This window comes from Dietzia sp. Die43 (assembly GCF_024519835.1).
GTDB classification, from domain to species: domain Bacteria; phylum Actinomycetota; class Actinomycetes; order Mycobacteriales; family Mycobacteriaceae; genus Dietzia; species Dietzia kunjamensis.
Genome location: NZ_JALJRF010000024.1, coordinates 1 through 43,711, shown reverse-complemented (window position 1 = coordinate 43,711; position 43,711 = coordinate 1). Strand labels below are relative to the sequence as shown.

At 71.8% G+C, this 43,711-nt stretch carries 46 protein-coding genes, 1 pseudogene and 1 riboswitch; of the genes and pseudogenes, 27 read left to right on the top strand and 20 right to left on the bottom strand.

The features are described 5' to 3' along the window. Positions 1-111 precede the first annotated feature (111 nt). Positions 112-1,374, bottom strand: a complete 1,263-nt coding sequence (locus NR111_RS17200; protein ID WP_256821516.1) for an Ig-like domain-containing protein — start codon at positions 1,372-1,374, stop codon at positions 112-114. Between the two features lie 176 nt (positions 1,375-1,550). On the opposite strand from NR111_RS17200, the gene NR111_RS17195 reads away from it, so the two are divergent. Genes NR111_RS17195 through NR111_RS17185 form a run of 3 tightly spaced genes read left to right on the top strand, consistent with a single transcriptional unit; the run spans position 1,551 to position 3,660 of the window. Then, the gene (locus NR111_RS17195) at positions 1,551-2,213 is read left to right on the top strand and encodes an SDR family oxidoreductase (protein WP_120285313.1); all 663 of its coding nucleotides are present in this window, start codon (positions 1,551-1,553) and stop codon (positions 2,211-2,213) included. Between the two features lie 22 nt (positions 2,214-2,235). Then, on the top strand, positions 2,236-2,673 hold the full coding sequence (locus NR111_RS17190; protein ID WP_119192559.1) for a hypothetical protein: 438 nt from the start codon (positions 2,236-2,238) through the stop codon (positions 2,671-2,673). Positions 2,674-2,694: 21 nt separating this feature from the next. Further along, a complete protein-coding gene (locus tag NR111_RS17185; RefSeq protein WP_256821515.1) occupies positions 2,695-3,660 on the top strand; it encodes an NADPH:quinone oxidoreductase family protein in 966 nt (321 codons plus the stop codon). A gap of 155 nt (positions 3,661-3,815) precedes the next feature. On the opposite strand, the gene NR111_RS17180 is transcribed toward NR111_RS17185, so the two are convergent. After that, positions 3,816-5,645, bottom strand: coding sequence for an acyl-CoA dehydrogenase (locus NR111_RS17180; protein ID WP_256821514.1), 1,830 nt, complete (start codon positions 5,643-5,645; stop codon positions 3,816-3,818). Positions 5,646-5,773: 128 nt separating this feature from the next. Further along, positions 5,774-6,934: a pyridoxal phosphate-dependent aminotransferase gene (locus NR111_RS17175; RefSeq protein WP_256821513.1), complete on the bottom strand. Its 1,161-nt coding sequence runs from the start codon at positions 6,932-6,934 to the stop codon at positions 5,774-5,776. Positions 6,935-7,010: 76 nt separating this feature from the next. Here NR111_RS17175 and NR111_RS17170 point away from each other — a divergent pair, with 76 nt between their 5' ends. Continuing rightward, positions 7,011-7,490, top strand: coding sequence for a Rieske (2Fe-2S) protein (locus NR111_RS17170; protein ID WP_082924071.1), 480 nt, complete (start codon positions 7,011-7,013; stop codon positions 7,488-7,490). Between the two features lie 99 nt (positions 7,491-7,589). Then, positions 7,590-7,784, top strand: a riboswitch (FMN riboswitch). A gap of 100 nt (positions 7,785-7,884) precedes the next feature. Beyond that, positions 7,885-8,625, top strand: coding sequence for a nicotinamide mononucleotide transporter family protein (locus NR111_RS17165; RefSeq protein WP_256821512.1), 741 nt, complete (start codon positions 7,885-7,887; stop codon positions 8,623-8,625). Positions 8,626-8,720: 95 nt separating this feature from the next. On the opposite strand, the gene NR111_RS17160 is transcribed toward NR111_RS17165, so the two are convergent. From NR111_RS17160 to NR111_RS17150, 3 genes are all read right to left on the bottom strand, one after another. Continuing rightward, positions 8,721-10,055: an MFS transporter gene (locus tag NR111_RS17160; RefSeq protein WP_256821511.1), complete on the bottom strand. Its 1,335-nt coding sequence runs from the start codon at positions 10,053-10,055 to the stop codon at positions 8,721-8,723. Continuing rightward, on the bottom strand, positions 10,052-10,663 hold the full coding sequence (locus NR111_RS17155) for a bifunctional 2-polyprenyl-6-hydroxyphenol methylase/3-demethylubiquinol 3-O-methyltransferase UbiG (RefSeq protein ID WP_067719047.1): 612 nt from the start codon (positions 10,661-10,663) through the stop codon (positions 10,052-10,054). The genes NR111_RS17160 and NR111_RS17155 overlap by 4 nt, the downstream gene beginning before the upstream one ends. Positions 10,664-10,747: 84 nt before the next feature. Then, positions 10,748-11,419 (bottom strand): PIG-L family deacetylase, encoded by a 672-nt coding sequence (locus tag NR111_RS17150; protein WP_256821510.1) that lies wholly within the window; start codon positions 11,417-11,419, stop codon positions 10,748-10,750. Between the two features lie 114 nt (positions 11,420-11,533). Between NR111_RS17150 and NR111_RS17145 the strand changes: the two genes are divergently transcribed. Continuing rightward, positions 11,534-12,166 carry a class I SAM-dependent methyltransferase gene (locus NR111_RS17145; RefSeq protein ID WP_069389448.1) on the top strand — a complete coding sequence of 211 codons (633 nt, stop codon included), beginning with the start codon at positions 11,534-11,536 and terminating at the stop codon, positions 12,164-12,166. Here NR111_RS17145 and NR111_RS17140 read toward each other — a convergent pair. Then, the gene (locus NR111_RS17140; protein ID WP_256821509.1) at positions 12,141-12,764 is read right to left on the bottom strand and encodes a hypothetical protein; all 624 of its coding nucleotides are present in this window, start codon (positions 12,762-12,764) and stop codon (positions 12,141-12,143) included. The genes NR111_RS17145 and NR111_RS17140 overlap by 26 nt on opposite strands. 71 nt (positions 12,765-12,835) lie before the next feature. Here NR111_RS17140 and NR111_RS17135 point away from each other — a divergent pair, with 71 nt between their 5' ends. The 4 genes from NR111_RS17135 (at position 12,836) to NR111_RS17120 (ending at position 15,925) form a co-directional block, all read left to right on the top strand. Next, complete coding sequence (locus tag NR111_RS17135; protein ID WP_256821508.1) at positions 12,836-13,240, top strand: BlaI/MecI/CopY family transcriptional regulator; 405 nt, start codon at positions 12,836-12,838, stop codon at positions 13,238-13,240. Beyond that, positions 13,240-14,193: a M48 family metalloprotease gene (locus NR111_RS17130; RefSeq protein WP_256821507.1), complete on the top strand. Its 954-nt coding sequence runs from the start codon at positions 13,240-13,242 to the stop codon at positions 14,191-14,193. The genes NR111_RS17135 and NR111_RS17130 overlap by 1 nt, the downstream gene beginning before the upstream one ends. Positions 14,194-14,289: 96 nt before the next feature. Then, on the top strand, positions 14,290-15,030 hold the full coding sequence (locus tag NR111_RS17125; protein ID WP_240341359.1) for a thioredoxin domain-containing protein: 741 nt from the start codon (positions 14,290-14,292) through the stop codon (positions 15,028-15,030). A gap of 10 nt (positions 15,031-15,040) precedes the next feature. Continuing rightward, entirely contained in the window at positions 15,041-15,925 is an 885-nt protein-coding gene (locus NR111_RS17120) for a cytochrome c biogenesis CcdA family protein (protein WP_256821506.1), read from the top strand. Here the strand turns inward: NR111_RS17120 and NR111_RS17115 are convergent. Beyond that, positions 15,904-16,872 (bottom strand): glucosyl-3-phosphoglycerate synthase, encoded by a 969-nt coding sequence (locus NR111_RS17115; protein WP_256821505.1) that lies wholly within the window; start codon positions 16,870-16,872, stop codon positions 15,904-15,906. The two genes, NR111_RS17120 and NR111_RS17115, sit on opposite strands and share 22 nt — an antisense overlap. A 179-nt stretch (positions 16,873-17,051) precedes the next feature. Between NR111_RS17115 and NR111_RS17110 the strand changes: the two genes are divergently transcribed. The 7 genes from NR111_RS17110 (at position 17,052) to NR111_RS17080 (ending at position 25,741) form a co-directional block, all read left to right on the top strand. Next, entirely contained in the window at positions 17,052-18,341 is a 1,290-nt protein-coding gene (locus NR111_RS17110; protein ID WP_256821504.1) for an acyl-CoA dehydrogenase family protein, read from the top strand. After that, on the top strand, positions 18,338-19,690 hold the full coding sequence (locus NR111_RS17105; protein WP_256821503.1) for a phosphotransferase family protein: 1,353 nt from the start codon (positions 18,338-18,340) through the stop codon (positions 19,688-19,690). The genes NR111_RS17110 and NR111_RS17105 overlap by 4 nt, the downstream gene beginning before the upstream one ends. Further along, a complete protein-coding gene (locus tag NR111_RS17100; RefSeq protein WP_067719071.1) occupies positions 19,690-20,412 on the top strand; it encodes a histidine phosphatase family protein in 723 nt (240 codons plus the stop codon). Before NR111_RS17105 ends, NR111_RS17100 begins: the two co-directional genes overlap by 1 nt. 122 nt (positions 20,413-20,534) lie before the next feature. After that, positions 20,535-21,344, top strand: coding sequence for an alpha/beta fold hydrolase (locus tag NR111_RS17095; RefSeq protein ID WP_256821502.1), 810 nt, complete (start codon positions 20,535-20,537; stop codon positions 21,342-21,344). A gap of 14 nt (positions 21,345-21,358) precedes the next feature. Beyond that, positions 21,359-23,614 carry an MMPL family transporter gene (locus tag NR111_RS17090; RefSeq protein WP_374210753.1) on the top strand — a complete coding sequence of 752 codons (2,256 nt, stop codon included), beginning with the start codon at positions 21,359-21,361 and terminating at the stop codon, positions 23,612-23,614. Then, complete coding sequence (locus tag NR111_RS17085) at positions 23,611-24,357, top strand: lipocalin family protein (RefSeq protein ID WP_256821501.1); 747 nt, start codon at positions 23,611-23,613, stop codon at positions 24,355-24,357. The genes NR111_RS17090 and NR111_RS17085 overlap by 4 nt, the downstream gene beginning before the upstream one ends. Positions 24,358-24,367: 10 nt before the next feature. After that, positions 24,368-25,741, top strand: coding sequence for a TIGR01777 family oxidoreductase (locus NR111_RS17080; RefSeq protein WP_067719077.1), 1,374 nt, complete (start codon positions 24,368-24,370; stop codon positions 25,739-25,741). Between the two features lie 13 nt (positions 25,742-25,754). Here the strand turns inward: NR111_RS17080 and NR111_RS17075 are convergent, their stop codons facing one another. From NR111_RS17075 to NR111_RS17065, 3 genes are read right to left on the bottom strand one after another with little or no spacing between them, the layout of a single operon-like run. Then, entirely contained in the window at positions 25,755-26,399 is a 645-nt protein-coding gene (locus tag NR111_RS17075) for a TetR/AcrR family transcriptional regulator (RefSeq protein WP_256821500.1), read from the bottom strand. A gap of 57 nt (positions 26,400-26,456) precedes the next feature. Beyond that, positions 26,457-27,779 (bottom strand): SPFH domain-containing protein, encoded by a 1,323-nt coding sequence (locus NR111_RS17070; RefSeq protein ID WP_120285285.1) that lies wholly within the window; start codon positions 27,777-27,779, stop codon positions 26,457-26,459. A gap of 51 nt (positions 27,780-27,830) precedes the next feature. Next, entirely contained in the window at positions 27,831-28,265 is a 435-nt protein-coding gene (locus tag NR111_RS17065) for an NfeD family protein (RefSeq protein WP_069389913.1), read from the bottom strand. Positions 28,266-28,334: 69 nt separating this feature from the next. On the opposite strand from NR111_RS17065, the gene NR111_RS17060 reads away from it, so the two are divergent. Further along, positions 28,335-29,225, top strand: coding sequence for a cation diffusion facilitator family transporter (locus NR111_RS17060; protein WP_154830214.1), 891 nt, complete (start codon positions 28,335-28,337; stop codon positions 29,223-29,225). On the opposite strand, the gene NR111_RS17055 is transcribed toward NR111_RS17060, so the two are convergent. Further along, positions 29,204-30,211 carry a carbon-nitrogen hydrolase family protein gene (locus tag NR111_RS17055; protein WP_256821499.1) on the bottom strand — a complete coding sequence of 336 codons (1,008 nt, stop codon included), beginning with the start codon at positions 30,209-30,211 and terminating at the stop codon, positions 29,204-29,206. The two genes, NR111_RS17060 and NR111_RS17055, sit on opposite strands and share 22 nt — an antisense overlap. A 112-nt stretch (positions 30,212-30,323) precedes the next feature. On the opposite strand from NR111_RS17055, the gene NR111_RS17050 reads away from it, so the two are divergent. The 3 genes from NR111_RS17050 to NR111_RS17040 all read left to right on the top strand — a co-directional run bounded on the left by NR111_RS17050 (position 30,324) and on the right by NR111_RS17040 (position 31,569). After that, positions 30,324-30,752, top strand: a complete 429-nt coding sequence (locus NR111_RS17050) for a hypothetical protein (RefSeq protein ID WP_256821498.1) — start codon at positions 30,324-30,326, stop codon at positions 30,750-30,752. A 70-nt stretch (positions 30,753-30,822) separates the two neighbouring features. After that, on the top strand, positions 30,823-31,254 hold the full coding sequence (locus NR111_RS17045) for an MmcQ/YjbR family DNA-binding protein (protein ID WP_256821497.1): 432 nt from the start codon (positions 30,823-30,825) through the stop codon (positions 31,252-31,254). 9 nt (positions 31,255-31,263) lie between these two features. Continuing rightward, positions 31,264-31,569: a hypothetical protein gene (locus NR111_RS17040; protein ID WP_256821496.1), complete on the top strand. Its 306-nt coding sequence runs from the start codon at positions 31,264-31,266 to the stop codon at positions 31,567-31,569. On the opposite strand, the gene NR111_RS17035 is transcribed toward NR111_RS17040, so the two are convergent. From NR111_RS17035 to NR111_RS17015, 5 genes are all read right to left on the bottom strand, one after another. Further along, positions 31,566-32,450: an alpha/beta fold hydrolase gene (locus NR111_RS17035; protein ID WP_256821495.1), complete on the bottom strand. Its 885-nt coding sequence runs from the start codon at positions 32,448-32,450 to the stop codon at positions 31,566-31,568. The two genes, NR111_RS17040 and NR111_RS17035, sit on opposite strands and share 4 nt — an antisense overlap. 80 nt (positions 32,451-32,530) lie before the next feature. Then, positions 32,531-33,553, bottom strand: a complete 1,023-nt coding sequence (locus NR111_RS17030; protein WP_374210752.1) for a glycine betaine ABC transporter substrate-binding protein — start codon at positions 33,551-33,553, stop codon at positions 32,531-32,533. Continuing rightward, on the bottom strand, positions 33,550-34,260 hold the full coding sequence (locus NR111_RS17025) for an ABC transporter permease (protein ID WP_067719194.1): 711 nt from the start codon (positions 34,258-34,260) through the stop codon (positions 33,550-33,552). Before NR111_RS17025 ends, NR111_RS17030 begins: the two co-directional genes overlap by 4 nt. A gap of 86 nt (positions 34,261-34,346) precedes the next feature. Further along, on the bottom strand, positions 34,347-35,525 hold the full coding sequence (locus NR111_RS17020) for an ABC transporter ATP-binding protein (RefSeq protein WP_067719100.1): 1,179 nt from the start codon (positions 35,523-35,525) through the stop codon (positions 34,347-34,349). Beyond that, positions 35,522-36,166, bottom strand: a complete 645-nt coding sequence (locus NR111_RS17015) for an ABC transporter permease (RefSeq protein WP_067719103.1) — start codon at positions 36,164-36,166, stop codon at positions 35,522-35,524. Before NR111_RS17015 ends, NR111_RS17020 begins: the two co-directional genes overlap by 4 nt. 133 nt (positions 36,167-36,299) lie before the next feature. Here NR111_RS17015 and NR111_RS17010 point away from each other — a divergent pair, with 133 nt between their 5' ends. Genes NR111_RS17010 through NR111_RS17000 form a run of 3 tightly spaced genes read left to right on the top strand, consistent with a single transcriptional unit; the run spans position 36,300 to position 38,625 of the window. After that, on the top strand, positions 36,300-37,205 hold the full coding sequence (locus tag NR111_RS17010) for an inositol monophosphatase family protein (protein WP_256821494.1): 906 nt from the start codon (positions 36,300-36,302) through the stop codon (positions 37,203-37,205). Next, a complete protein-coding gene (locus NR111_RS17005; RefSeq protein WP_256821493.1) occupies positions 37,202-37,903 on the top strand; it encodes an alpha-ketoglutarate-dependent dioxygenase AlkB in 702 nt (233 codons plus the stop codon). The genes NR111_RS17010 and NR111_RS17005 overlap by 4 nt, the downstream gene beginning before the upstream one ends. Beyond that, the gene (locus NR111_RS17000) at positions 37,900-38,625 is read left to right on the top strand and encodes an APA family fibronectin-binding glycoprotein (RefSeq protein ID WP_256821492.1); all 726 of its coding nucleotides are present in this window, start codon (positions 37,900-37,902) and stop codon (positions 38,623-38,625) included. The genes NR111_RS17005 and NR111_RS17000 overlap by 4 nt, the downstream gene beginning before the upstream one ends. 7 nt (positions 38,626-38,632) lie before the next feature. Here the strand turns inward: NR111_RS17000 and NR111_RS16995 are convergent, their stop codons facing one another. Continuing rightward, positions 38,633-39,412, bottom strand: coding sequence for a PIG-L deacetylase family protein (locus NR111_RS16995; RefSeq protein WP_082924063.1), 780 nt, complete (start codon positions 39,410-39,412; stop codon positions 38,633-38,635). A gap of 111 nt (positions 39,413-39,523) precedes the next feature. Between NR111_RS16995 and NR111_RS16990 the strand changes: the two genes are divergently transcribed. After that, positions 39,524-40,681, top strand: a complete 1,158-nt coding sequence (locus NR111_RS16990) for an acyl-CoA dehydrogenase family protein (protein ID WP_159147587.1) — start codon at positions 39,524-39,526, stop codon at positions 40,679-40,681. Positions 40,682-40,718: 37 nt separating this feature from the next. Here the strand turns inward: NR111_RS16990 and NR111_RS16985 are convergent, their stop codons facing one another. Beyond that, positions 40,719-40,955, bottom strand: coding sequence for a thioredoxin family protein (locus NR111_RS16985; RefSeq protein ID WP_154830223.1), 237 nt, complete (start codon positions 40,953-40,955; stop codon positions 40,719-40,721). 66 nt (positions 40,956-41,021) lie between these two features. Continuing rightward, positions 41,022-42,098: a permease gene (locus NR111_RS16980; RefSeq protein ID WP_256821491.1), complete on the bottom strand. Its 1,077-nt coding sequence runs from the start codon at positions 42,096-42,098 to the stop codon at positions 41,022-41,024. A 73-nt stretch (positions 42,099-42,171) separates the two neighbouring features. Here NR111_RS16980 and NR111_RS16975 point away from each other — a divergent pair, with 73 nt between their 5' ends. Beyond that, positions 42,172-43,323: an NAD(P)-binding domain-containing protein gene (locus NR111_RS16975; RefSeq protein ID WP_256821490.1), complete on the top strand. Its 1,152-nt coding sequence runs from the start codon at positions 42,172-42,174 to the stop codon at positions 43,321-43,323. A 135-nt stretch (positions 43,324-43,458) separates the two neighbouring features. Continuing rightward, positions 43,459-43,711 (top strand): annotated as a pseudogene (locus NR111_RS16970) (hypothetical protein); the annotation flags it as partial.

Sequence of the window (43,711 nt, the reverse complement as noted above, 5' to 3'; positions counted from 1 at the left end):
ATCGCGGCAACCCTCATCGCCGCCTGAATGACTCACAACAGGTTGACAATCACCGCAGATCAGGAATCCGGATAGCGGATTTCGTAGGTCGCGTGGGCCGCGTGGGGGACGTCAGTCGGCGGAGCCGGACTGCCAGACCTCCCACGGCACCGACCAGTCACCGTTCTGCCAGACCCCGAGTTCGGGTCCGCCCGTGCCTTTGACCTCCACGACATCGCCCGTCACGGCCTGGTCGAAGTACCACTTCGCGTCGGTGGGCGACAGGTTGAGGCAGCCGTGCGAGGTGTTGGTGTTCCCCTGTGCCCACATCGACGACTCGAGCGCGTGGAGGTAGATCCCGTCGTTCGTGAGGCGCACACCGTGGTCGACGGTCACCTTGTACCCGGCGGACAACGGCAGGCCGTAGGTCGAGGAGTCCATCACCACGGAACTGGCCTTGTCGAGCACCGTGTAGTTGCCCGGCTGGGTCCAGAAGTGCATCGTCACGTCGCCGTAGGTGGCCCATCCGCCCTTGCCCATGGAGGTCGGCATGACCCTCACGGGTTTCTGGTCGTGGTAGACGGTGACGGTCTTGGTCGCGTCGTCGGCGATCGCCACGCGACGCTCGCCGATGGTGAAGTCGGCTTCCGCGCTCGCCCCGCCCCACTGCCCGCCGCCGAGGCTGCGTCCCTCGACGTCCAGCGCGACCTGCACGCGCGTGCCGGGCTCGTAATAGTCGCGGGGCCGCCAGTGCGCGGTCGAGTCGTTGAGCCAGAACCAGTTGCCCTCGACCTCGGGGGTCGTCGTGACCGTCATGTGCTTCTCGGCCTCGTCGCGATCGGCGATCGGCTGGTCGAACCTGGCCGCGACGATGATCCCGACGCCGTACTCACGGTCGGACTCGAGGGCGGCCCCGCCCGTGGTGAAGAGGCTGGGCGTGACGACGGCCAGCGGATCGGCCATGGTGAACGTGCGGGTGTCGCTCCGGCTCCCGCCGGCCGCGCCCTCGTACGTGATCTCAAGGGTGTAGGTGCGCCCGTATCCGAGGGTGACGGCCGGCTTCCACTGGGAACCGTCGCGTGAGAGTTCGCCCTCGATCTCCTTGCCGGCATCGTTGGTGAGCACGGCGTCCGTGATGGTCCCGTTCTCCACGGTGGCCCGGACACCGTCCACCACGGCGACCTCCGTGGCTCCGTCGGCCGGGGTCACCTCCAGCGTCGCCGGGGCGGGCGCCTCGGAGGTCGGAGTCGTGGGCGTCGTCTCCCCGGCGGAACCGACTGGCATCGGGATCGTGCACCCGGCGGTGACCAGGAGCAGGGCGAGGAGAGCGGCGAGCAGGCCGAGGGGACCCGGCACCGCCCGAGCAGAGTGGGTTCGAGACCTGGACAGGGACATGCGGTACTCCGAAAGAACGAACGCGGGGCCGCCGGTGAGTCCCGGCTTATGTCCACATGATGCACTCCGGGTCCGACACCGGGCCAATCGCCGGACCGACGGACGCCCGGTCGTTGTGGATTCGTGATCGAACCCGGGAGCCCCCGCTGACGAACACGGAGGAGTACAACGGAAGGATGAGCATCGACAAACCAGTGACCATCATCGGCGGCCACGGCAAGGTCGGCCTCCGCGCCGCCAAAATCCTGTCCGAGGCGGGTGCCGAGGTGTATTCGGTGATCCGCAATCCCGATCACGCCGACGACGTCCGCGCCGCGGGTGCGAACCCTGTCGTCGCGGACGTGGAGACGCTCGACGTCGATGGGCTCCGCGAGATCGTGCGCGGCAGCGGGGCGGTCGTCTGGACCGCCGGCGCCGGCGGCGGGAACCCCGACCGCACCTTCGCGGTGGACCGCGACGCCGCGATCCGCTCGATGGACGCGAGCGCCGCCGAGGAGGTGGGACGCTACGTCATGGTCTCCTACGATGGCGCGGGCCCCGACCACGGCGTCCCGGAGGACGACTCGTTCTTCCCGTATGCGGAGGCCAAGGGCGCCGCGGACGCGCACCTGCGCGACTCGGACCTGGGGTGGACGATCCTCGGGCCGGGGGCGCTGACCGACGAGCCCGGCGGCGAGACCATCGGGGTGGGCGACGACAAGCGCGAGGACCGGTCGACCAGCAGGGACGCGGTGGCCGCTGTGATCGCCGCCGTCCTGCGCCGCCCGGACACCGCCGGTCGCACCATCGAATTCTCGGACGGCGACATCCCGATCGGTGAGGCGCTGACGAGGGAGTGACCCGCGGCGCTATCCTCTCCGCGTGAGGATCCTCGTGGGCGGTTCGTGGATCTCGGTGATCTGCGCGCTGCTCACGGCCCTGTGGAGTGTTCCGCAGTTCCTGTTCGAGGGCACGGTCACCCTCAGTTCCCACCCGCTGTTCGTGGTGCTGTTCCTGTTCCCGGCCCAGATCGGCGTCCCGGTGTGCCTGCTGGTGGCGCTCAACTCGCTGTTGATGGCGTTCCGTCGCCAGCTCACCACGAACCCGCGGCGGTTCCTGGCGGGCGGGCAGCTCATCACGGTCGTCCTGCTGGGCATCTGCGCAGCCCTCCTGATCTCGCCGACGACGTTCGGCCGCGAGTTCATCGTCATGGCGCTGGCCTTCCAGATCGGCCAGGTGGTCGTGGCGGTGGGGCTGGCCCTGCACCTGCTCCGCCGGCAGCGGCACCAGCGTGAGGCGGACGGCGCCCGCGCTCGGTGACGGGCTGACACTATGGACCGCATGCGTGCCATCCATATCTCCAGCCATGACGGACCCGCCGCCCTCGAGGTGGTCGACGTCCCCGAGCCCGACGCGGGTGCGGTGCTGATCGACGTCCACGCCGCCGGGGTGACCTTCCCCGAGGTGCTGCAGACGCGCGGCAAGTACCAGATCTCGCCGCCGCTGCCGTTCGTCCCCGGCTCGGAGGTGGCGGGCGTGGTGCGTTCCGCCCCCGCCGGCTCGGGATTCGCCGCCGGGGACCGCGTGTGCGCGTTCCCGGGTCTGGGCGGGTTCGCCGAGGTGGTCTCGGCCGATCCCGGTCAGGCGTTCCGTCTCCCTGACAGCTTGTCGTTCACGCAGGGCGCCTCGATCCCGATGAACGTGCTCACCGTCCACTTCGCGTTGGCCCACCGCGGCGGGCTGCAGGCGGGGGAGACGGTGTTGGTCCACGGCGCTGGCGGCGGGATCGGGATCGCGGCCACCCAGTTCGCGACCGCGATGGGTGCCCGCGTCATCGCCGTGGCCTCCACGGAGGAGAAGCGGGACCTGGCGCTGAAGGCCGGGGCGAGCGACGCGATCGCGCCCGAGGGCTTCAAGGACGCCGTGAAGGAGCTCACCGGTGGGAAGGGCGTCGACATCGTCGTCGACCCCGTGGGCGGGGACCGGTTCACCGACTCCATCCGGTCCCTCGGTCAGGAGGGGCGGATCCTCGTCATCGGGTTCACCGGCGGCGAGATCCCCACGGTCAAGGTCAACCGGCTGCTGCTGGGCAACAAGAGCGCCGTGGGCGTGGGCTGGGGCGAGTACTGGATGTCCAACCCCGGTTACCTGCAGAAGCAGTGGGCCGAGGTCGAGCCGCTCCTGGCCGCCGGCAAGCTCGACCCGCTGGTCGGCGCCGAGTTCCCCCTGGAGCAGGCCACGGAGGCGCTCGAGCTCATGGACGGCCGCGGCGCGGTGGGCAAGATCGTCCTCACCACCGGCCGCTGAGTTCCCTCCCGTCCCAGATCCCCGTCGAGAAGAGCTTTTCGCACACTTCTACTCGGCAGACGCTGGCGAAAAGCTCTTCTCGACGAGGGGGGCGGGTCCGGGAACGACGACGAGGTGCGCTCCCGGCCCGGCGGGCCGAACCGGAAGGCCCCGACCTAGAACGCGCCCTCGGGCATGTGCATGACGTCCACGTCGAGCGCCTCGATCGTGGCCCGCGCGGCGCCGACCTGCGGCAGGTGGGCGCGGGCGAAGAAGTTCGCCACCGTCACCTTGCCGGTGTAGAAGTCGTGGTCGTCGCCGGTCGCCTCGGGCAGCCGGTCCAGCGCCACGCCGGCCTCGCGCAGGAGCATCCAGCCCACCATGAGGTCGCCCACGGCCATGAGCAGCGGGACCGCCCCGAGTCCGATCAGGTACAGCTTCTCGGGGTCCTCCTGGGCGCCCATGAGGTGTTCGGTGAGGGTACCGACCATCGACTCGACATCGGCCAGCGCGCCGGCCACCCCGGTGCGCGCGGTCTCGAGCTCGGCGGGACCGGCCTCGTCCACGGTGCGGTGGATCTGCGCGGCGACGTGCCCGAGCGCGGTGCCGCCGTCGCGGATGATCTTGCGGAAGAAGAAGTCCTGCGCCTGGATCGCGGTGGTGCCCTCGTAGAGGGAGTCGATCTTGGCGTCGCGGATGTACTGCTCGATGGGGTAATCCTTGAGGTACCCGGAGCCGCCGAAGCACTGCAGCGACTCGGCGAGGCACTGGTAGGACCGCTCGGAGCCCACGCCCTTGACGATCGGCAGGAGCAGGTCGTTGACCGTGTGCGCGAGCTCGGGTCCGGCGCCGGAGACGACCTCGGCGGACACGATGTCCTGGTGGGCGGCGGCGTAGAGGTACACCGCGCGCAGTCCCTCCGCGTATGCCTTCTGCGTGAGGAGCGACCGGCGCACGTCCGGGTGGTGGATGACCGTGACCTTCTTGGCGTCGGGATTCCCGGCATCGGCCATGTCGTTGCCCTGGACCCGCTCGCGCGCGAACTCGAGCGCGCCCAGGTAGCCGGTCGACAGGGTGGAGATGGCCTTGGTGCCGACCATCATCCGGGCGGCCTCGATGGTCTTGAACATCTGCTTGATGCCCAGGTGGACGTCGCCGGCCAGGAACCCCACCGCGGGGCGGCCGTGCGCGCCGAACGCCACCTCGCAGGTCGCGGAGGCGGCCAGGCCCATCTTCTTCTCGATGCCGGTGACGTAGACGCCGTTGCGCTCACCCGGCGCGGCGGTCTCCGGGTCCGGCATGTACTTGGGCACGAGGAAGTAGCTCAGGCCCTTGGTGCCGGGGCCCGCGCCCTCGGGCCGGGCGAGAACCTGGTGCCAGATGTTCTCGAAGAGGTCACCGGTGTCGGCGCCGGTGATGAACCGCTTGGTGCCCTCGATGTGCCAGGTGCCGTCGGGCTGCTCGATCGCCTTGGTGCGCACGGCGCCCACGTCGGAGCCGACCTCGGCCTCGGTGAGCATCATGGACGACCCGTGGTTGCGCTCGATGATCCTGGTGGCCCACGTCTTCTGCTGCTCGTCGCCGATCGAGTGCATGATCCCGGCGAACAGCGGACCGGACAGGTACATGAAGATCGACGGGTTGGCGCCCACGAGGAACTCGCTGATCGCCCAGGTGACCAGGCGCGGTGCGGCCACGCCCCCGACGGCCGGGTCCACGCCGACGAGGCCCCAGCCGGCGTCCTGCCAGGCGCGGACGGAGGCCACGTAGTCGGGGTGGAGGGTGACCTCGTGGGTCTCGGGGTCGAAGGTGGGCGGGTTGCGGTCGGCGGTGGTGAACGACGCGGCGACCGGTCCCTCGGCGAGCGCGGCGGCTTCCCGGAGCATGGTGCGGACCGTGTCTCCGTCGAGTTCGGTGGCGTCGTCGCGCTCGAGAATCTCGTCGAGACCGAACACGTCGAACAGGACGAACTCCAGGTCACGTGGGTTGCTGCGGTAGTGGGACATGCGGGGCCTTTCCGACGACGGTGGTCCGCACCGGGTGGCGCGTCACGTGCCCACCGTAGAGCACGGCGCCCCGCGGACGGCGCGATTACGGACCGTAGTCCGAAAAGTGGGTGGCGGTGGCGGACCGACTACCCCTGCAGGGCCCGCAACCGTCGCCCCGCCTCGTCGAGCACCTCGGGCCGTTTGCAGAACGCGAACCGCACCAGGTGGGACCACTCCGCCGAGAAGGCGTCGGTGAACGGGGCGAACGGCACCGCCGCCACGCCGATCCGCTCCGGTAACTCCAGGCACCAGGCCGCCGCGTCGGTCACCCCGAGTGGGCGCGGGTCCGCGGTGAGGAAGTACGTGCCCTGTGCGACGACGAGGTCGAACCCGACACCCGAGAGCGTGTCCACCAACTGGTCCCGCCGAGCCTGCATGTCCTGCCGCAGCGTCGCGATCCATCTCTGCTCGTGACGCAGGGCGTGCGCGACGCCCAGTTGCAGGGGCGAAGCGACGGTGAAGCTCATGTACTGCCGCGCGGTGCGGGCCCCCGCCACGAGGTCCGCCGGCCCGGTGAGCCATCCGATCTTCCACCCGGTGCAGTTGAGCAGCTTGCCGGCGCTCGAGATGCGCAGGGTCCGCTCGGCCATCCCGGGCAGCGTCGCGATCGACACGTGCTCCACCCCGTCGTAGGTGAGGTGGGCGTACACCTCGTCGGAGATGGCGATCGCGTCGAACTCGTGGCACAGCGCGGCGATCTGTTCGAGGTCCTCGCGCGGCAGGACGGCCCCGGTGGGATTGTGGGGCGAGTTCACCAGCACGGCCCGCGTCCGCGGGGAGAACGCGTCCCGCAACGAGTCCACGTCGAGTCGGATTTCGCCGCCCGTGCGGACCATCCTCGCGGCGCGACGGGTGGCGCCGGCCATCGCCACCGTGGCTGCGTAGGAGTCGTAATACGGTTCGATCACGACCACCTCGTCGTCGTACTCCACCAGGCCCACCACCGCGGCGGCGATCGCCTCGGTCGCGCCGACCGTCACCAGCACCTCGGTGTCCGGGTCGTGCACCAGTCCGGTGTGGGCGGTCTCGTGGTCGGCGGCGGCCCGGCGCAGTTCCGGGGTGCCGATGCCCGGCGGGTACTGGTTGTGGCCCTCCCGCATGGCGCGTGCGGCCGCCTCGATCATCGACTCCGGTCCGTCCGTGTCGGGGAAGCCCTGGCCCAGGTTGATGGCGTCGAACCGCGTGGCCAGCTGCGAGACCTCGGAGAAGATCGTCGTGGCGTGGGGTCGGAGTCTGCGGACCGTCATACGGGCAGCCTAGGTGTTCGGCCCACGGTGTTCGGCACACGCAGGACGGGTGGCGCCGACCGATACCATGGGCGGCATGACCGAGCCCCTCGCCGCCACGTCCGCCTCGACCGGTGGAGCCGCCGCCGTCGGGCCGTGCACCCAGCGCCGCGCGGTGCTGGCCGCCCTGCCCGGGATCATCCTGCTGCCGGGCATCGCCTCGGCCTGTGGCATGACCGAGCCCGCGCAGCCCCCGTCGACGGTGCAGCAGACCACCACGGTCCCCGCGACCACCATCCCCGCCGCCGAGATCCCGCCGGGCACGGCCAAGCAGTTCAGGGCCGGCGAGGCCACGGTGATCGTCGCGCAGCCCGTCGAGGGCGAGTTCGTCGCCTACTCGGCGCGCTGCACCCACCAGGGCGGGGTGGTCCAGGTGATCGAGGGCATGACCCTGCGCTGCCCGCTCCACGGCGCCGAGTACGACGCCACCGACGGCCGCAACACCCTGCCCCCGGCCCCGCGCCCGCTCGACGCGATCCCGGTGACGGAGTCCGGCGGGCAGCTCACCCTCGGCTGACGCCCGCCGCCGCCCGCGCCAGCAGCCCCGCCGCCCGCGCCCGCGCCCGCCGGCGCCGCCTCGGCTTGCGGCGCGGCCACGGTCAGGGGTAGAACGGGAACACGTTCTCAGGGCGGGGTGAAACTCCCCACCGGCGGTGATGTCACCGGCCCCATGGCCGGCGGCGAGCCCGCGAGCGCCCCGCACACGCGGTGCGGTTGGACTCCCGGTCCGGCCACGCCACGCACGCGGGGGTCAGCAGACCCGGTGTGATCCCGGGGCCGACGGTCATAGTCCGGATGGAAGAGAACCGCGCGTCACCCGACGCGGTCCCGGTCGACGACGACCGTGGCCGGGCGGGCGTCGTGTCACAAGCCCTGGGCCGTCTGTGTAGAGCCCGTGAAAGGGGCACACGATGAGCCTTCTCGTGGAATTCCTCGACGCGCAGTTGATGATCGGTGGCGTGCCGATCCTGTGGCGCGAGATCGTCGGCAACGTCTTCGGCCTGGCGGCCGCCATCGGCGGTATGCGCCGGGTGGTGTGGGCGTGGCCAGTCGGAATCGTCGGCAATCTCACCCTTCTGACCGTCTTCCTCGGCGGCGTCTTCCACACCCCGCAGGACGTGGACCTCTACGGTCAGGCCGGCCGGCAGGTCATGTTCCTGGCGGTGGGCGTCTACGGCTGGTGGCGGTGGTCGCAGTCCAGGCGTGCGAGCGCCGCGATGCCCGGAGGCTCGGCCGCCGACGCGGTGGCCGTTCATCCCCACTGGGCGACCGGCCGGCAACGGGCGGGTCTCGTCATCGGGATGGTGACCGGCACCCTGGTGTTCGGCTGGATTTTCGCCCAGCTCGGCTCGTGGGGGCCGTGGGCCGACGCGTGGATCTTCACCGGATCGATCCTCGCGACCTACGGCATGGCCCGCGGGTGGACGGAGTTCTGGCTGCTGTGGATCGGCGTCGACATCGTGGGGGTGCCGCTGCTGCTCAAGGCCGGCTACTACCCGTCGGCGGCGCTGTACCTGGTGTACGGCGCGTTCGTGATCTGGGGTTTCCTGGTGTGGTGGCGCGTGGATCTGGCCGAACGCGCGGACGCCGCCGGTCCCGCCGGTCCCGCCGGTCCCGCCGGGCAGCGGCGGGAGCAGATGCCGGTCGGCTGATCCGGGCCCCGGGGATTCACCAGCGAGTGGTCGATTCCGTTCGCATATCCCCAGGTCGCCCACGGCGAGTCGGTGCATTTGTGACCACTCGGCGGTCAGACCGGGTCGGACACGCGCCGCGGCCGCACGGCCGCCACCACGACGAGCGACAGGGCGGCGAGCGTGAAGCCCAGCCCGCGGAAGTCGATCCACGCGAACACCAGGCCGGACAGCAGACCGCCGGCCGCGCCGGACAGCGCCACGGCCACATCGGCCTGCCCCTGGACGCTGGCACGCACGGTGGTCGGCACGGACGTCGTGAGGACGGTCGTGCCGGCGACCAGGCCCAGGCTCCAGCCCAGTCCCAGCAGGATCAGTGCCAGCGCGACGAGCGCCGTGGACTGCGGCGGGGCCAGGGCGGCGAGCCCTCCGGCGGCCAACAGCACCAGGCCCGCGGACACCGCCACGGCGCGGGTGCCGAACTTGTCCACGAGCAGCCCGGACAGGGGCGCGGGCAGGAACATCGCGGCGACGTGCAGCGAGATCACGACGCCCACGACGGTCACGGTGTGGTCGTGGGCGCGCATGTGCACGGGGGTCATGGTCATGAGCCCGACCATGACGAACTGGGTCAGCGCCATCACCACGACACCGGTGATGACGTCGGCCGTCCAGATGCGGGTCGGTACGGGCGCCACGGCGTGCCGTTCGGAGTCGGCGGCGGGGGAGGGGGACGACGACGACAGTGGCGACGACAGTGACGACGACGACGAGGTGAGCGCCGCCTCCGCTGCCGCGATCTCCATCCTGCGCGCCTCGAGCAGGGGGTCGGGCCGCAGCAGCAGGGAGATGACCAGCGCGGCACCGCCGTAGGCCGCGGCGGCGAGGAGGAACGGTCCCGCGAGCGGGGCCAGGCCCAGCGCCTCGGCGACGACGCCGGTGGGCCCCACGAGGTTGGGCCCGGCGACGGCGCCCGCGGTGGTGCCGAGCAGAACGTAGGACAGGGACCGGGCGCGGGTGGCGTCGGTGGCGAGGTCGGCGCCGGCGTAGCGGGCCTGCAGGTTGGTGGCCGTGCCGGAGCCGTAGATGACGAACGAGGCGAACAGCAGCGGCAGCGATTCGAGGGCGGTGGCCGCGACGATGCCGAGTGCGCCGAGTGCGCCGACCGCGAATCCGGCGGCCAGGCCCGGGCGGCGGCCGCGGGCCTGGGAGAGCTTGCCGACCGCGATCGCGGCGAGGGCGGAGCCACCGGTGAACAGGGCCGACGGCAGCCCGGACAGGCCGGGGCCACCGAGCAGGTCCTCGGCGAGCAGCGCGCCCACGGTGATGCCCGCGGCGAGTCCGGCCCCGGCGAGGAGCTGGGCCAGGACGAGGACGGTGAGGATCCGCCGCTGCGCCGTCGCCCGGCCCGTCTCCCGCGCGGTGTGCGTGGCGTCGCCTGCGCGGGTCACGCTCCACCCCAGGTTCGGGCGTGCAGGAGCACGTCGACGGCGGTGGCCTTGCCGGCAGGCCGCAGGTCGTGCCGCAGCGAGACCACCTCGAGTCCCTCGGCGCCGCGGGCGAGGTCGGCGATGTCGGGGAGCACGGTGGGATCCTGCGGACCGCCCACGCCGCGGCGGAGGTTCTCGGCGGCGTGGCCGAGGTAGACCAGGTGGCCGCCGGGGCGCAGCCAGGTGCCGGCGCTGCGCAGTACGGCGGTCAGTGCGGGGAGGTCGAGGTGGAGGAATCCGACGACGACGAGGTCGACGGCCTCGGATGGGGCCCAGGTGGTGGCGTCGCCGACGACCCAGTCGACGCTGCCGCTGCGTCCGTCGTCGGAGTCCTTGGCGCGAGCCTGCTCGATGGCGACCTCGGAGAAGTCGACCGCCTGCACCTGCCAGCCGTGCGCGGCGAGCCACCGCGCGTGCCGACCGTCACCGCAGGCCAGGTCGACGGCGGTGCCCACGTCCAGCCCGGTGTCCTCGGCGGCCGTCACCTCGGCGACGATCCGGGCGGCGGGGGTCGTGCCCCACGCATCGGGCTGCGCGAGGTAGCGGGCGTTCCATGCGGAGGCGTCCACGGGCGGTGGTCCTTTCGGTTCGGGCACGGTTGTCAGGCTCGGTTGCCAGGCACGGCTGCCAGGCTCGGCTGTCGGGCACGGTTCTCAGGGGTGGCGGAGCCACCGGAGGTGTTCGGTGTCTCCCTGCAGTTCCAGTCTCCTCCACAGCACGCTGCCCGGGACGGCCTGGCTGGGGTGACATTCCACCGCGGCCAGCTGCGCGGCACGGTCGACGGTCAGGGCCAGGTCGATCTCGTCGGCCGGGCGCCCGAGGAACCCGGCGTACCCCTCGCCCGCCAGTGTGGCGCAGAGGTCGTCGGGGAGGACCCACGCCAGCACCCCCAGGTCGTGGCGCTCGCCCGCGCGGACGGCCGCCGCGGTGGCGGCCACGTGGTCGGGGTGGCCGCTGATGCCGGTGGAGTCGAAGGCGACCAGCCCGTCAGGCCTCACCGCCTCGATCTCCTGCTCGACCGCGTCGTCGAGCCCGGCCGCACCGAGCGCCGTCAGTCCGCCGTCGGGGAGGTCCAGGAGGGTGACCCCTCGCGCACCGAGCGCGTCGGCAGCGGCGCGTAGTTCGCGCTCGCGGATCACGGACAGCTCGCCCTCCACACCGTGGAGGGTCGAGGCCTCGCCCCGGGTCAGGCAGAGGACGTGGACACGCGCGCCTGCGCCCGCGAGGCCCGAGAGGATCGCGCCGAGGCCGAAGGACTCGTCGTCAGGGTGGGCGACCACGGCCAGAACCGTGTCCCAGTCCGGTAACCCGGTCGTCGTGCGCATCGCGGCGGACCTCCCTGTGTCGGTGAGAATCGCTGTCTCGGTGTGAATCGTTGTGTCGGTGGGAATCGTTGGACCGGCCCCGGGACCGGCGGATACCCGGTACCGTATCTTCGCATGAATAGGTCTCGCGAACGGCAGGATGCGTCACTCTTCGCCCGCGCGTGGGTGGTGGCCAGCCCGGTGCTGGAGCGGATCGGCCTGGCCGAGTCGCGACGGCGTCTGGTCGACGGCCTGTCGGGCACGGTGGTGGAGGTCGGCGCCGGCAGCGGGGTGACTTTCGAGCACTACCCGCCGGAGGTCACCCGGGTGGTGGCGGTCGAACCGGACCCGCACCTGCGCGCGTACGCCCGCCGGCACGCACAGCGGGCGGCGGTGGACGTCGAGGTGGTGGACACGGTGGCGGAGGCGCTCCCGCTCGCCGACGGTGAGGCCGACGCCGTGGTGTTCGGGCTCGTCCTGTGCACCGTCCCCGACGTCCCGGCCGCCCTGGCAGAGGCCCTGCGGGTGCTCGCCCCGCACGGCGAGCTGCGTCTGCTCGAACACGTCCGGGCCGACGGTCGGCTGGGTCGCGTCGCCGACCGGATCGAGCCCGTGTGGAGCCGACTCGGAGGCGGGTGTCACCCGAACCGCGACACCGCCCGGCACGTCGCGGAGGCGGGCTTCGACGTCTCCGGCCTGCAGGCCCGTCCGTTCCCGCCGGTGGTGCCGTTGACGCCGATGCTCAGCGGGTCCGCGCGGCGTCGGTAGCGCGGTCCCCGCTCCCGGTGGGCGGCACCGCGCAGGCGTCGGACGCGCAGGCGCCATCGGCGCAGGGGCGGGCCCGCCACCGGTAGATCACGGCGCCGGCCAGGAGGGCCAGCGACAGGGCCGCGAGCCACGGCTGCAGCGGGGCCCACACCCCGAGCGCGCCGGTGGTGCCGAGCAGGATCAGCACGATCTTGTTGCAGACGGGGCACGCCACCGCGAACCAGGCGGTCGCCACGCCCACGGTGACCAGCGCAGGGCGTTCGGACGGCTCGGCTCCGGCGGGATGCCTGGCGGCGCTGCCGACGCCGGCCTCCCGCGCGGACCTGATGCCGAACCAGGCGGCGGTGAGCAGTACGGTGGCGGCGAGCACCGGGTACTCCCACCAGCGGACGGGGATCTCGCGGCCGAACACCGGGTTGGGCAGGATGTCGGTGGGGATGCCGATCAGCAGGAAGGTCCCGAGCGCCGCCAGGGCGGCGCGGGCGGGGGCGAACACCGCCGGGGTCGACGCGATCCCGGACGACGCGGTCCCGGACGACGCGGTCTCGGGAGCGGGCGCGTTTCGGGGGGCGGCCGACGCGCCGGACGAGTGGTTCATGCCACCATGGTCAGCATACCGGCGGGGTATCCGCCACCGGCCCTGGTAGATCGATCGGGAGGAGCGCTGTCGTGGCCCATTCGCTGCCCGGTCTCGGTGAGCTCGAGACCGCCGTCCTCGAATTGCTGTGGGACGAGTGCGCGGGTGACGGCGACGACCTGTCCGTCCGCGAGGTCGCGGATCGGTTCGCGGACCGGCGGCCACTGGCCTACACGACCGTGATGACCGTCCTGACGCACCTGTACGACAAAGGGGCGGTGACGCGCGAGAAGGTCGGCCGCGGGTACCGGTACCGGCCCGCGCGCAGCCGCGAGGACTTCGGCGCCGACGCCCTGGGTGAACTGCTCCGGTCGAGCGGCGACGCGCAGAAGCTCCTCCTGCACTTCGTCTCGAGGGAGGGTGGAGACCTGGCCCCGGAGGAGGCGGGAGTGCTCCGCAGGATCACCGCGCGCCTCCGCGGCGGCGGGGACACCTGATGGGCATCGGGATGCTGCTCGCGGCGCTGGTCGTCGGCGCCGCCGGCCCTGCCTACCTGCGTCGCGCCGTGGATGCGGCGGCGCGGCCGGGCGTCGCGCTGGGTGCCTGGATCGGCACCGGCGTCGTCTTCGTGTCCCTGCTCGTCGCCGCCCCGGTGGTGATGCACGTGCAGCCGCTGAGGGGGTTCGCGCCCGCCGCCACCGCCGTCACGGCGTGCGCGACGATGTTCGATCCGGCGGCGAGCGGCGTGTGGCCGGCCGCCGTCCGTGGCGTGGTCGTCGCGGTGGCCGTGGTGGCGGCGGTGTCCGCGGTCGCGGTGGTCGTGGCGGCGATGTCCCGGGCCCGGCGCTCGGCGCGGGCGCACGCCCGGTCGCTGCGGTCACTGGTCGAGGCCACCGACCACGTCGACGGGGTACGGGTGTGGTGGATCGCCGACGACGAACCCGTCGCCTACGCACTGCCGGGGGCGGCGACGCGCGGGTTCCCGGGCGTGGGGCGACGCGGGTCGGCCTCGCCCGGCGGGACGGTGGTGGCCTCCACCGCCCTGTGGGATCTCGGCGAGGAGCGCCGGCGGGCCGTGCTCGACCACGAGATCGCGCATCTGCGGGGGCGTCACCACGTCGCGGTGACGTCGGCGGCGGCACTGCGCACGGTGTTCTCGCCGGTGCCCCTGCTGCGGCGAGCAGCAGCGGAGGTGTCCGTCCTCGCCGAGCTGGCCGCGGACCGGCGGGCCGCGCTCGGTGCCGGTGGTGCGGCGGCCGTGCGCGGTGCCCTCGGCGAGCTCGGTGCCCCGGCCGGCCGGGTGGCCGTCCTGTCCTCGGGTCCGGCCGGACCCCGGGGGACGGGGCCCGGTCTCGCGCTGGCGCTCGTGCACGCGGTCTCCCCGGCGGCGATCTCCGCGGCCGCGGCGACGACGCTCGTGCTGGGGATGTGCTCCGCGCTGGCGGGTTGACATCGCGCCACCGCCGCGAACTACTATGCAACGTAGTAGGAAGTGGCCCGCTCGCGGGTCGGTCCCATCCCCGATCGCACCCGCAGGAGCCCCGAAGTGCCCCGTCGTCCGAGCGTCCCGGTCATCGCGTTGTCCCTCGTGGTGGCCGTACTCCTCGCCCTCGTGGCGATCCTCCTCGCCCGCGAGGTGGGCGGGGGCGAACCGTCCGCCGACGGGTCCGCCGCGGGGACGTCGGAGGTGTCCGACGATCGGCAGACCAGCCCGGAACAGGCTCCCGGCCCGGAGTCCATGGAGGGCATCGCGCGCTTCGAGGAGGGCGACCCGATGGCCATGGGGCCCGTCGACGCGCCGGTCGTGATGACCATGTACACCGATTTCCGCTGCCCGTTCTGCGCCAAGTTCTCCCGCGAGGTGGAGCCCGCCCTGGTCGAGGAATACGTCGGCAGCGGCGAGCTGCGGATCGAATGGCGGGACCTGCCGATCTTCGGCGAGCAGTCGATGGCCGCCGCGCGAGCCGGCCGCGCCGCCGCCGACCAGGGCCGGTTCTGGGAGTTCACCGAGGTCGTCTTCGCCGACTCCCCCGACCGCGGTCACCCGGACCTCAACGAGGAGAAGTTGGTCGGGTACGCCCGCGAGGCCGGCGTCGCCGACATCGAGCGCTTCCGCGAGGACATGACCAGCGACCGGTACGACGAGGCGATCCGGGCCGACTACGAGGCGGCCACCGCACTCGGTGCCACCTCGACCCCGACGTTCCTCATCAACGGAACGGGCATCATCGGTGCCCGCTCCGCGGAGACGTTCCGCAACGTCATCGACAGCTCACTCGACGGGTGACGTGGGCCCGATGACCGAACAGATCGGACTGATCGGCGGATTCCTCGGCGGCGTCCTGAGCATCCTCAGCCCGTGCTCGGCCCTGCTGCTGCCCGCCTTCTTCGCCTACGCCTTCGGCACCCGCCGGGTGCTCCTCGCCCGGACCGGGCTGTTCCTGCTCGGCCTCGCCATCGTCCTGGTCCCGCTCGGGGCGGGGGTCGGGGCCATCGGTTCGCTGTTCACCGTCCACCGCGGGACCGTGACGTTGATCGGTGGCCTCGTCGTCGTCGCCCTGGGTGTCTACACCGCGATCGGGGGCGGCTTCCGGCTCCCCGGACTCTCGGACGCCTCGTCCCGCGTCACCGGCAGCGGCCCCGTGGCCGTCCTCGCGCTGGGCGCCCTCTACGGGTTCGCCGGATTCTGCTCGGGCCCGCTGCTCGGCGGTGTCCTCACCCTGGCGATGGCCGGGGGTTCGCCCGCCTACGGTGCGGCCGTCATGGGCGCCTACGCGGTCGGCATGGTCGTCCCGCTCGCGGTGCTCGCCCTGGCGTGGGACCGGCTGGGCGTGTCGCGTCGGCGATGGATTTGCGGTCGCGACGTCACCCTGGGGCCCGTCCGCACGCACACCACCTCACTCATCGCCGGGGTGCTGTTCATCGCGGTGGGACTGCTGTTCATCCTCACCGACGGCACCGCGGCCCTCGGCTCGGTGATGGGCGTGGACGCCCAGTTCGACCTGCAGGCCGCCATCGAGCGCCGGGTCGCCGGGATCGACGACCTGTGGTTCGTCGTCGCGGCGCTGGCCGTGGTCGCCGTCGGCCTCGCGGTGTGGGTGCTACGCGACCGGCGCCGCGCGCGGGCGCGGCAGGAGCCGGATGCCCGCAGCCCCGAGGATCAGGAGCCCGCCCGCGGCTGAACCCTCACCTCGCACATCGGGGGCCTGTCGCCGGTCTCGATGCGCGTGGTGGTGGGCGAGTAGGCCCCCGCCGGCGACCGGGTGAACGTGGTGAGCCGCTGATCCGGTCGCACCGTCGTGGTGACGCGGCCACCGCGGACCAGCCGGTCCAGCGCGGTGAGCTGGATCTGCGCGGCCATCCGGGCCAACGAGTCGTCGGGGGAGTTGCGGTGCCGCCGGATGCCCAGGTCCACCTGCGCCATCGCGTCGAGCCCCACCAACTCCCACACGTCCACCAGGAGCGCGAGCTCGACGCCGTAGCCCCGCGCGAACGGGATCCGTTCGAGGACCTCCCGGGTGGCCGCGTACTCCCCGGCCAGTGGCTGGACGAACCCCGCCAGCTCCGGCCACCAGGCGTCGATGAGCGGCCGGGCCACGAGTTCGGTCACCCGACCGCCGCCCGAGGGCGACACCGTGACGCCGTCCGCGAGCGGTCGGTCGTAGCACCCCTTGACGAAGCCGAGTGACGGATCCAGGACCAGCGGGGCCAGCAACCCGACGGCGAAGGCCGGGTCGAAGTCGCGTAGGTCGGCGTCGATGAACGCCACCACGTCCCCGGTCGTCACCGCGAGGGACTTCCACAACGCCTCGCCCTTGCCCGGGACCGACCCCCACTCCGGCAGGATCTCGGACTGCGCGTGGACCACGGCGCCGGCGGCGCGGGCGACCCGCGCGGTGTCGTCGGTGGAGTCGGAGTCGATCACGACGATCTCGTCGAGCAGCGGCACCGCCTCCACCAGGTGCTCGCGCAGCGCGGTGACGATGGCGCCGACCGTGGCCTCCTCGTCGCGGGCGGGCAGGACCACCGACAGGCGTCGGCCGGCCTTCGCCGCGGCCACCCCGGCGGCGTCGAAGTCCCGGGCGGTCAGGCTCCGGCGTCGGAACCAACCCTCGGTGTCCGGCAGCATCGTCGGGCGTCTCGCTCTCGCTGTGACGACCCACCGGCCGGGCGGGTCGCGGAGGGGTTCTCCGTCTCGCCATTGTGGGTCACCCGTCGGCGGGCCCGCGCGCGACCCCCGGCCCCGGCCCGCACGTGGAGACGCCGCGGAGCCGGGACCCGTTCGTCGGGCTGTGCCACGATGAACCCATGGACTTCTCCTCCTCGCCCCGCGCCGCTGAGCTCACCGCAGCCGTCCGCGCGTTCATCGACACCCACATCGCCCCGGTGGAGCCGGAGATCCACGCCGACATCGCCCGGCGCCGGCTGGCAGGGGAGGATCCGTGGGCGGTCGATCCGCGGGTCCCGGAGCTCCAGGCCCGCGCCCGCGAGCAGGGACTGTGGAACCTCTTCCTCCCGGCCGGACACGAGGGGCCCTACGCCGAGCGCTACGGCACCCACGGCGGCACGGGCCTGAGCAACACCGACTACGCGCCGGTCGCCGAGGAGATGGGCCGCTCGTTCCTCGCCCCGCTTGTGTTCAACTGCAACGCCCCGGACACCGGGAACATGGAGGTCCTGCTCAAGTACGGCTCTCAGGAGCAGAAGGACCGGTGGCTGGACCCGCTACTGGACGGGAAGATCCGCAGCGCCTTCCTCATGACCGAGCCGGATGTGGCCTCCTCGGACGCCTCGAACATGGCCGCCACCGCCCGTATCGAGGGTGACGAGGTCGTCCTCGACGGCCGGAAGTGGTGGTCCACGGGCGTCGGCCACCCGGACTGCAAGGTGGGCATCTTCATGGGCGTGTCCGATCCGGACGCGCACCGCTACCTGCGCCACTCGATGGTCCTGGTGCCGATGGACGCCCCCGGGGTCCGCGTCGAGCGCATGCTCACCGCCCAGGGGGTCTACGACGAACCGCTCGGCCACGGCGAGGTGACCCTGGACGGCGTGCGACTGCCGGTGTCCAGCATCATCGCCGGTCCGGGCAAGGCCGCGGAGATCGCGCAGGGCCGCCTCGGGCCCGGCCGCGTCCACCACTGCATGCGGTTGATCGGCCTGTCCGAGATGGCCCTGGACCTGGCCTGCCGCCGTGCCTCGGGTCGCGTGGCCTTCGGCAAACCCATCGTCAACCTCGGCGGCAACCGTGAGCGTCTCGCCGAGGCGCGCATCGCGATCGACCAGGCGCGCCTGCTGGTCCAGCACGCCGCCTGGAAGCTCGACACCGAGGGACAGGCCGCCGTGGAGGTCAGCGCCATCAAGGCCGCCGTTCCGAAGATGGCGCAGCAGGTGATCGACATGGCCCTGCAGCTCCACGGTGGCGGCGGCATGAGCGACGACTTCCCCCTGGCCGGGGCGTACGCCACCGCGCGGTCGCTGCGACTGGCCGACGGCCCCGACGAGGTCCACCTCGGCGTCGTCGCCCGGGCCCTGCTCGCGCCCTACCGCGACGCCGCCACCACCGGTGGCACCGAGAAGACCGGAGCGACCCGATGACCGCCCGCGACGGCACGCCCGACCGCGACGCCGCCCTGCGGCGCCGCGTCCCGGGAACCGACGCGGTGCGCCGCGAGGACGCGTTCGACGTCGAGGCCGTGGCCGCGTGGTTGCGGTCGATCGCGCCCGACGACCCGACCGTGCTGGCGGGGGTGAATCTGGGCGACGACGACGAGCCGGTCATCCCCGAGGTCCGGCAGTACACCGGTGGCGCGTCCAACCTCACCTACCTGCTGCGCTACCCGGGCGCGGACCTGGTCCTCCGCCGCCCGCCGGCCGGGACGAAGGCCCGCGGTGCCCACGACATGAAGCGCGAACACCGCGTCCAGTCGGCGCTGCGACCGGTGTACCCGCTGGTGCCGCGCATGGTGGGGTTCTGCGGCGACCACTCGGTGATCGGCTCGGACTTCTACGTGATGGAGCGGATGGAGGGCACCATCCTGCGCAAGGAGCTGCCCCGCGAATTGCTCATGGACCGGGTCACCACCCGGCATCTCGCCGAGGCGGCCGTCGACGCGCTCGCCGACCTCCACTTGGTGGACGTCGGGGCCGCGGGCCTGGGCGACCTCGACCGCGGCGAGGGATACGTGCGCCGCCAGGTCGAGGGCTGGTCCGCCCGCTACCGTCGCGCCCGCACCCCGGACGTGCCCGACTTCGCGCCGGTGATGAAGTGGCTGCACGCCAACCAGCCCGACGACGTGGGCCACTGCCTGGTGCACAACGACTTCCGCTTCGACAACCTCGTGCTGGACCCGGACGACGTCACCCACGTCATCGGCGTCCTGGACTGGGAGATGGCCACCGTCGGCGACCCGCTCATGGACCTCGGCGGCGCACTGGCCTACTGGGTGCAAGACGACGACGGCCCGCTGTTCAAGGCGTTCCGCCGCCAGCCCACCCACGCGCCCGGGATGCTCACCCGCAAGCAGGTCGTCGAGCGGTACGCCCGCCGGGCCGGACTGGACATCACCGCGGAGCAGTGGCGCTTCTACGAGGTGTTCGGTCTGTTCCGCCTGGCCGTGATCGCCCAGCAGATCAACCACCGCTACTTCCACGGGCAGACCACCAACCCGGCGTTCCGCGCCTTCCGACCCGGAGTGGCGTTCCTCGAGCAGCGGTGCCTGCGCATCATCCGCACGGGCGACGGTCGCCTCACACCGACCAGGGTCTCCCCGCGGGACGTGGTCCCGGAACTGCTCGGCGTCCCGCGGGTCGTGCTCCCGTTGCTCGCCGGGGGCGTCCACGACGTCCGGGGCAAGGTGACGGGTCTGCTCGGAGGCCTGCCGGTGATCGGCGATCTCCCCGTGATCGGCGGGCGACCCACCGGCACGACGGGTGGTGGGCGCTGATGGGGTCCATCCACCTCGTCCGCCACGGGCAGGCCTCGTTCGGCAGCGGCGACTACGACCGGTTGTCGGAGACCGGTCACCTGCAGGCGCGCCTGGCCGGCGAGGACATGGCCGGCCGCGGGCTGCGGCCCGACGTGATCATCCACGGTGGCCTGCGCCGACAGCGCGAGACGGCGGAGGGCCTGCTCGCCGGCCTGCGCGCCCACCACGACCGGGACGCCGCCGAGGACGTCGCCGTGGAGGTCGACGAGCGCTGGGCCGAGTACGACGCCGACGCGGTACTGGAGGCCGCCCGCGTGGCCGGCCTGACCACCGAGCACGGGACCCTCGACTCCGCCGGTGCCTCCGACGAGGCCAAGCAGGCGTTCCAGCGTCAACTCGACGCCGCCCTCGGGCACTGGGCGGGGCTCGAGGCGTTCGCCGAGTACCGGCGTGACGCCGACGACGCCCTGGCGGACGCCGCCGCGAGGTCCGGGACGGGCAGGACGACCGTCGTCGTCTCCTCCGCCGGCACGATCTCCCTGGCGGTCGCCGGCCTCCTCGCCGACCCCGAAGGAGTCGTGGGGCTGTGGACCCGGTTGCAGCGCGTGACCGTGAACACCGGGACCGCCCGGGTCGTGGTGGGTCGGGGCGGGATGACGTGTATCGCGGTCAACGAACACCAGCACCTCGAGCGGGCGGCCGGGCCCGACGACCCGCGCCGACTGGTCACCCTGAGGTGACGATGTCGGCCGACCGCACGTCGGATCGGCTCGAGGCCGCCTCGCGCCCGGGCGGGCGTCGTATCGTACGACCGTAGAGGCCGTTCCAGGCGGCCGCGAGAGCACGTCAGGAGAACGCCACGATGCCCACCTTCCAGCGCGGTCACACGACGATCGCCTACACGGACACCGGCGCCCCCGCGGGACGCCATGACGCCCCGGTGGTGTTCTTCGCCCACGGATTGCTGTTCTCGGGCTGGATGTTCCAGCACCAGATCGCCCGTCTGCGCGACAAGTACCGGTGCGTGACGATCGACTTCCGCGGGCAGGGCAACTCCCCGCGGGCCATGGGTGGCTACGACATGGACACCCTGACCGTGGACGTGTCCGAACTCCTGCGGCACCTGCAGATCCCGGTGGTGAACTTCGTGGGCCTGTCCATGGGCGGGTTCGTGGGGATGCGCCTGGCCGCCCGCAACCCGGAGATCGTGCACACCCTGACGCTCATGGACACCGCCGCCACCGCGGAGGAGCCGGCCAACCGCAGCAAGTACAAGACGCTGTCCAAGGTGTACCGCGTGGCCGGCATGAAGCCCCTGCGTGCGCGGGTGGCGCCGATCATGCTGGCCGAGGGCAACCTCGACGCCCCCTGGGTGCAGGAGTGGATGACCCAGCTCGAGCGCACCGATCGCGTGGGGCTGGTCAAGGCCATCGACTCCGTCGCCGACCGTGACCCGTGTGAGGACGAGGCCATCCGCATCATCGCCCCGACGCTGGTCATGGTGGGGTCAGAGGACGCGGCCACGCCCCCGGACAAGTCCCGGCGGATCACCGAGCTGATCGCGGGCTCCCGCTATCGCGAGATCCCCGGTGCGGGGCACTCGCCCAGCATGGAACGTCCCGACGAGGTCACCACCATCCTCGAGGCGTTCCTCTCCGAATACGACGTGTGAAGACAAGGGAACCGATGAGAGCTGAGCGCTCGGCTGCAGAGAAGCCAGGGTCGACGGGGCGGTCGGGGTCGGCCGACGGGTGGGTCGGCGTCGTCACGGGCAAGCTCTCCGCGTGGTTGATGCTCGTGGTCGTGCTCCTCGTGAGCGGCGCGGTGTTCGCCTTCGCCTCCTCGGAGGGCTCGTCGCAGGGGCCACAGACGCTCCCGGACGACTCCGAGGCCGCCCTCGTCTCCGAGATCCAGCGCGAGTTCCCGGGGTCCGAGTCCGTCCCCGCGGTCCTCGTGGTGACCCGCGAGGACGGCGACGAACTGGGGCCCGAGGGCATCGCCGCGGCCGTCGGCGCCGGCGAGCGCATGGCCGAGGTCGTCGGTGCTCCCGCAGAGGGACCCATCCCGTCCGAGGACGGCGCCGCCGCCCTCATGCTGGTGCCGGTCGACGCCCAGTTCCTCTCCGGGGGCGCGGCCAGCGACCTGGTGTCGGAGATGAGGGACGCCGTCGCCGACGGTCTCGACGAGGGCATCAGCGCCCAGCTCACCGGCGGCCCGGGGTTCGCCGCCGACACCGCCGCCGCGTTCGAGGGCGCCGACTTCCGACTCCTGGCGGCCACGGCCCTGGTCGTCGCGGTACTGCTCATCGTCACCTACCGCTCACCGGTGCTGTGGCTCGTCCCGCTGATCATCATCGGTGTCGCCGACCGCGTCGCGGCGCTGCTCGTCGCCAAGGTCGGCGAAGCACTCGACATCACCGTCGACGGGTCCACCTCCGGCATCGTCTCCGTCCTCGTCTTCGGTGCCGGAACCAACTACGCCCTGCTCCTGGTGTCCCGCTACCGCGAGGAACTCCGCAAGACCTCGGATCGTCGAACCGCCCTCCGCGACGCGTACCGGGGCGCGGTCCCGGCCATCATCGCCAGCAACGTCACGGTCGTGCTCGCCCTGCTCACCCTGCTCCTGGCGGCCCTGCCCAACTACCGATCGCTCGGCGCCTCCGCGGCGGTGGGCCTGCTCGTCGCCCTGGTCTACGCGCTCGTCGCGCTGCCCGCCGCCCTGGCCGTGTGTGGCCGCGGCCTGTTCTGGCCGTTCATCCCGCGCCCGCACGAGGGACCTGCCGGCACGCAAACCGACGACGGCGCCCCCGTGACCCCGCGGGACTTCGACGAGGACGTCCCGCCGGGCGTCTGGGGCCGCGTCGCCGCGCGCGTGGTCAAGCGCCCCGTGACGGTCCTCGTCTCCTGCGTCCTGCTCCTCGCCGTTTTGTCGCTCGGCCTGTTCGGTACGCGTATCGGCCTGAGCCAGACCGAACAGTTCCGTACCCCCTCCGAGGCGGCCGCCGGGCTCGAGACCGCCGCCGAGCACTTCCCGGCCGGCGTCACCGACCCGGTCACCGTGCTCACCCGCACCGGCACCGAGGGCGAGATCACCGAGGTGGTCCGGGATGTGGAGGGTGTCGTGTCCGCCCGCCCGGCCGGCGAGTCCGGGACGGGATGGAGCCGCGTCACCGTGGTCCTCGACGCCGCGCCCGCGACCGACCGGTCGGAGGACAGCGTGATCGCGCTCCGCGAGGCCGTCGACACGGTCCCCGGTGCCGAGGCGCTGGTGGGCGGGACGGTGGCCGAGGCCGTCGACACGTCCCAGGGCAACCTGCGTGACCTCACCCTGATCGCGCCGCTCATCCTGCTCGTGGTGTTCGTCGTCCTGGTTCTGGTCCTGCGGTCGGTCGTCGCGCCCCTGCTGGTCATGGCGGCGACCGTGCTGTCGTCGCTCGCCGCTCTCGGGCTCGGCACGTTCGTCACCACCCAGATCCTGGGCTTCCCCGGCCTGGACGTGTCGGTGCCGCTGTACAGCTTCCTGTTCCTGGTGGCCCTCGGCGTGGACTACTCGATCTTCCTCACCATCCGGGCCCGCCAGGAGGCCTCCACCCACGCCACCAGGGAGGCGATGGTCCGCGCCGTCGCGTTGACGGGCGGCGTCATCACCTCCGCCGGCATCGTGCTCGCCTCGGTGTTCGTGGTCCTCGGCGTCCTTCCGCTGATCGTGCTCACCCAGGTCGGCGTGATCGTCGCCCTCGGTGTCCTGCTCGACACCTTCGTCGTGCGCACCCTGGTCGTGCCCGCCCTGTTCACCCTCGTGGGGGACAAGGTGTGGTGGCCGGGTGACCCGCGAGGACAGACCCGCCGCGGCGCCACCGCAGGTTCCGCGTCCGACGACCCCGACCGCCTCACCGGCGACCACGGCGCCGGCCCCACCACGACCGAGGAGATCCACGCATGAGCACCACCGCCCGCACCAGCACCGCCGCCCGCACCAGCACCAGCCCCCGCTCCGGCCCGTCCCGGTCCCGCCTGCGAGGCCTGGTGACGGCCCTGGCCGTCGCGCCGCTCCTCGCGGCGGGCCTGGGCACCGCCCCCGTGGCCAGCGCTCAGGACGTCACCGACGGCGGACGCCTCGGCGGCGGCTCCTCGCAGCTCCTGCCCGACGGTGTCGCCGTGGGCTCCCTCGGCGGACCCGAGCTCACCCAGGTCGACTCCGTCGACCTCGAGCGGTACCAGGGAGAGTGGTTCCAGGTCGCCGCCATCCCGCAGCCCTACACGCTGCAGTGCACCAACGACACCAGGGCCGAGTACGCGGTGACCGCGCCCGGCACGGTCTCCGTGCGCAACTCGTGCGGCTCGGCCATCAGTTCGGACTCGGTGATCGAGGGCGAGGCGAAGGTCCGCGACACCGACACCAACGCCTCGCTCCGGGTCAACTTCCCGATGGTCCCGTTCCAGGACGAGAACGGACCCGTCAACTACCGGATCACCTACCTGGCCGACGACTACTCGCTGGCCATCGTGGGCGACCCCACGCGGTCGTCCGGGTTCGTGCTCAGTCGCGAGCCGGTCCTCGACGCCGAGCAGTGGTCCACCGTCCGCGGCGTGATCGAGGACCGCGGTTGGTGGTCATGCGCCTTCCTCACCGTTCCTATGGCGGGCGGCCGCGGCGACGTGACCCCGCTCTGCCTCCTGCCGTGATGAGCACCCGATGAGCATCGATCTCACCTGCACGGTTCCGGCCACCCCCGACGAGGCGTGGCGTTACTTCGCCTCGCCCGGCGCCTTCCGCCGGCTCTCGCCCCCGTTCATGCCGCTGCGACCGGTGAGTGAGGCCGATTCACTGCGGGACGGCGTGGCGGTCCTCGAACCGCGTACGGCGCTGCCGGGACCTCTCGGAGTCCGCTTCGGACCCCGCTGGCTCGCGCAGCACGACCCCGCCGGTTTCATCGAGGGTGAGCGGTTCGTCGACCGCTGCGTGTCCCAGCCGTACGCCGCGACGACCGGATGGGTCCACACGCATACGGTGACGGCCGGTCCGGACGGCACCGCCCTGCTCGGCGACAGGATCGACGCCCGGGTGCCCGGCCGGATGCTCTCGCCGGTGTTCGCCTACCGGTACCGCCAGATGGCCGCCGACCTCGACAGCCTCGCCCGGTACGACAACCGCGCTCTGACCGTCGCCGTCACCGGCGCGTCGGGCCTCGTGGGCACCGCCCTCACCGCGCTGCTCGGGGTCGCCGGACACCGGGTCATCCGCCTCGTCCGCGGCGACGCCCGTGGCCCGGGGGAGCGCCACTGGGACACCGGCGATCCCGCCGCTGACCTCCTCGAGGGCGTCGACGTCCTGGTCCATCTCGCCGGTGCCCCCATCGCTGGGCGCTTCACGGACCGGCATCTCGAACTCGTCCGCGACAGTCGCGTGGGCCCCACCCGTCGTCTCGCCGAACTCGTCGCCGCCCGCGGCGGGTCCACCACCCTCGTGTCCGCGTCGGCGATCGGCTACTACGGCGCCGACCGCGGCGACGAGCGGCTCGTCGAGGACTCCGCTCCCGGCTCCGGTCCGGTCGCCGACATCGTCGTCGACTGGGAGCGCGACTGCGAGCCCGCACGTCTCGCCGGGGCCCGGGTGGTGAACGTGCGCACGGGCATCGTGCTGTCCGGTTCCGGGGGGATGCTCCCGCCGCTGGCCGCCATCACCCGTTCCGGGCTCGGCGGCCGCCTCGGTTCGGGAGAGCAGTGGATGTCCTGGATCTCGCTGGACGACCTCACCGACATCTACCTGCGGGCGATCGTCGACCCCGAGGTGACGGGCCCGGTCAACGCCACCGCCCCGGAACCGGTCACCAACTCCGAGTTCACCCGTGTCCTCGGTTCGGTCCTGCGGCGCCCGACGATCGTCCCGGTACCCGGGTGGGCCCCGGCGATCGTCCTGGGCGGGCGGGGTTCGGACGAGCTCGCCCTGGCCAGTCAGCGGATCCTGCCGCAGGCGCTCGCCGGCGCGGACCACCGCTTCCGACACCCCCGGCTGGAGAGCGCGCTGGCCCACGAACTCGGCGCGAAGGAGCTCCCCGCGGGGCTGTAGAGAGATGCAGCGTTCAGCGCTGCAGGATCATCGGCACGAGCACGCGGCGGGCCAGTGCCCGGATCTGCTCCTCCGTGTCGACCGCGGGCGGGCCGTCCGTCATCACGACCAGTGAGTGGAGGAACCGGCCCACGACGCCGGCGACCTCGCGGGACAGCTGCTCGCACTCCTCGTCGTCCATCGGGCGGGTGTGGACGTCCGCGTTCCACGTGCTGCGGACGAACTGGGCGAGGATCTCGGTGATCGCGTCCAGAACGGTGTCGGACTGGCCCGCGAGCAACGCCATGGCCTCGACCTTGTCGACCTCGATGAGCCGACGAAGCAGTTCGTTCTGCCGGATGTCGAAGACGGTCCCGACCAGCAGGTCCTCGATGTGCCTCACCGGGTCCCACTGCAGGGACTCGAAGGGCGTGTAGCGCGCGTTGACGGTCATCATCAGGCGCTGCGCCTCGTGGGCGTAGATCGCGCGGAGGATGTCGTCCCGCGGCCCCAGACGCCGGTACAGGGTCACGCGGGTGACCCCGGCCGCCCGCGCGATGTCGTCGGTGCTCGTGCCCTTGATGCCGCGCTCGGCGAACACCGCGGACGCCGTCTCGATCAGCCGAACATCCTCGGCGTCGGGCGTGCGGCCGCCACCCAGGCCAGTGTTACGAGTCACGCCCCCATGTTACGACGCCCGGCCGAGGTGGCTGCGCGGAATGCCACCCGTCGGGGGTCACCGCCGGGGCTGGTCGCCACCATCGACGGGGTAGGCACCCTCGCCCGACCGCTGGTCAGCGGCCTGGTCGAACCCGGACGGCTGCCCCGGCCCGGGAGCCTGGGGCCCGCCGATCGCGGGGGTGTCCTGGCCTGCCGACTGCGAGGGGCTGTCGGGCGCCACGCCACCCTCCGACTCCGGGACCATGTCGAACACGCCGGGCTTGGGCTTGGGCCGGCTCGGCTGCTCGTCCATCACCGAGGTCGTACCCTTGGCCGCCGCCTCCGCGGCGGCCACGGACCGGGCGATCTCCGGGTCGGTGGAGGTGTCGAACCACTCGTCGGGCGCCGACGGCAGATCGGCATCGGAGTCGACGTCGGCCGGCTCGTAGCGGAACACCCCGTCGTCGTCCTTCTTGGCGACGGACTTGACGAAGTTCTCCAGCGAATCGCCGAACTGCGAGGGGATCATCCACATCGTGGCGGCCTCGCCCTTGGCCATCTCCGGAAGGTTCTGCACGTACTGGTAGGCCAGCATCTCCGGCGTGGGCTTGGAGGACTTGACCGCGGCGTTGACCCGGGCGATCGCGGCGGCCTGGCCCTCGGCCACGAGGTAGCGGGCTGCGCGCTCACCCTGGGCGCGCAGCATGCGGGACTGCCGGTCGGCCTCGGCGTTGAGGATCGAGGCCTGCTTGTTGCCCTCGGCGTCGAGGATGGCTGCCTGCTTGGCACCCTGCGCCGTCGTGATCGCGGCCTCGCGCTGTCCCTCGGCGGTGAGGATGGTGGCGCGCTTCTCGCGGTCGGCCTTCATCTGCTTCTCCATCGACTCCTGGATGGACATCGGCGGATCGATGGACCGCAGCTCGACCCGGGCCACGCGCAGGCCCCAGCGTCCGGTCTCGGAGTCGAGCACCCCGCGCAGCTGCTTGTTGATCATGTCGCGGCTGGTGAGCGTCTGCTCGAGGGTGAGCCCACCGACGACGTTGCGCAGGGTGGTGGTGGCCAGCTGTTCGACGGCCACGATGTAGTTGTTGATCTCGTAGACCGCAGCCTTGGGGTCGGTGACCTGGAAGAAGACCACCGTGTCGATGCTCAGTGTGAGGTTGTCCTCCGTGATCATCGACTGCGGCGGGAAGGTCACGACCCGCTCGCGCAGATCGACCTTGGCGCGCACCCGGTCGATGAAGGGGATGATGAGCGTGAGCTGGCCGCTCACGGTGCGTTGGTAACGGCCGAGCCGTTCGATGACCGCGGCCTCCGCCTGGGGGATGAGCTTGACCGAGCTCACCACCACCGAGGCGATGAGGATGACGATGACGGCGAGGAAGATCAAGCCTTCCATGGTTCCTCCGATGCTTCTCGTGCGTGTCCGCTGGCCGGAGACCAGCGCCTTCTAGATGCCACGCACGACGATCGCCGTGGCGCCCTCGATCTGGTGCACGAGGACCTTGTCCCCGGCCTCGAACGTCTCGCCCTCGAGGAGCGGACGCGCGGTCCAGGTGTCGCCCGCGATCTCGACCAGTCCGCCGCCCGCACCGATCGCCTCGACGACGGTGCCGTCCCGGCCGGTGAGCGCGGCGGTGTTGGTGTCGTGCTCGGGGAGTGCGGCGAGCAGGCGCCGCCGGACGAGGGGGCGGACCCCCAGGACGAGGACGAGGGAGACGAGGGCGAACGCCAGTGCCTGCCCCCAGACCGGCGCGCCCAGGAACGCCGCGGCCGAACCGCCGAGGGCGCCGCCGGCGAGCATGAGCATGAACAGCTCGCCCCCGGCCGCCTCTCCGGCGGCGAGCAACACCGCTGCTCCGAGCCAGGCCAGTCCCACATGCATGACACCGAGCCTACCGACAACGGGCGACGGGCAGGAGGTCTCCTGCGTGCGGGACTAGGCTGCTGGGACGTGTCGACTCTGAAGAAGTTCGCGTGGCTGTCCGTGGCCACGGCGATCGTGACCATCGTGCTCAAGATCGCGGCCTGGTGGGTCACCGGTTCGGTCGGCCTGCTTTCCGACGCCGCGGAGTCCGTGGTCAACCTCGTGGCCGCGGTGATCGCGCTCGGCGCCATCACGGTCGCCGAGCGCCCGGCCGACGACGACCACCAGTACGGCCACTCCAAGGCCGAGTACTTCTCCGCGGGTGTCGAGGGCGCGATGATCTTCGTCGCCGCCGCGTTCATCCTGGTCGTCAGCGTCGAGCGGCTGATCAATCCGGAACCGCTGGAGGCACTCGGTGTCGGCCTGGCCATCTCGGTGGTGGCCGCCGTGATCAACGGCGTGGTGGGTGTGGCGCTGGTGCGGGCGGGCACCCGTCACCGGTCACCGACCCTCAAGGCCGACGGCAAACACCTCATCACCGATGTCATCACGTCGGTCGGCGTCGTCGCCGGCCTGGCGCTCGCGTGGGCCACGGGCTGGGAGGTGCTCGACCCGATCGTCGCGATCGGCGTGGGACTGAACATCCTGTTCATCGGCTATCGACTGGTACACGAATCGGGGATGGGATTGATGGACGCCACGCTCCCCGACGAGGACAACCGGGCGATCGAGGAGGTCCTCGAACGCCACCGCGAACCCGGCCGCGTCGACTTCCACGAACTGCGGACGAGGGAGTCGGGCAGGTGGCGCTTCGTCGAGTTCCACGCGTTGGTGCCCGGTCAGTGGAGCGTCGAACGCGGGCACGACCTCGTGGAGACCGTGGAGCAGGAGATCCACGCGGTCCTGCCGAGCTCGCACATCACCACACACCTCGAGCCGATCGAGGACGAGCGGGCCTACAACGACGTGCACCTGTGATGCGCCGCGCGCAGCCCGGCTACGCGACCTCGGCGGCGGTAGTAGCTCCTGCCCGCGACGTTCTGCTGGTGCCAGTACCCGCGTAGCAGCGGAGGCAGGTCGGGGATCCAGAACCGGTCCTCCAGCGGCGTGACGGGGTCCGTGGCTCCGAGGGGCACGTCCGCGTAGACGATCCCGGGCCCCTCGTCCGTGCGTCTGGTGCCCAGTACCGTGCCCGAGGCGTCGACGATCTGGGTGGCGCCCACGAACTCCGTGGCGTACGGCACCGATGCGTCGGAACCGGGCAACAAGAGGAAATCCGACCGCAGCGTCCCGCAGTGGGAGGCCTGCAGCACGGGCGCGCCCAGCCGCCGGGCGAACTCCGCCGGCGCGTTCTCCGACAGGTCCCTGTTGTACCGCGCGAGCGAACCGAGCGCTCGCCGGGTCAGCCCGCCCCAGTTGTCCGGGACCGTCCACCAGTGGGTCCCGGTCACCGCCACCGCGACGCGCCCCCGGAGCCTGCGCACGGTCCCGGTGCGGATCAGCTCCCAGCAGCTCGCCACCCCCACCCCGCCGAGCCCGGTGTCGAACGCCCCGTCGTCGCTGCCGTCGGTGTAGAAGCCGCCGCCGGTGTAGAAGCAGTTCTCCCACATCGTCGGCAGGTCCTTGTCATGGATGTGCACGCGTCCGTCGGGCTCGACCAGGTGGTAGCGGTTGAACACCTCGTCGTCGTCGGCCACGAGCATCGACCCACCGACGGTGACGGAGTGGCGTTCGGCGAGGCGTCGGAACATCTCGACGGCCACGTTCTCGCGCGGAAGGACCGCGTCGTGGACCCGCCCGCGCATCGGCACCGGCGACGTGCAGAACTCCGGCACCGCGATCAGGCGCGCGCCCCGCCCGGCGGCCTCGACGATCATCTTCTCCAGTCGACCCAGTGTGAGGTCCACGCGCCCCGGCACGCCTTCCAGTTGCACTGCCGCGGCGTGCACCACCTGCGCGTCCATGAGGCCTCCCGTGTGCGATCGCGCGCGAACGAGCGCGCAGGTCAGCGTGCTGTCCTATGGTCGTGAAGCATACAAATCACGCCCTGCTGTCAAGTGCACTTCGGAAGGATCCATGGAACTCGGCCTCGACACGCGCCTCACCCTGCTCGCCGCGGGTCTCCTCTTCCTGCTGGCGCTCGGCCTGGGGGTGTGGAAGTACCGGCAGATGGCCACCACCGCCGATCATCTCGCCCACCCGTACGTCGACATCGCGCACCGGGCTTCGCTGCTGTACTCGTTCGCGACGCTGCTCATCGCCGCGTTCGTCGAGCTGAGCAGCTGGCCGACCTGGGTGAACCTGACAGCGGCCGCGGTGGTGGTCTTCTTCTTCCTGGTGGCGATCGGCAGCTACATCGTCCACGGCGCGCGGAGGGACACGACCAACCAGTTCGAGCACCCCACGGCGACGCTGCACATCGGCATGGTGGCGCTCATCGTCGGCGAGATGGGCGGGTTCGCGGTGCTGCTGGCGGGGTTCGTCGTGGGGCAGTTCCGGGGTTGAGCCGGCCCCGGGCGGGTTTTCCCGACCGTTCGCCCGGGATGACGCGGTCGGCGGTCGTAGTCTCGGCCGTGTGGGTCATCCGATCATGTTCGACGCCGCGGATCCGCTGCTGACGCGTCTGCGGGAGGTGTGCCTCGCGCTGCCGGACGCCGGCGAGAAGATCTCGCACGGCCGGCCCACCTGGTACACGACCAAGGTGTTCGCGGTGTACGGAGGCTCGGTCAAGGGGGACCACTCGGACCCCCTCCTGGCCCGGGCACTCCTGTTCCTGCCGGATCCGGGGGAGCGCGCGGCGCTGGCGCAGGACGAGCGAGTCCACGTCCCGGCGTACTACGGGCCGGCCGGCTGGCTGGCATTGCCGCTGGACGGTGGACCGGACGGTGGCGGCCGTGGACCGGACTGGGATGAGGTGGCCGAACTCGTCGAATCCTCGTACCGGCAGACCGCCGGGGGTCGGCGCGTCGCTCGTCTGGACGACCGGCGGGAACGCCCCCGCGACTAGGCTGGCCTCATGCCGCTGCGCCCCCGCTCCGACGCCGCCTCGCCACGCAGGCGCTCGTCCGACGGCATGGACCTGGGGACCCGGGCGCTGGTTCTGGGCGTCGGGGCCCTGGTGATCTCGTGGGTGCCGGTGCTCAACATCATTGCGTTCCTCGCGGGCCTGATGGCCGTCGCGTTCGGCCTGCTCGCCCGCTGGCCCACCGGCTGGCTCACCAACGACGAATCGAACCCACGTCGCGCATTAACGGGCGTGGTCCTGGGCGTGATCGCCCTGGTGGTGTTCGTGGTGACCGCGGTGCGGTACTCGGCGCTCTAGCGGGCGTTCGACACGACCCAGCCGATCGCGGTGCGCATCCGGCGCGCGAACGTGCCGGGGTGGGTGGCGCAGACGGCGTGGCCGGCGTGGATCGGGAACACGGCGCTGTGCGGCAGCAGGTCGGCCATCTCGTCCTGGATCCACTGCGGGAACGCGAGGTCACGGGTGGTCTTGACCACCGCGACGGGCAGGGTGAGTTCGTGGAGCCAGGGTGTCGAGTTGAACCCGGCCACCTGGGCGATCACGGTGCGGTGCGTGGCGAGCGAGACCGACGACAACTCGCGCAGCGCCCACGCGTGCGGCCTGAGCGCCTCGTCGTCGACCTGGTCCTCCACCACCTCGCCGACCTCCTCCGGAACGGTGTTGAGCAGCGGCTGGGAGCGGGTGAACCCGCTGAGTGCGACCTTCTCGAGGGCATTGCGCTGTGCGCCCGTCCCGGTGGCGGCCAGCACGAGGCCGCCGAGCCGGGAGGGGTCGCGGCGGGCCGCCAGCTGGGCGACGATCCCGCCCATCGAGTAGCCGCCCACCACCGGTGCCGCCAGGTCGAGGTGGTCGGCGACCCGCAGCACGTCCTCCGCGAGGGTCTCGAACCGGAAATCCCCGTGGAAGCCCTTGCCGTGCCAGCGTTGGTCGAACGTGATGAGCCGGTACTCGCCCCGCAGTCGTTCGAACGTCTGGTACCAGTTCAGCATCCCGGTGGCCGCCATCCCGTGCAGCAGGATCGCCGGTGCGAGGTGCTCCTCGCCGGTGTCGTGGACCTTCGTGGTGACACCGTCCGCGAGCGTGACGATCCGCCCGGGTGGCAGATGCGCCAGGTCGGGGATCATCCGCGGTAGTCGCGCGGCCGTCCGCGGCAGCGAGACGATCGACCTCCTGGACACAGGGCACCTCCTGGTAGTGGTACCCGATTGTGTGTCACCGGGCGGGCGGGCGCATCCGGCCGCGTGGGGCACGCGCCGGGTCACTCCACCGAGACCAGCCCCCGGTCCTCGAGGAAATCGCGCGCGACCAGCGCGGGATCCTCGCCGTCGACGTCGACGCGCATGTTCATCTCCACCATCACCTCGTTGGTGAGGATGTCCACCAGCGGGGCGAGGACGTCCTCGATCTCCGGGTGCGCGTCGAGCATCTCACCGCGGACCACCGTCGCGAGGTTGTAGACGGGGAAGAAGCGCTGGTCGTCCTCCAACACCAGCAGGTCCAGGCCCTTGATCCGGCCGTCGGTGGTGTAGACCTCGCCGAACCGGCACTCCCGGCCGACCGAGGTCGCCTGGTAGATGATCCCCGGCTGCATGATCGGCGTGGGCACGGCGTCCGCGTCGAACCCGTAGGCCTCCGCCAGCCCGGGCCAACCGTCGCGACGCACGGAGAACTCGGTCTCCATGCAGGTCAGGGCCGCCTGTGGATCGGTCCGGGCCAACTCGGCGTACTCGGAGAACGTGCGTACCCCGGTCTCCTCGGCGGTGGCCCGGTTCATCGCGAACGAGTAGGTGTTGTCCACGGTGGTGGGGGGCAGCCACCGCAGGTCGTGCTCGGCCAGGTCGGCGTCGCGCACCGCCTCCCACTGCCCCTGCGGGTCCCGGATGGGGTCGGAGTTGCCCAGGTAGCTCATCCACGCGGTGCCGGTGTACTCCATGCCGATGTCGACCTGCCCCGTCACCAACGCCTGGCGGAAACTGTTCGACCCGGCCAACGAGGACATGTCGGACACCTCCATCCCCGCGGCCGCCAGCAGGAACTCCACGAGGTAGCTGGCGATCACGCCCTCGGTGAAGTCCTTGCCGCCGACCGTGATGCGCACTCCCTCCAGCGCGGGGACGGTGCCCTCGGGGCCGGGGCCCACGGGCAGCGGGACGGAACCGCCGTTGTTGAGCCCACATCCCGTCGCCAGCATCACGGTGGCCAGGAGCGCGGTGACCAGGCGCCTTGTTCGTGTCAACCCTGTTCGCCTCATCCCGGCGCGCGCGGGGATCGTGCCGGTCATCGCAGCCCCTTCGGATTGAACAGGATCTCGCCGACCCCGCCGAGCCAGTCCACGAAGAGTGCCAGGCACACCGCCAGCACCGAGCCGACCACGAGGGTGGTGTAGTCCTGCAGCCGGTATCCGGTGTCGATGAAGATCCCCAGCCCGCCGGCGTCGACGAGGAAGCTCAGCGTCGCCGTGCCCACCGCCAGCACGAGGGTGGTGCGCAGGCCGGCGAGGATGAACGGCACCGCGAGCGGCAATTCGACCGTGCGCAGGACCCGTCCGCTCGACATCCCCTGTCCGCGCGCCGCGTCGATGAGTGCGGGGTCGACGTTACGGATCCCCACGATGGTGTTCCGCAGCACCGGCAACAGGGAGTAGAACGCGACCGGCAGCACACCGATCCAGAACCCTGTCCGGTTGGTGGCCAGGAACAGGAGCACGATCAGGCCGATCGCGGGCGCCGCCTGGCCGATGTTGGCGAACCCCACCGCCACGGGTGCGAGGAACCGCGTGCGCCTGCGGGTGAGCAGGATCCCCAGCGGCACGCCGACCGCCACGACGATCGCCACGACCGTCACCGTGATCTGCACGTGCTCGAGCGTGCGCTGGGTGATGGAGGCGGCGTTGAGCGAGGCCTTCTGTGTCTCGTCCAGTTCGCCGGAGAACGCCCACCACAGCACGCCCACGGCCGCGGCCACGATGAGGAGCGGTTGCACGATCAGCCGCGCGGAGTCCTGGAGAGCGGCGACCCCATTGGCAGCGCCACCACGACCAGCGGAGCCCGCGCGCGTCGCCGTGGCGGGGGCGCTCACGGCGCCACGTCCTGCTCGGCGAGGCCCTCGTCGTTGTGCCGGTGGTGGATACGCCGCAACTCGGCGACCAGGTCGTCGATCCCGATGGTGCCGCAGTAGGCCCCGTCCCGGTCCACGACCACCGTGGTGGCGCTCGCCGTGGACAGCAGTCCGTCCAGCGCCTCCTGCAGCGAGGAGTCGACCGTCACGGTGCCGGTGATCGGCAACCCGCCCGAGCCCAGGTCCGGCATTCGCGACACCCGGTCCCCGCGCACCCAGCGCAGGGGGCGGCCGGCGTCGTCGAGCACCACGGCCCACTCGTCGCTGGTTCCGCGCAACCGGGCCGCGAAATCGGTCGGGCTCTCGGAGGCCCTCGCCGTCGTCGCCCCTTGCAGTTCCACGTCCCCCACGCGCCGGAGGGTCAGTGTCTTCAGCGCGGCGTCGTCGCCGACGAACCCGCTCACCGTCTCGTCGGCGGGGTTGGTGAGGATCGCCTCCGGGGTGTCGAACTGCAGCACCGACGATCCGGGGCCGAGCACCGCGATCCGGTCTCCGAGCTTGACCGCCTCCGAGAAGTCGTGGGTGACGAAGACGATGGTCTTGCGTAGCTCGTCCTGCAGCCGCACGAGCTCGTCCTGCAGCGACGCGCGCGTGATGGGGTCGACCGCCCCGAACGGCTCGTCCATGAGCAGCACCGGCGGGTCAGCGGCCAGCGCCCGGGCCACGCCGACGCGCTGCTGCTGACCACCGGAGAGCTGCGCGGGGTAGCGGTCGCGGTAGTCCGACGGGTCCAGGCCGACCAGCTCCAGCATCTGGTCCACCCTCTCGGCGATGCGCGACTTTTTCCACTTGAGCAGCCGCGGCACGGTGGCGACGTTCTGCGCGACCGTCATGTGCGGGAACAGTCCGGAGGCCTGGATGGCGTAACCGATGCTGCGGCGCAGGGTGTCGGCGTCGAGGGTCCGGTTGTCCTCGCCGTCGATCGTGATCGTGCCGGAGGTGGGCTCGATGAGGCGGTTGATCATCCGCATCGTGGTGGTCTTGCCGCAGCCGGACGGGCCCACGAACACGGTGGTCCGCCCGGCCGGCAGTTCGAGCGAGACGTGGTCCACCGCCGGGCGCTCCTGCCCGGGGTAGACCTTGGTGACGTCGTCCAGCACGATCGGCACGCCGGAGACGGGTTCTGAGGTGCTCACTGGTTCCCCCTGATGGTGAGACGTCCGAGCAGGACGAGGAGCGCGTCGAGGACGAGCGCGAGGACAACGATGAGCACGGTCGCGGTGAGCGCCATCGGCAGCGCGGTGGGCGTGCCGACCCGAGACAGGGCCGCGAAGATGAGGTTCCCCAGCCCCGGGCCCTTGGCGTACGCGGCGATGGCGAGGATGCCCATCGACATCTGGGTGGAGATGCGGATCCCGGCGAGGATGGACGGCCACGCCAGCGGGATCTCGACCCGGCCCAGCACCCCGATCCGGCTCATCCCCACCCCGCGGGCGGCGTCGACGGTCGCCGCGGGCACGGCGTCCAGGCCGACGATGGTGTTGCGCAGGATCGGGAGCACCGCGTAGATCACCAGTGCGGTCATGGTGGGCAGCACGCCCAGGCCGAGGACCGGGATGAGCAGGCCGAGCAGCGCGAACGACGGGACGGTCAGGGCGGTGGCGGCCAGGCCGGTGGCGATCGCGGACCCCGACCGACTGCGGTACACGGCCACCCCGAGCGCGACCGAGAGCAGCGTCGCGATGAGCACCGCCTGCACGGTGGCGCTGATGTGCTGCCACGAGTCCGTCGCGAGTTGGAAGCGGCGGGTGGAGATGAAGTCCATCAGGGCGGTCATCGCATCTCGGCTCCGTCCGTGGGTGGTGCGTTCCGTGTTCGGGTGCGCCCACGGTAGCCGCATCGGTGGGCGTCGAGGGCGCACATGCGCCGATCCGTCGGGACGGTGGCGGGGCGTGGTGCACCATGGGGGCATGACGTCACGGCCCGCACGCCCCCTGGATCACGACCTGACCGAGCGCCTCGACGAGCTCCTCGCCGCCAGTGGCCGCATCGCCCGCCGGCACTTCCACGGTGACCTCGAGTCGTTGGCCGCCGCGGACAAGAACGGCGTGGCCGGGCGCGGTGAGTCAGGCGACGGCGGCAACGGCGACGGCCGGGCCGGGAACGGCGCGACGGACGGGCGCTACGACCCGGTGACCGAGGCCGACCGCGCGATCGAGGCGCTGCTGCGGGCGGGGATCTCGAACGTCTACCCGGGCGACCGGATCGTGGGGGAGGAGAACGGCGAGACCGGGCCGGCCGGCGCCGCCCGGACCTGGTACCTGGACCCGATCGACGGCACCAAGGCGTTCATGACGGGCATGGCCGGGTGGGGCACGCTCGTCGGTGTGGTGGAGGACGGCCGCGCCGTGGCCGGGTGGATGGACCAGCCGGTCCTGGGCGAGACCTTCGCGGCGGTGCACGGCCGCGCCACCGTGCGGCGCCGCTCCGACGGTCCGGGCGCGATCGACCTGCGCGCGTCGGGGTGCACGGAGCTGTCCGAGGCGATCATGTACACCACCCACCCGTCGATGTTCGGTGACGACGGCGAGGTGCGCAGCCGCTACGACGAGCTCGGCCGCCGGGTCCGCCTGCAGCGCTTCGGCGGGGACTGCTACGCCTACTGCATGCTCGCCGCGGGGCGTGTCGATCTGGTCGTGGAGGCCGACCTGAACTCGTACGACATCGTGGCGCTGATCCCGATCATCGAGGCCGCGGGCGGCGTGATCACCGGCCCGGACGGCCGCCAGCCGCTCGAGGGCGGCACGGTCGTGGCGGCCGCGACCCCGGAGCTGGCGGAGCAGGCGTGGGCGGTGCTGGGCACGGACCTGGGGTGACCGAGCCGCTCTTCGGCGTCGACCGCGAGCCCACCATCCTGGGTCCCGGCGCCGTGCACGTGCCCGACTGGCTGAGCCGCGAGCAGCAGGAGTTCCTCCTCCGGGCGTGCGTGGACTGGGCCGCGATGCGCGTGCCTCGCTCGATCGTGCTGCCGGGCGGGGGCCGGATGTCGGTGCGCACGTTCAGCCTGGGGCGCCACTGGGTGCCGTACCGGTACGACGACGACGAGGTGGTCCCGCCGGTCCCGGACTGGCTGGTGCGGGCGGCGCGGAACGGGCTCGCGGCGGCAGCGGCGGTGGAGCCGGTGGTCGCGGGGTCGGCCGACCGGACCCCCGACCCCGTCCCCGCCTACACCCCGGACACCGCCCTGGTGAACCTCTACGGCCGTGGATCCACGATGGGCCTGCACCAGGACCGCGACGAGGCGAGCACGGCACCCGTCGTCTCGCTGAGCCTGGGTGATGCGTGCACGTTCCGCTTCGGGACCCCGGAGCACCGCGGGCGCCCGTACACCGACGTGCGCCTGCAGTCGGGCGACCTCGTGGTGTTCGGCGGGCCGTCGCGGATGGCCTTTCACGGCGTCCCGAAGGTCTTCGACGGCACCGCCCCGGCGTGGTGCCGCGAGGTGCTGGGCGCGGAGCCGGGGAGGGTCAACATCACGCTGCGGGAAACCCGGCCGCCTACGCTGGGCGGATGACGTCAGGGCAGAACCCGTCCGCCAGCCGGAGCCGGATCATTCTCGTGGTGGCGCTCGTCGCCGTCCTGGCGGTGGTCGCCGCGGTCGTGACGGTGGTCGTCTCGTCGGCGACGTACTCCCCGGGGGTGCGCACCCTGTCCCCGAAGATCCAGGTGGCGGCGGGTTCCGATCACGTGGATCCCTACGCAGGCCTGGTGATCCGCGTCCCCGAGGGGTGGCGCGCGGAGTCGGGGGAGCTGGTCTTCGGCAGTACCGTCATGAGTCCGGTCGCGGCTGCCGACGATCCGAGCCGCTCGGACGGCGTCGTGTTGGTGGGGCAGCTCACCGAGGACCTGTTCGACCCGGAGAACCCGGACAACCAGCTCGCGGCGCTCGCACTGGTCAACGGGATGGGTCAGTTCCTGCTCCCCGTCCCGGGGCGGCCGGTCGAGGAGCGGATCGAACCGCTCTCCACGCGCGTCGGCGACGGCTGGTCGGTGTCGTTCCGGGTGCTCCCCACGGTCCCACAGGACATCATCGGCCCGGAGGGCGCGCTGGTGTACTCGGCGGTCGTCGGCGAGGGCGCGCAGCGCTTCTGGCTGACCTACGTCAGTCGTCCGGGCGACGGCACCATGGCGTCGCCGCACGCGGAGTGGGCGGACGAGATCGTCGAGCGTCTGCGGCCCTCCGAGGCGTACTACGCGCCACTGGGCCCGGGGGAATCGACCGCCGAACCGGCCTGAGGCCGGCTCAGGGCCGCATGCGCCGAAAGCCCACCACCGGGTTCCCGTCCGCGAGTCCCTCACGCGACGCGCACACGGTCTCGACCTGCGCCCGCGCCTGGTCCCGCACCGGCGTCTCCGGGTCGAGCACCGACAGGTACTCGGAGTGCTCGGCCAGCGCGTCGACGGCCGGCTCGACGAAACCCTTCACGTCGACGTAGTGCGTCATCTCGGGCGAGGACTCGAACCACATCTGCGGACGCCCCTCCGCGGCGTCCACCCCGACCGCGGCGACCAGGTCGTCGTACGCGGCCCCCACGGCCGCGCCGAACTCCATGTGATCGCGCGGGTTGGGCATCCCCGGCCCGAACTCCTCACCGGAGTACAGGGAGATGACGACGTCCGGGCGATGGCGGCGGATCGCGTCGGCCACCGCGTCGCGCAGTTCGGCGTTGTTGACGATCCGACTGTCCGGGAAACCGAGGAACTCCACCTCGTCCACTCCGACGATCGCCGACGACCGTCGCTGTTCCTCCTCCCGGATCGGCCCGGCGATCGCCGGCGCCATCCCCTCGATGCCCGCCTCGCCGCTGGAGGCCAGGACGTAGACGATGCTGCGGCCCTCGGCCGTCCAGCGCGCCACCGCGGCGGACATCCCGTACTCGGGGTCGTCGGGGTGCGCGACCAGGACCAGCCCCCGGGTCCAGTCGGTGGGGAACGCCTCGGGCACGGAATGGCCCGAGGATGCCGGGGTGGTGGCCTTCTCGGGCTGGGCTGCGTTCTCTGGCCGGTCCGGGGAATCGTTCATGACCCGAGTATGGCCCTCCTCGGTGCTCGCGTGCCCGCCGTCGCCGGAACGGGCCCACGTAAACTTGCCGCGAACCTCATCGTCGTCGTCGTCCCCTCATGGAGGCCCCCAGTGTCCGCACTCTTCCCCGACTACCGCCCCACCTGGGAGACCGACGACCACCGGCTGCTCCGCGAGCACGCCCGCGCGTTCTTCGCCAAGGAGATGACGCCCAACCAGGAGAAGTGGTCCACACAGAAGCACGTGGACCGCGAGACCTGGCTGCGCACCGGCGAGGCCGGCCTCATCTGCCTCGACGTGCCCGAGGAGTTCGGCGGCCAGGGCGGCGACCCGGGCATGGAGTACCTCGTCACCGAGGAGCTCGTCCACTCCGGCGACACCGCCTTCGGAATGGGCGTCGGCTCCACCATCACCCCGCACTACGTGGCGAACTACGCCACGGAGGAGCAGAAGCGCGAGTGGCTGCCGAAGATCTGCTCGGGTGAGTGGATCTCCGCCATCGCCATGACCGAGCCCGGCGCCGGGTCCGACCTGCAGGGCGTGCGCACCACCGCCAAGCGGGACGGCGACCACTACGTCATCAACGGCTCCAAGACCTTCATCTCCAACGGTGGCTCCGCCGACTTCGTGGTGGTGGTGGCCAAGACCGACCTCGACGCCGGCCACAAGGGCATGGCCCTGTTCGCCGTCGAGGCCTCGACGCCGGGCTTCGAGCGTGGCCGCGTGCTGGAGAAGATGGGCCGCCACGGCGCGGACACCGCCGAGCTGTTCTTCAACGACATGCGCGTGCCCGCCGCCAACCTCCTCGGTGGCGAGGAGGGGCAGGGCTTCTACCAGCTCATGAACCAGCTCCCGCGCGAGCGCCTGGCGATCGCCGTGGACGCGCTGGCCATGGCCGAGGCCGCCGTCATCGAGACGCTCGAGTACGTCCGCGAGCGGCAGGCGTTCGGCAAGCCGATCCTGGACTTCCAGAACACCCGCTTCGAGCTGGCGCACTGCAAGACCCAGGTCATGGCCACCCGCACGTTCGTCGACCACTGCATCTCCCGGGAGATCGACGGCGAGCTCGACGCCGTCACCGCCTCCATGGCCAAGCTCCAGGCGACCGACATGCTGGACGACGTGGTCGACCGCTGCCTCCAGCTGTTCGGCGGCTACGGCTACATGATGGAGTACCCCATCGCGCAGAAGTTCGCCGGCGCCCGCGTCATGCGGATCTACGGGGGCACGAACGAGATCATGAAGGAGGTCATCGGCCGGGCGCTGTGACGGTTCTGCGCTCCGCCGGCGGCGGCCCGGGGCCGGCCTAGCGGCCGCGCAGCAGTTCGGTGAGCTGACGGACCGTCGGGACCTTCCCGCCCACGACCAGTTCGTCGTCGACCACGAGGCCGGGAGTCTTCATGAGGCCGTAACCGGCGATCTCGGCGACGTCGGTGACCTCGATGATCTCGTCCTCTCTCCCGAGCCCGTCCAGTGCCTCCCTGGTGCGGGTGACGAGGGTGTGACAGTTCCGGCATCCGGGGCCGAGCACCTTGACGATCATGGTTCCTCCTGGGGGTGGTGTGATTCGGGTTCGGTGTGATTCGGGTTCGGTGCGATTCGGGGTGGCTCAGGCGACGAGGTTGAAGAGCAGGCCGATGGCGAGGATGCCGACGGTGACCACGCCGAAGAACAACGCCAACAGAGGCGGCTTCATCACCCGGCGCAGCATGATCGCCTGCGGTACCGACAGGGCGATCGAGCTCATGATGAACGCCATGACGGTGCCCAGGCTCATCCCCTTGGTCCACAGGGCCTCGGCGATCGGTACGACCCCGGCCCCGTTGACGTACAGCGGTACCCCGGCGAGGGTCGCGACGAGCACGGCCAGCGGGTTGTCCGGACCGGCCCAGCGCAGGAAGAAGTCCTCCGGTACCCAACCGTGGATCGCGGCACCGATGCCGACGCCCACGATCACCCAGATCCACACGTCGCGCAGGATGTCGCGTGATTCGCCCAGGGCTGCGTCGACCCTCTCGCGGAGGGTGGGCACGTGGCCGTCCGCGCGCAGGGCTGCCACGCGGGTGGTGTACACGACCTGGTCGACCCACTTCTCGAGGCGTAGTCGCGACAGGACCCAGCCGGCGACGAACGCGATGCCGGCGCCGGCCGCGACGTAGGCGGCGGCGATGTGCCAGCCGAACATCTCTCCGATCATGATCGCCGCGATCTCGCTGACCAGGGGGGAGGCGATGAGGAAGGTCAGGGTCACCGACAGGGGGATGCCGGCGGCCACGAACCCGATGAACAGGGGGATCGAACTGCAGGAACAGAAGGGGGTGACCACGCCGAGCACGATCGCCAGGGTGAGTCCGACGAACAGGCCTCTGCCCTCGAGCCAGTCACGTGCTCTGTCGAGGTCGAGACTCGCGCGGAGCATCCCCACCACGAACATCAGTCCGACGAGCAGCAGCACGATCTTCACGGTGTCGTAGAAGAAGAAGTGCACCGCTCCGACCGCCCGGTCCGCGAGGTCGAGGCCGAGCCACCCCACGGCCGCGTCCCAGAACCACTCGTTGGACATCCACAGTGCGACCCATGCGACCGCGGCCAGGGCGAGCGCAGCCACGAGCCGCCGGTGCTCGCGGACCCCGGCTAGGTCGTCGGGGCCGGACCGGCCTGCCACGGGAGCGGGGGAGGTGCTCATGGGTCCACTGTACGATTAAGATCGATAACCGTCGATAGGAACAGGTCAGAACCTTTATTGAGGGGGTGGCAGGGTGCCGGACGCGGCCGTGCGCGATGTCGTGGTGATCGGCGGGGGCCAGGCGGGCCTCGCGGCCGGTTTCTACCTCCGCCGCGCCGGCGCGGACTTCGAAATCCTCGACGCCTCGAACGAGCCCGGCGGCGCGTGGCCGCACACGTGGCCGTCCCTGCGGTTGTTCTCGCCCGCCGACTTCTCGTCCCTGCCGGGCCGCCGCATGCCCCGCACCGACGACGGCGCCAATCCCGACGCGGCCCACGTCGTGGACTACCTGCGCGGTTACGAGGAGTACTACGACCTCCCCGTGCGGCGCGGGGTGACGGTGGTCGCCGTGGAGCGGCCGGGAGCGGGGCGAGAGGGTGGCTACGCCACCAGCAACAGCGACGACCACGACCACGACCACGACCACGACGACGACCATGACGACGACCACGACGACGAGGGCTTCCTCATCCGGGCCGCTGACGGTCGCTCGTGGCGCGCACGGGCGGTCATCAGTGCGACCGGTACCTATCGACGCCCCTTCGTCCCCACCTATCCGGGCGCCGCTGACTTCCGTGGCCGGCAGCTGCACAGCGCCGCCTACCGGGGCCCGTCGGACTTCGAGGGCAGGCGCGTCGTGGTGGTCGGTGGCGCGAACTCGGGCGCCCAGATCGCCGCTGACCTCGCCCGGCCACTCGCGGACTCCGGCGGGTCGCTGACCTGGTGCACAACCGGCCCGCCCCGCTACCTGCCCGACGATGTCGATGGCCGCGAACTCTTCCGCGTCGCCAACGCGGCCATCCGGGGGGTGGGGGAGTCCGGCGGCGGCATCGCCGAGCTGGGCGACATCGTCGTGGTGCCGCCGGTCCGCGCGGCTCGTGACGCCGGCCTCCTGGAGGCGACGCCGATGTTCGAGCGGTTCACCGCGGCCGGCGTGGGGTGGTCGGACGGTCGACGCGAGCCGGTCGACGCGGTGATCTGGTGTACCGGCTTCCGGCCGGCGTTGGGTCACTTGCGGGGGTTGCTGCCGCGTCGCGACGGACGGGTCGTCACGCGTGGCGTCGAGGTGCCGGGCGTCCCGGGACTGTTCCTGCTCGGCTACGGCGACTGGTGCGGCGCGGCGTCGGCGACCCTCATCGGGGTGGGGCAGTGGGCGAAGGCGGCGGTGGCTGCGTCACTGGCGTGAGCGAGCGTCGCGCCGGTCATGCTTGCTTCCTCTCGACTGACCGAAGATGGTGCGGCGTAACCCTTGCCTGTTCGAATGTGTGTGCGTATCATAGAACACAGATTCGATACGAGGTAGGCGGCGCACGGTCAGGGGGTGGAGCACATGGGCGGTGATGCTGACCGCGCGGCCGGTGGCTCCTCCTCGTCTGGTGGCGGCGCCGGTTCCGCGGCGCCCTCTTCGCTGTCGGGGCTGCGGGCGGCGGCGCGTGAGGGGTGGATGGGCGAGAATCGCGCGGCGGCGCACCGGTTCGTGGCCTGTTACGAACTGTTTGTCGAATGCCAGCGCCGGGAAGAGTCCGGGGCGGGCGGCGGTGAGTGTCGGCCCGGTCATGCGGTGCTCGATCCGA

Coding starts and splice junctions, on each gene's coding strand:
- NR111_RS17200 (WP_256821516.1), bottom strand. CDS start 1,374: ATGTCCCTGTCCAGGTCTCGAACCCACTCTGCTCGGGCGGTGCCGGGT.
- NR111_RS17195 (WP_120285313.1), top strand. CDS start 1,551: ATGAGCATCGACAAACCAGTGACCATCATCGGCGGCCACGGCAAGGTC.
- NR111_RS17185 (WP_256821515.1), top strand. CDS start 2,695: ATGCGTGCCATCCATATCTCCAGCCATGACGGACCCGCCGCCCTCGAG.
- NR111_RS17180 (WP_256821514.1), bottom strand. CDS start 5,645: ATGTCCCACTACCGCAGCAACCCACGTGACCTGGAGTTCGTCCTGTTC.
- NR111_RS17175 (WP_256821513.1), bottom strand. CDS start 6,934: ATGACGGTCCGCAGACTCCGACCCCACGCCACGACGATCTTCTCCGAG.
- NR111_RS17170 (WP_082924071.1), top strand. CDS start 7,011: ATGACCGAGCCCCTCGCCGCCACGTCCGCCTCGACCGGTGGAGCCGCC.
- NR111_RS17165 (WP_256821512.1), top strand. CDS start 7,885: ATGAGCCTTCTCGTGGAATTCCTCGACGCGCAGTTGATGATCGGTGGC.
- NR111_RS17150 (WP_256821510.1), bottom strand. CDS start 11,419: ATGCGCACGACGACCGGGTTACCGGACTGGGACACGGTTCTGGCCGTG.
- NR111_RS17145 (WP_069389448.1), top strand. CDS start 11,534: ATGAATAGGTCTCGCGAACGGCAGGATGCGTCACTCTTCGCCCGCGCG.
- NR111_RS17140 (WP_256821509.1), bottom strand. CDS start 12,764: ATGAACCACTCGTCCGGCGCGTCGGCCGCCCCCCGAAACGCGCCCGCT.
- NR111_RS17130 (WP_256821507.1), top strand. CDS start 13,240: ATGGGCATCGGGATGCTGCTCGCGGCGCTGGTCGTCGGCGCCGCCGGC.
- NR111_RS17120 (WP_256821506.1), top strand. CDS start 15,041: ATGACCGAACAGATCGGACTGATCGGCGGATTCCTCGGCGGCGTCCTG.
- NR111_RS17115 (WP_256821505.1), bottom strand. CDS start 16,872: ATGCTGCCGGACACCGAGGGTTGGTTCCGACGCCGGAGCCTGACCGCC.
- NR111_RS17110 (WP_256821504.1), top strand. CDS start 17,052: ATGGACTTCTCCTCCTCGCCCCGCGCCGCTGAGCTCACCGCAGCCGTC.
- NR111_RS17105 (WP_256821503.1), top strand. CDS start 18,338: ATGACCGCCCGCGACGGCACGCCCGACCGCGACGCCGCCCTGCGGCGC.
- NR111_RS17100 (WP_067719071.1), top strand. CDS start 19,690: ATGGGGTCCATCCACCTCGTCCGCCACGGGCAGGCCTCGTTCGGCAGC.
- NR111_RS17095 (WP_256821502.1), top strand. CDS start 20,535: ATGCCCACCTTCCAGCGCGGTCACACGACGATCGCCTACACGGACACC.
- NR111_RS17090 (WP_374210753.1), top strand. CDS start 21,359: ATGAGAGCTGAGCGCTCGGCTGCAGAGAAGCCAGGGTCGACGGGGCGG.
- NR111_RS17085 (WP_256821501.1), top strand. CDS start 23,611: ATGAGCACCACCGCCCGCACCAGCACCGCCGCCCGCACCAGCACCAGC.
- NR111_RS17080 (WP_067719077.1), top strand. CDS start 24,368: ATGAGCATCGATCTCACCTGCACGGTTCCGGCCACCCCCGACGAGGCG.
- NR111_RS17070 (WP_120285285.1), bottom strand. CDS start 27,779: ATGGAAGGCTTGATCTTCCTCGCCGTCATCGTCATCCTCATCGCCTCG.
- NR111_RS17065 (WP_069389913.1), bottom strand. CDS start 28,265: ATGCATGTGGGACTGGCCTGGCTCGGAGCAGCGGTGTTGCTCGCCGCC.
- NR111_RS17055 (WP_256821499.1), bottom strand. CDS start 30,211: ATGGACGCGCAGGTGGTGCACGCCGCGGCAGTGCAACTGGAAGGCGTG.
- NR111_RS17050 (WP_256821498.1), top strand. CDS start 30,324: ATGGAACTCGGCCTCGACACGCGCCTCACCCTGCTCGCCGCGGGTCTC.
- NR111_RS17040 (WP_256821496.1), top strand. CDS start 31,264: ATGCCGCTGCGCCCCCGCTCCGACGCCGCCTCGCCACGCAGGCGCTCG.
- NR111_RS17030 (WP_374210752.1), bottom strand. CDS start 33,553: ATGACCGGCACGATCCCCGCGCGCGCCGGGATGAGGCGAACAGGGTTG.
- NR111_RS17015 (WP_067719103.1), bottom strand. CDS start 36,166: ATGACCGCCCTGATGGACTTCATCTCCACCCGCCGCTTCCAACTCGCG.
- NR111_RS17010 (WP_256821494.1), top strand. CDS start 36,300: ATGACGTCACGGCCCGCACGCCCCCTGGATCACGACCTGACCGAGCGC.
- NR111_RS17000 (WP_256821492.1), top strand. CDS start 37,900: ATGACGTCAGGGCAGAACCCGTCCGCCAGCCGGAGCCGGATCATTCTC.
- NR111_RS16995 (WP_082924063.1), bottom strand. CDS start 39,412: ATGAACGATTCCCCGGACCGGCCAGAGAACGCAGCCCAGCCCGAGAAG.
- NR111_RS16985 (WP_154830223.1), bottom strand. CDS start 40,955: ATGATCGTCAAGGTGCTCGGCCCCGGATGCCGGAACTGTCACACCCTC.
- NR111_RS16980 (WP_256821491.1), bottom strand. CDS start 42,098: ATGAGCACCTCCCCCGCTCCCGTGGCAGGCCGGTCCGGCCCCGACGAC.